A 57,671-nucleotide genomic window follows, 5' to 3' on the forward strand; every position below is an offset into this window, starting at 1 on the left:
ACATTGTGCGTGACGACACCACGCGCGATACCCTGTGGTGGAACGACCAGGGCACCGGCAAAAACGACAATCAGCCTCTGTCACAGGAGACCTGGAACGCACTGAAAAGCTGTGTTACCCGCCAGCTTTCCGGCAAGCGTCTGTTTGTAGTGGATGCGTTCTGTGGTGCCAATGCCGATTCACGTCTGAGCGTACGTTTCGTCACTGAAGTTGCCTGGCAGGCTCACTTCGTGAAAAACATGTTCATCCAGCCTACAGACGCTGAGCTGGCCGACTTCACGCCTGACTTTGTGGTGATGAACGGAGCGAAATGCACCAATCCTGACTGGCAGGCGCAGGGTCTGCACTCGGAGAACTTTGTTGCCTTCAATCTGACGGAACGCATGCAGCTGATTGGCGGCACCTGGTACGGTGGCGAGATGAAGAAAGGTCTGTTCGCCATCATGAACTACCTGCTGCCGCTGAAAGGCATTGCTTCAATGCACTGTTCAGCTAACGTCGGTAAAGCAGGTGATGTGGCGGTCTTCTTTGGTCTCTCCGGCACCGGCAAAACCACACTCTCCACCGATCCTGACCGCCAGTTGATCGGCGATGATGAGCACGGCTGGGACGATGATGGCGTGTTTAACTTCGAGGGCGGTTGCTACGCCAAAACCATCAACCTTTCTGAGCAGGCTGAGCCGGAGATCTACCGCGCCATTCGCCGCAATGCATTGCTGGAAAACGTGGTAGTGCGCGAAGATGGCAGCGTTGATTACGCCGACGGCAGCAAAACAGAGAACACCCGCGTCTCCTATCCGATTAATCACATCGACAATATCGTGCAGCCGGTCTCAAAAGCGGGCCACGCGAAGAAGGTGATTTTCCTGACCGCCGATGCGTTTGGCGTGCTGCCACCGGTTTCACGTCTGACGCCGGAGCAGACGCAGTATCATTTCCTGTCAGGCTTCACCGCCAAACTGGCGGGTACCGAGCGTGGCGTGACGGCGCCGACCCCAACCTTCTCCGCCTGTTTCGGCGCGGCATTCCTGACGCTGCATCCGACGCAGTACGCTGAAGTGCTGGTGAAGCGGATGGAGGCGTCCGGTGCGCAGGCTTATCTGGTCAATACCGGCTGGAACGGCAGTGGCAAACGCATCTCACTGAAGAATACCCGCGCCATTATCAATGCGATCCTGGCGGGTGAGCTGGATGATGCACCGACAGAAACGCTGCCAATCTTTAATCTGCAGATGCCGGTTGCGCTGGGCGAGCTGGACAGTGACACGCTCGATCCGCGTCGTAGCTGGGAGAGCGAAGAGAAGTGGACCGCTGCCGCCGAAGGTCTGGCACAGCGCTTTATTGATAACTTCGACAAGTACACGGATAACGCCGCAGGTGCTGCGCTGGTGAAAGCTGGCCCGCAACGCTAAAAGAACCGGCGCGGCAATGAAACTGCCGCGCCGTTTTTATCATCCCGACACGCTGTTGCTGCCGTTGTTGTGGCTCAGCGCCATGCTTTCCACTAACGGCAACCAGGCACGAATGCGTAAACCGCCGCGTTCGCTCTCACCAATCTCCAGCGAGCCCTGATGGGCATCAATAATACGCTGCACGATCGCCAGGCCCAGACCAGTCCCGCTGGTGCTGCGGGCGCTGTCACCGCGCACAAACGGCTGGAACAGATGCGCCAGCTGATCCGGCTTGATGCCAGGTCCGTCATCTTCCACCTGGAACCAGGCCCGATGCAGTTCCCGTCCGCTACTGACCTTGATCCAGCCATTGCCGTAGCGTGCGGCGTTGACGACCAGGTTAGCCAGTGCGCGTTTAATCGACAGCGGGTTAATATCCAGCATTAACTCTTCCGGCATCACCGCATTTTCGATTTCACGCTCATAGCCGCTTTCAGCCGCCACGACCTCGCCCAGCACGCTGTTCAGGTCGGCACGCTCGGTCTGCATCTCCTGACCAGTGCGCAGGTAGTCAATGAACTGTTCAATGATGGCGTTGCACTCTTCGATATCTTTATTAATCGATTCGGCCAGATAGCCATCCTGCTCGCTCATCATCTCGGTGGCGAGACGAATGCGGGTCAGCGGCGTACGTAGATCGTGGCTGACACCCGCCATTAGCAGCGTGCGGTCATCCGCCAGCTGCTTCACGCCAGCCGCCATCTGATTAAAGGCGCGCGTTACCGATCGCACTTCTGATGCACCGTATTCGCGCAGCGGCGGCGGAATAATCCCGCGTCCGACCTGTAGCGCGGCGTGCTCCAGATCCACCAGGGGTCGGTTCTGAATACGGATAAACAGCCAGGCACCGCCTATCGCCAGCAACATGATCGCCAGGGTGTAGCGGAACAGTGGTGAGAAGTCGCCCTGATGAATCTCCGTCAGCGGCACCCGCACCCAGATATCGGGCGACAGCCAGGTTTTCAGCCAGACCACCGGCGAGTTTTTGTTCACCTCCACCCGGACATCGGTGGGACCGCCAAGCTGCTGGCCCATCTGCTCGCTCAGGAATTCATAGTGCTGCGCCCAACGCAATCCGCTCTCCTCTGCTGCTGCATTGGTGTAGAGCGAGATCCCCAGCTCGCGGTAGATTTCCCGGCGAAACGCCGGGGGCACTTCCAGCTGCGTGCCATCTTCCAGCTGCAACCGGTCGGTCATCAGCATACGAACTTCGTAAGCGAGCACCTTATTGAACTGTTGCAGGCTGGGAAGAATAGCGAAGTTCAGCACCACCAGATAGGTCGTTACCAGGCTGACGAACAGCAGGGTAACGATCAGCAGCAGGGTGCGGGCAAACGAACTACGTGGCGAGAAGCGCAGTCGCTTCATGCTTTACTGCCGTCCGGCACAAAGACGTAGCCCAGACCCCAGACGGTCTGGATATAGCGCGGATGCGCAGGATCCTCTTCCACCATGCGACGCAGGCGGGAGATCTGGACGTCGATCGAACGCTCCATGGCGCTGTATTCACGGCCACGCGCCAGGTTCATCAGCTTGTCACGGGACAGCGGCTCACGCGGGTGGCTTACCAGCGCTTTCAGCACCGCAAACTCACCGCTGGTCAGCGGCATCGGCTCATCTTCACGAAACATCTCGCGGGTGCCGAGGTTAAGTTTGAATTTACCGAAGGCAATAATCGCCTCTTCCTGCGACGGTGCGCCTGGCAGTTCATTAGCCTGACGGCGCAGCACCGCGCGGATACGCGCCAGCAGCTCACGCGGGTTGAAAGGCTTGGGAATGTAGTCGTCAGCGCCGATCTCCAGCCCCACGATACGGTCCACCTCTTCGCCCTTGGCAGTCACCATAATAATCGGCATCGGGTTGCTCTGACTGCGCAGACGACGGCAGATAGAGAGGCCATCTTCGCCCGGCAACATCAGGTCCAGCACCATCAGATGAAAGGATTCACGGGTTAACAGACGATCCATCTGCTCGGCATTAGCGACACTGCGCACCTGAAAGCCCTGCTCGGTGAGATAGCGTTCAAGCAGTGCACGCAGACGCATATCATCATCGACGACCAGAATTTTGTAGTTCTCTTGCATTTTCAACTCCCAAAGGCGCTATTGCCTGAGCCAACATTGTTAAAAAAAGATGCCTTATAGTGACAGTCATTATTGGTTTATATTCTAGCCAAAATTGTTACAAAGCATATTAAACAGGAGCTTATATTTGAATTAAGGCGATTGTGGGGTCGTTTCAACCCGTTTACCCCTGCCTGGCTTCTGATACGGCAAATCTGAAAAAATGGCCCTGTTTCTCTGTATCGCTGGCGTCAGAAGCGAGCCAGTTTTTAATCGATGAATCAATTCAGTGAGTTAGCAGATAATTTGACTTAATGATCAGCCATCATTGTAGATAAGCTCCAGATAATCTACCTCAACAGCGTTGTGGCAGCATAATATTCCAGTAAATATGCCTGACGCCTCATGCTCCTCTCGGATTAGTTTCAGCAGCACGTTCAGCAAGGCCAGTTTAAATTAAAGCCCTTTAAATCAATCAGTAAAGCCAACTTTTCGCCCCTCTCGTTTTGAACCAGACTGCTCTGGCAACATTCGATGTCTCAACGGGGAATACACAATGAAAAAAACAATTTTACTGCTGAGCGCGCTGGCATTAAGCAGCGTCAGCCCAGGTTATGCTGCCACAGCAACCGGTGAAGCCGCCGGCGCAGCAGCGACAACCACTGCAAAAGGTAACTCTGACGCCATCGGCGTGGGTGCAGTCGCAGCCCTGCTGGGCGTTGCGCTGGCCACTATGGGCGGCGGCGGCGGTGACGGTCACAGCACCGGCACCTCGACCACTACGGCGACTCACGCCGGAAAATAAGTTTAAGCACCCTGCTGGCTTCAGATTACTGGTTTCATTTTGCATCACAGCATCAACCCTTTCGCCGCCGGGGAAATTAACGTGGGTTTTTAGCCTTTAAAAACCCTTTCCCCGACTCTTTTTTGCCGTGCCCTCTTTGCCTTACACTGTCGCTCCTGAGATTTCTGTGGCCGGTATAGCATGAAAACCCGACTTATTACCCGTGAAGGCTTCGATAAGCTGAAAGCGGAACTCGACTATTTATGGCGTGAAGAGCGACCGGAAGTGACGAAAAAAGTCACCTGGGCTGCCAGCCTTGGCGATCGCAGTGAAAATGCCGATTATCAGTACAACAAAAAACGGCTGCGTGAAATTGACCGCCGCGTTCGCTATCTGACCAAAAGTCTTGAACAGCTGCGTATCGTTGACTACTCACCCCAGCAGGATGGCAAAGTCTTCTTTGGTGCCTGGGTAGAAATTGAAAACGATGAGGGCGACCTCAAACGCTTCCGCATTGTGGGCTACGATGAGATTTTTGGCCGTAAAGATTACATCTCTATCGACTCACCCATGGCGCGGGCGCTGCTGAAAAAAGAGGTCGGCGATGCCGCCACCGTTGAGACGCCAGTGGGTCCGGCACTGTGGTATGTCAACGCGATTGACTACCCGCAATAACGATTCAGATTATCGCTGAAAGCCGCCCGCGTCTCTGGCAATTTTGATTATCAATCCGTATAACTGTCGGCTATTTCTCAACCCGGAAAGCAAGACAGTCCTGATGATGAAAGTTCTGAGCCAGATAATTGCCAGTGAGCTACAGGCGCGACCAGAGCAGGTTGACGCCGCCGTTCGCCTGTTAGATGAAGGGAATACCGTGCCGTTTATCGCACGCTATCGTAAAGAGGTCACCGGCGGTCTGGATGATACCCAACTCCGCCAGCTGGAAACCCGCCTCAGCTATCTGCGTGAACTTGAAGAGCGACGCCAGTCAATTCTGAAGTCGATTGACGATCAGGGAAAACTGACTGACGACCTCGCCCGCGCCATCAATACCACCCTCAGCAAAACCGAGCTTGAAGACCTCTACCTGCCCTACAAGCAGAAACGCCGTACGCGTGGACAGATCGCGATTGAAGCGGGTCTGGAACCGCTGGCGGACACGCTCTGGCAGGATCCGTCGCACACCCCTGAGCAGCTGGCTGAGCAGTATGTCGATGCTGATAAAGGCGTTGCCGACGTCCGTGCCGCGCTGGATGGTGCCCGCTACATTCTGATGGAGCGTTTCGCCGAGGATGCCGCGCTGCTTGCCAAAGTGCGTAACTACCTGTGGAAAAATGCCCACCTGGTCTCTCGTGTAGTGGAAGGCAAAGAGGAAGCGGGCGCGAAGTTCCGTGACTACTTTGATCATCACGAAGCGCTGAGCACCGTGCCGTCGCATCGTGCGCTGGCGATGCTGCGTGGCCGCAACGAAGGTGTGCTGCAACTCTCGCTGAATGCCGATCCGCAGTTTGATGAAGCACCGCGTGAAAGCCACGGCGAAACCCTGATTGCTGAACACCTGAATCTGCGCCTGAATAACGCCCCTGCCGACAGCTGGCGTAAAGCCGTCGTGAGCTGGACGTGGCGCATCAAGGTGATGCTGCATCTGGAAACCGAACTGATGGGTACGGTGCGTGAACGCGCAGAAGATGAAGCGATCAACGTCTTTGCCCGCAACCTGCACGATCTGCTGATGGCCGCCCCGGCCGGGATGCGTGCCACCATGGGACTGGATCCCGGCCTGCGTACCGGCGTTAAAGTCGCTGTGGTCGATGCCACCGGTAAAGTCGTGGCGACCGATACCGTTTATCCACACACCGGTCAGACCGCCAAAGCGGCTGCCGCGGTTGCCGCGCTCTGCATTAAGCACCAGGTCGAGCTGGTGGCGATTGGCAACGGCACCGCGTCCCGTGAAACCGAGCGCTTCTTCCTGGATCTGCAGCAGCAGTTCCCACAGGTCACGGCACAGAAAGTGATTGTCAGTGAAGCTGGCGCATCGGTCTACTCTGCCTCTGAACTGGCGGCGCTGGAATTTCCGGATCTTGATGTTTCGCTGCGCGGCGCGGTGTCGATTGCCCGCCGTCTGCAGGATCCACTGGCTGAGCTGGTGAAAATAGACCCGAAATCGATCGGTGTCGGTCAGTATCAGCATGACGTCAGTCAGAGCCAGCTGGCGAAGAAACTCGACGCCGTAGTAGAGGATTGCGTAAATGCCGTCGGCGTTGACCTTAACACCGCCTCGGTGCCGCTGCTGACCCGCGTCGCGGGCCTGACGCGCATGATGGCGCAGAACATTGTCGGCTGGCGTGATGAGAACGGCCGCTTCCAGAATCGCCAGCAGCTGCTGAAAGTGAGCCGTCTTGGGCCAAAAGCCTTTGAGCAGTGTGCGGGCTTCCTGCGCATCAACCACGGCGATAACCCGCTGGATGCCTCGACCGTCCACCCGGAAGCCTACCCGGTCGTGGAGCGTATTCTGACCGCCACCGAGCAGGCGCTGAGCGATCTGATGGGCAACGCGGGCAGCCTGCGTAACCTCAGCGCCCACGATTTCATTGATGAACGTTTTGGTCTGCCGACCGTTACCGACATCATGAAAGAGCTGGAGAAGCCGGGCCGCGATCCGCGTCCTGAGTTTAAAACTGCGCAGTTTGCAGAAGGTGTGGAAACACTGAACGATCTGTTGCCGGGCATGATCCTCGAAGGCGCCGTCACCAACGTCACCAACTTCGGTGCGTTTGTGGATATTGGCGTGCATCAGGATGGCCTGGTCCATATCTCGTCGCTTTCAGACCGCTTTGTGGAAGACCCCCATCAGGTGGTGAAAGCGGGCGATATCGTCAAAGTGAAAGTGATGGAAGTCGATCTCCAGCGCAAACGTATTGCCCTGACCATGCGTCTTGATGAGCAGCCGGGCGAAGGCAATGCACGTGGCGGCGCGAGAAACGCCGCCCCGCGCGAAGAGAAACGTCCGGCCGCCGGTAAAGGCCGTCCACGTCCGGTCAGTTCCTCTGCGGGTAATAGCGCGATGGGTGATGCGCTGGCCGCGGCATTCGGTAAAAAACGCTAAGCTTTTCAGGGGGCCACATCTGGCCCCCTCTTCTCGTCCTCTCCCCCGGTTGAAAATCCCCATCATCGCGCTACGCTAAAAAGACGCCTGTCATAAAAACAACACCTGCTGTGGCACCCAATTCACGATGGATACGATCACCGATCTGATTGAGAAGATTTATGCTGGCACATTCCCGGAGGCGACCTTTGCGCGCCTGCAGGCTGACATCGCTACCGCCCGCGAGGCGATTAAGCTGCCGCGCAAGGCACACTGGGATGAACAGGATGTGGTACTGATTACCTACGCCGATCAGTTTCGGGAAGCCGGTAAACCCACGCTCAGCACCTTTTCCCGGTTCTATCAGCAGCACCTGCAATCCACGTTTCCGCTGGTTCACCTGCTGCCCTTTTTCCCCTGGTCGTCCGATGACGGCTTTTCGGTGATTGATTACCATCAGGTCGATCCGCAGTGCGGCGACTGGCAGGATATTGCGCGCCTGCATCAGGAAACCCGGCTGATGTTTGACTTCGTCTGCAACCACATGTCGTCGCAGAGCGCCTGGTTCAGCCACTTTCTGGCGCAGGATCCTGGCTGGGATGATTTCTTTATCAGCATGCCGCCCGCCACCGATCTCAGCGCCGTCACGCGACCGCGCACCTCGCCGCTGCTGACGCCGTTTAAGATGGCCGATGGCGACACCCGTTTTATCTGGACCACCTTCAGCGCCGACCAGATCGACCTTAACTTTGCCAATCCTGAGGTGTTGCTGCGCATGGTCAACGTACTGCTCGACTATCTGATTCGTGGCGCTGACTATGTACGTCTCGATGCGGTCGGTTATATGTGGAAAACGCCCGGCACGCGCTGTATTCATCTGGAAAAAACCCATCAGCTGGTGAAGCTGTTCCGCGCCATTGCCGACCATGTCGCGCCTGGCACGGTGATTATCACCGAGACCAACGTGCCGCATCAGGACAACATCAGTTATCTGGGCAACGGGCACGATGAGGCGCAGATGGTCTATCAGTTTTCACTGCCGCCGCTGGTCCTGCATGCCATTCATACCGGATCGGCGCGCGCACTGCGGCAGTGGGCCAGTTCGCTGGATCTCAGCAGCAACGACACCACCTTCTTCAACTTTCTGGCGTCACACGATGGCATCGGGCTGAATCCGGCGCGCGGCATTTTGTCTGAAGTGGAGATTGTGGCGCTGGTGCGCGATCTGGCACTGGAAGGCGCGCTCGTCTCCTATAAAAATAACCCCGACGGCACCACCAGTCCCTATGAAATCAACGTCACCTATCTGGATGCGTTAAATAGCGAGGCTGACGATGACGACACGCGACTGAAACGCTTTTTGCTGGCCCATGCGATTCTGCTGGTCTTTCCTGGCGTGCCTGCCATCTATATCCAGAGCATTCTGGGCGGTCGTAACCATTATGATGGCGTGCGGGCCGCCGGACACAACCGGGCGATTAACCGTCAGAAGTATGATTTGCAGCTGATTGAAGCGGCGCTGGCGGGCGGTGACTGGCTGCGGCAGCAGATTTATACCCGGCTCGGCCAGTTGATACAGCTGCGTCGTCGCCAGCCTGCATTCCATCCCGATAATCCGATGACGCTGTATGACAGCGAAAATGCCGTGCTGGTGCTCAGCCGTCATCAGGCGGAAAGCGGCGACGGACTGCTTTGCGTATTTAATCTCAGTGGACGATCAGTGGAGACGCGACTGCCAATGGCGCATACGTTGCAGGATGTGGTGAGCGGAGAGAAAATTGATGGCACCCAGCCGGTTAAGCTGGATGCCTGGCAGTTCATGTGGCTACGTTAATTACTTGTAGACTTCAGCGGTGGCGCTGAATTTACCGTGTTCGCGGCCTGCGATCACGCGGTAGTATTTACCGCCCTTTTCGTCAGCGAGCTTCGACAACACTTTCTTAGCATCCATTGGCGAGGTAGTTTCCGCCGTGGTGTTAACGTTGCCGATCTTTTGCAGGTTCATTGTTTTAACTTCTTCCTGGGTGACTTCTTTCGCTGCCATCGCAGAAAATGAAATCGCGCCCATCATCATTGAAGCCACAACCCATTTAAAAACCTTCATTATGTTTACCCTCATTCATGATCCATTGTGAGATGTAAGCAGCCGCTAAACGCGTAAGGCAGTATGGAACGGCATAGTCATTTCCGTGACTAATCACATAAAATGCAGCGGCCTTGCTCACAGAGAGAAGTATTGCTGCTGTCTGCGATTTTGCCAGTTCAAAGCGTCATTATCACGGCAGATTACTGATAAAATTAACAATATGCTGGCAAAAGCGCTCAGGATGGGAAATAAAAGGCGCATGTGCGGCTTTTTCGATAACCACTGAAGGCGATGCTGGCAACATTTCATCTATCTCAGCGGCTATCCGGCGCGGCACCAGTCCATCCAGCGCCCCGTAGAGTCGCAGGAACGGCAGCGTAATCTGCGGTAACGCGTCGCGCAGATCGACCTGGCGCAAAATCTCCAGCCCGCCATCCAGCACCGCCACCTCCGGCATCGGCTGCGACAGCACCACCTCTTTCAACTGCCGCGCATCGGCGCGAGCCGTTTCGGTACCCAGCGTCTGCAGCGCCAGAAAGCGCTCCACCGTGCGCTGGAAATCATTGCTGAGCATCTGCTGAAAGTTCTGCAGCGTCTCCGGTTTAATGCCGGGCCAGCTCTCTGTGGCGGTGAAACAGGGCGACGAGGCAACGGTGATCAGTGCAGCCAGTTTTTCTGGCGCGCTCAGCGCAAGCTGCGTCGCCACCAGTCCGCCCAGCGACCAGCCCACCACAATCGCCTGCGGTGGCAGCAAAGGCAGTAACTCTTCTGCCATCTGCGCCAGCGTCAGCGCACCGAAATGCTGGCTGCGGCCATAACCCGGCAGATCGACCAGATGCAGGCGATAGTGCGGGCTGAGTCGCGGAATAATGCTTTGCCAGACTTCGGCGTTCAGTCCCCATCCGTGCAGCAGCACAAGATCGCGTTTTCCTTCCCCGCAGGTGTGCCAGTAGAGCGACATCATCAGTTACTATCCCGAAATTGATAAGGAGGTCGCTATGCTAGCAATGCCCGCCCTGTGTTGGCTATGCCGGATGCCGTTACGGATAGCCCGGCACGGCATCTGCAGTTTATGCCTGCGCGGATTACCGCCGTTGCCATTGCTCTGTCCGCGCTGCGGATTGCCGGCTGGCTCAGCAAAGGTCGCCTGTGGCCGTTGCCAGCTTAAACCGCCCGCCTGGCAGGCGCTGGTCTGCGTCAATGACTACTGTCCGCCGTTCAGCCAGTGGGTTAATCAGCTGAAGTTTTCTCACATAACCGCACTCAGGGTGATGCTGGCGCGGCTGCTTTTGCTAAGCTGGCTGAATGTTTACCGGCGTGGCACGGTGCCGCGTCCCGATCTGCTGCTGCCGGTTCCGCTGCACCGGCGACGACGCTGGCAGCGCGGCTTCAATCAGACGGTACTGCTGGCCGCTCCGCTGGCGCACTGGCTGGGATGTGAATGGCGTGAAGGTGTTTCCCGCAGGCGAAGGGGCGCCCTACAGCATCAGCTCAGCGCCCGGCAGCGACGCACCAACTTACGCGGTGCCTTTCGCCTTGAAATGGCGGTGCAGGGACGCCATATCGCGCTGCTTGATGACGTCATTACGACCGGCAGTACCGTAGATGAAATCAGTCGTCTGTTACTGGCACAGGGTGCGGCCAGCGTGCAGGTCTGGTGCCTGTGCCGTACCTTGTAGAGCGTCTTTGATGGGCGTATTATAACCAACTAAATTAGTCAACTATTGAGCAATCGACATGATCCGAATTACTGACTCTGCCCAGGAACATTTTTCTAAACTGCTATCCAAACAAGAAGATGGCACCCAGATTCGCGTATTCGTGATTAACCCGGGTACGCCAACAGCAGAATGCGGCGTCTCTTACTGTCCGCCCGATGCGGTTGAAGCCACCGACACCGAACTGAAGTTTGAAAAGCTCTCTGCCTACGTTGATGAGCTGAGCAAGCCGTATCTGGAAGATGCAGAAATCGATTTCGTTACCGACAATCTGGGTTCCCAGCTGACGCTGAAAGCACCGAATGCCAAGATGCGCAAAGTCTCTGATGATGCGCCAATGGTTGAGCGCGTTGAGTATCTGCTTCAGGCGCAGATCAACCCACAGCTGGCTGGCCACGGGGGTCGCGTGTCGCTGATGGAGATCACCGATGAGGGCTACGCCATTCTGCAGTTTGGCGGCGGCTGTAACGGCTGTTCAATGATCGACGTGACCCTGAAAGATGGTATTGAGAAAGAGCTGCTGGCTGCCTTCCCGGAACTGAAAGGCGTGCGCGATATTACCGAGCATCAGCGCGGCGAACACTCGTTCTACTGATGATAAAGCGACGGATAGCAGAAATATTCTGCTCTCTCCGCTGTGAGATTGAGCCTGCTCAGGGAACACGGTCAGATCGTAAAGACGCAAATGCCGCCATCCCTGGCATGCCCGGCCCGCGCGATTACGCACCTCATCCCTGAGGTGCGCCCGTTGCCGGGCCAACGCGCGTTGCGTTGTTCAAAAACGCCCGGCGTTTTTGTCCCTGACGCGGGACGCTTTACTCCTCTGACAATGTTCCCTGCGTGTTGAATTGAGCCGTTGCTGCCGGATTTCTTCTGATCACGTTTTATCATCAGTCAGAAACGGCAGCCTGGCTGCTGCGCTTCTGTTATTGCCCTTTCTGTCCTGACTGACGCTGCTGGCTGACCACCTTCAGCAGTGCATTCACTTCCTTGTCCGCAAAGATCGCCTCCAGCGTTTTGCTCAGCTTGCGTCGCCAGTTAGGGTACTGATCCACCGTGCCCGGCACGTTAACCGGCGTGGTCATGCCAAGCCAGTCTTCGGGCTGAAGGCCCAGCAGCGCACTGTCGGTATCCGCCAGGAAACGATGGATCGCCCGGTTCAGCGCAGGCGTCATAGTGAGCTTCTCCGCCTTCTTCTGGGTGCGTGCCGGTAAGGCACCCGCCAGATGCAGCGCATCCAGCAGCGCCTGCTTCTGCGCGGCACGCTGCGCATGTAACGCTTTCACCGCATCGCCCGGATAAAGACCCAGCTTCTCGCCCAGTTCCAGATCGCCCTGCTCCCAGAAGCCGGTCAGCGTCGGCAGGTCATGGGTACTGGCGCTGGCGATAGACTGACGTGGATAGTCCTGCGGCGCGCGATAGCGCTGATCTTTCTCCTGCTCAAACCACAGCACCTTCCATGAAAAGACGCCGCTTTTGCGCAGCAGGCTGACGATCTCCTGAGGCACGGTGCCAAGGTCTTCACCAATCACCATACAGCGCAGCCGGTGGCTCTCCAGCGCCAGGATAGCCAGCAGATCGTTGACCGGATAGGCCACATAAGCACCTTTATCCGCCGTCTCTCCGGCTGGCACCCACCACAGACGCAGCAGCGACATGACATGGTCGATACGCAGCGCGCCGCAGTCACGCATGTTGGCACGCAGCATGTCGATAAACGGCTGATAGGCGCGCGCCTGCATCACATGCGGATCCATCGGCGGTAAGCCCCAGTTTTGTCCCAGCGGCCCCAGACGATCAGGCGGTGCGCCCACCGAGGCCTTGAGGCGATAAAGCTCCGGGTCGTGCCAGGTCTCCGCACTGCCTTCCGCCACGCCCACCGCCAGGTCACGGTAGAGACCGACGCTCATGCCCAGCGCCTGACTGTGCGCCCAGCAGCCTGAGAACTGCTGCTGCGCCAGCCATTGCAGCCACTGCCAGAAGGCGATCTCCTCTTCATGCTGTTCACACCACTGCTGCACTTCCGGCGACTGACTGTTGCGCCACGCCTCTGGCCAGGCAGGCCAGCCGCCCTGCTGTGACTTGTCTGCCTGCCGCTCCAGCTGTATGCCATCGTAGGCAGCCTGATAACGCAGGCTGTCACCGCCTTCACGCACAAAGGCTGCAAAGGAGAGAGGCTCTTCGCTCTGACTGTCACGCGCCTGAAAGTGTGTCCAGGCATGGCGCAACGCCGCCAGCTTCAGCGCCATCACGGCGTCGTAGTCGACCTGCTCCGCCTCACGCGCTTTGGTCAGCGCCTTCTGTGTTTTCGCGCTTTTCCACCATTTCTGCGCTGCCGCGCTTTGCTGAAAATCGTCCACCTGACTGACGTCGATATAGATCACGTTCAGCCAGCGGCGCGATGACGGACTATACGGGCTGGCAAAACCGGCGCTGGCAGGATAGAGCGCATGCAGCGGATTCAGCCCCACGAAATCGCCGCCGCGCTCAGCCAGCTGGACCAGCAATTGATAGAGATCGCCGAAGTCGCCGATGCCCCAGTTCTGTTCAGAGCGCACGGTATAAAGCTGAACCAGTGCACCCCAGCGTTTTTCCCCGGCCTCCAGCGCCGGAGGCAGATAGCAGCGCCGCGGCGCGACAATAATCTGCGTCTGCCAGCTTTTCTTCCCTTTGTTGAGCGTCAGCTGGTGATAACCCTGGGTCAGCGGTCCCGGCAGCGTAAAAGGCTCCCCGGCGGTTAACTCACCGCTTTGCTGTTTGCCCTTTTCAGTCTGCAATTGCCAGCTGTAAGTGCCACTGCCCTGAGGCGTCAGCTGTCGCTTACTGCTGCCGCTGAACACCGCGACCGGCGGCAGCGGGGATTTACTGGCCTTCTGCGGTTCTGCCATCACCGCCAGCAGCGCGCGTTTGGTCTCATCGCTGACGGCCTCTTTCCTGCCGTTGACGTCGATGTAATCCAGTGAAATGCCTGCGGCACGGGCGGCCTGATCGAGTGAATTTTGCTTCATTGCTGCTCCTTAGCGCGGTGCCTGCCAGATACGTTGCTGATAGTCACGAATGGAACGGTCCGAACTGAACATGCCGGTTCGTGCCGTATTGAGGATGGCGGCGCGGGTCCAGCCTTCGGGGTCACGCCATAGCGCTTCCACCCGTTGCTGCGCCTCGATATAGGCCTGGAAATCGGCCAGCACCAGCCAGGGATCGCCATGTTTGGTCAGGCTTTCCAGCGTCAGGTCAAAGGCGTGCTTATCCCCGTCGCTGAATTTGCCCTTCTCCAGCGATTTCAGTAAATCGTCCAGCGGCTTGTTCTGCTTACGCACTTTTTTCGGGTTGTAGCCTTTCGCCTTGAGCGCCTTCACCTCATCCACGGTGTGGCCGAAGATAAAGATGTTTTCCTCGCCCACCTGTTCGGCAATTTCGACGTTGGCACCGTCGAGCGTGCCAATCGTCAGCGCACCGTTCAGCGCCAGCTTCATGTTGCCGGTGCCGGAGGCTTCATAACCGGCGGTGGAGATCTGCTCAGAGAGATCGGCTGCCGGGATCATCTGCTCGGCCACGGTGATACGGTAGTCGGGGATAAACACCACTTTGAGTCTGTCGCCAACCCGCGGATCGTTGTTCACCACCTCCGCCACTTTGTTAATGGCGTAGATGATATTTTTGGCGAGGTAGTAACCCGGCGCGGCCTTAGCCCCGAACAGGAATACCCGTGGCGTAAAGGTGACATCTTCCGGGTTGTTACAGAGCGTCTGATAGCAGTAGAGGATATGCAGCAGGCTGAGATGCTGCCGCTTGTACTCATGCAGTCGCTTGATCTGCACATCGAACAGCGCAGCCGGATTCACGATGATGCCGGTATGCCGCGCGATATACTCTGTAAGCTGCGCTTTGTTCTGCTGTTTGATGCTGCGATAGCGCTGACGAAACGCCTGATCGTCGGCATAAGCCTCCAGACCGATCAATGCATCAAGGTTACTGGCCCACTCGGTTTTCAGCGTCTCATCAATCAGCCCGGCCAGCGCCGGGTTACACTGCTTCAGCCAGCGGCGCGGCGTAATGCCGTTGGTGACGTTATGGAATTTTTGCGGCCAGAGCTGGTGATACTCCGGAAAGAGATCGCTGACCACCAGACGGGAGTGCAGCGCTGCCACGCCGTTGACCGCAAAGCCGCTGACGACGCAGAGATTGGCCATTCGCACCTGACCGTCAGCCACCACCGCCAGCTTGTGCCACATCGCTTTGTCATCCGGCCAGCGCTGCTTCACCTGCTTCTTCAGTCGCTGATTAATCTCTTTGATAATCAGCATGTGGCGCGGCAGCAGACTGCGCATCAGCTTCTCATCCCAGCGCTCCAGCGCCTCTGGCATCAGCGTGTGGTTGGTGTAGGCAAACAACCGGCTGGTGATCTGCCATGCTTCATCCCAGCTCAGCTGATGCTCATCCAGCAGCACGCGCAGCATCTCCGGTATAGCGATGGTCGGATGGGTATCGTTGAGCTGGATCACTTCGAAGTCTGGCAGGCTGTGAATGCTGCGCCCCGCCAGATGGTGACGCCGCAGGATATCCGCCACCGCACAGGCGCACTGGAAATATTGCTGCATCAGGCGCAGCCGCTTGCCAGCCTGATGGTTGTCATTGGGATAAAGAACCTTGGTGAGCTTTGCCGCTTCGATGCCGGGCTGCTCTGCCTGCAGGAAGTGGCCGTCGTTAAAGGAGCTGAGATCAAACGGATGCGCGCTTACGGCCTGCCACAGGCGCAGCGGCAGCGTCACGCCGTTGCGATAGCCGGTAACCGGCAAATCCCAGGCCTCGCCGCGCAGCGTAAAATCGGGATGCCAGCGTACACCACCGTTTTCCAGCTTTTCAACCCGGCCGCCCATCGCGACATCAACATCCAGCGCCGCGTTGTGACGGAACCACGGATAGCGCTCGCGCTGCCAGTCATCGGGCGTTTCAATCTGCTTACCCTCGTCAAAAGACTGGCGGAACAGGCCGTACTGGTAATTAAGCCCGTGACCGGTGGCAGACTGCCCTACCGTTGCCATTGAATCCATGTAGCAGGCGGCCAGTCGTCCCAGCCCGCCGTTACCGAGCGCCGGATCGACCTCCTGCTCCAGCAGTTCGGTTAAATCGAGCTGCTGCTCAGCCAGCGCCGCCTTAACCTCGTCATACCAGCCGAGATTCAGCAGATTGTTGCCGGTCAGACGACCAATCAGAAACTCCATCGACAGATAATTAACATGGCGCTGCTGCACCGCCGGACGCGGTGCCGGTTGCGCGGCCAGCAGTTCTGCCAGCACCGCACTCACTGCCTGCCACGCCTGATGCGGGGTCATCTGTTGTGCGGAGAGGAGACTTAACTGCTGCCACTGGCGGGTCAATGCGGCGTTAAAACGGGCTTTATTAAATTTCTGCTGCGGCATAGCACTCCCTTCTGTTACGCAATGAGGTGAAGCAAAAATAGAAAGCGCACGGGCTGGCAACCGGGTACCAGCAATCGTTAAGTAAAGACGGGAGTGAGGAAAAAAGCGACAGCAATCAAAGAAAAACGCCAGCCGGGCGGCTGGCGTGACAGGAATCAGCAGAGTTCGAGGTGAACCTCATGCTGCTCAATCACTTTCATGACGCTGGCGGGCGGCATTTTGTCGGTGTAGAGATAGTCCAGCAGACTCATGTTGCCAAGGTTAACCATGGCGTTACGGCCAAACTTCGAGTGATCCACCACCAGCATCACACAGCGTGAATTTTCAATGATGGCGCGCTTGGTGCGGACTTCGTGATAGTCGAACTCCAGCAGCGATCCATCCATATCGATGCCGCTGATCCCCAGGATGCCGTAATCGAGCCGGAACTGGGAAATGAAGTCGAGCGTCGCTTCCCCCATCACCGCGCCATCGCGGGTCCGTACTTCACCGCCTGCGATAATTACCCGGAAATCGGGCTTGCCCATCAACAGCATCGCGACGTTGAGGTTGTTGGTCACCACGCGTAAGTCGCTATGGTTGAGCAGTGCATGCGCCACCGCTTCCGGCGTGGTGCCGATGTCGATAAACAGCGTGGCCCCATCCGGGATCTGACTGGCAACACGCTGCGCAATCCGCGCTTTCTCCGCTGACCACATCATTTTACGATCGTGCCAGGCGGTATTCTCAGAGCTGGAAGGAAGCGCCGCGCCGCCGTGGTGACGCTGAATTTTATTCTGATCGGCCAGATCGTTGAGATCGCGACGAATGGTTTGCGGGCTGACCTCAAAGTGATCCACCAGCTCCTCAGTACTGACATATCCCTGACGACGGACTAAATCGATAATCGCATCATGACGTTGCGTCTGCTTCACGTTCCTCTCCTGTTAACCCGCTTATATCCTGTCTAACGACGCGTGACGTTACGCGTATCCACCAGCGCCATTGCCAGCCCGACGACCAGACCGGCGACGTGCGCCGCGTTAGCAATCGCCAGACCAAAGACGCCGAACCAGCCAATCACCAGCCAGACCAGCGCAAAACCGATCAATCCCCTTTCAAGATAGACGCCGCTGTCTGGATCGCGCTCGCCGCGCAGCCAGCAGTAACCCATCAGCGCATACACCACGCCCGACAGGCCGCCAAACCAGATGCCACTGAACTTCGCCTGCAGCCAGCCGCTGAGCAGCGCCGAAATCAGCATAATCACGAACAGTTTGCCGCTGCCAAGACGCTTTTCGACCGCGCCGCCGAGATACCACCACCACATCAGATTAAACAGGATGTGCAGCAGTGAAAAGTGCAGCAGCGCATGGCTGAACCAGCGCCAGACCTGCAGATGCTGGTCGGCATCCGGCCAGGAGAGCCACGCCATTACGGCCTGATCGCCCATCACCTGCATCAGAATAAACACGGCGATACAGAGCACCATCAGGGACAGGGTCAGCGGACCGGCCCGCTCGCGGATGTTCGCCCAGATGTTGCTGCGCTCATAGCGCAGACCGCTGTCGGTCTTGCCGCTATGCCAGCTGGCGGCCTGATAGCGCGGATGGTTAGGATCGTGCAAAAACTGCTGAAGCTCGTTTTCGACCACTGAGATCTTGCTCTCGTCATCCAGCATGATGACGTAGTGATTTTCATGCTCGATGCGCAGCGTGATGCCCTGCGTCGCCATGTAGTCCACAAACGCCTGCGCCATGCGCGGCTGATTAAACTGGGTAATGCGCATCAGTAACTCTCCATGTGACGGGCAGCAACTTATTCGCTGCCGGGGGCAACCTGCTGAGGGAAGGCGGCACGCCAGGCATCAAAGCCGCCATCAATGCTGTAGGCCGCGCTGAAACCCTGTCCCAGCAGATATTGCGCCGCGCTTTTGCTGCTGTTGCCGTGATAGCACATCACCAGCACCGGCAGGCTGTGGTCTGCGCCACTGATAAAGGCGCTGAGGTTGGTGTTGGTCAGATGCAGCGCGCCTGTCGCATGACCCAGGGCATAACTTTGCGGATCGCGGATATCCACCAGCAGTGCACCCTCAGCCAGATGCGCCTGCGCCTGCTTCACGTCAATACATTCGAACATTTCCATGGGATCTCTCATAACAGCGTCGTAATGGTGCGTAGTGTAACCCGAGAATCCACGCCGATAACCTGACAATCGTTACGGCTATCTGTTTTTTTGGTGGGCAGAATGTTAGCTATATCACGCAAAAATGTTTTTACCCGGTTAAAAGCTGGCGTCAATGTTGGTTTGCGATTATGATTATGCTCGAAAACGAACATTAATGAACTATTCCGAACATCGGAGGAGATGACGTGGAAACCAAAGACCTGATCGTGATCGGCGGCGGCATCAACGGTGCCGGCATTGCAGCAGACGCTGCAGGACGCGGACTGTCGGTGTTAATGCTGGAGGCGCGGGATCTGGCTTGCGCGACCTCCTCTGCCAGTTCAAAACTGATTCACGGCGGCTTGCGCTACCTTGAACATTACGAATTCCGTCTGGTCAGTGAAGCACTGGCCGAGCGTGAAGTCCTGCTGAAAATGGCGCCGCATCTGGCGTTCCCGATGCGCTTCCGTCTGCCGCACCGTCCGCACCTGCGCCCGGCGTGGATGATCCGCACTGGTCTGTTCATGTATGACCATCTCGGTAAGCGTACGAGTCTGCCAGGCAGTAAAAGTCTGCGGTTTGGCGCGGATTCGGCCCTGAAGCCGGAAATTACGCGCGGATTCGAATATTCTGACTGCTGGGTCGATGATGCCCGCATGGTGGTACTGAACGCGCAGGAAGTGGTGAAGCGTGGTGGTGAAGTCCGTACCCGCACCCGCGTGACCCGAGCCTGGCGCGAAGGCGGCCTGTGGAAAGTTGAAGCGGAAGATGTCGACAGCGGCAAAACCTTCACCTGGCAGGCGAAAGGCCTGGTCAACGCCGCTGGCCCATGGGTTAAGCAGCTGTTTGATGACAGCCTGAAGCTGAAATCGCCTTACGGTATTCGTCTGATCAAAGGCAGCCACATTGTGGTGCCGCGCGTTCATACCGAGAAGCAGGCTTATATTCTGCAGAACGAAGATAACCGTATTGTGTTTGTCATCCCGTGGATGGATGAGTTCTCAATCATCGGTACCACCGATGTGGAGTACAAAGGCGATCCGAAAAACGTCAATATCGACGACAACGAGACAGCCTATCTGCTGAAAGTGTTCAACGGACACTTTAAAAAGCAGCTGACCGCTGACGATATCGTCTGGTCCTATTCCGGTGTCCGTCCGTTGTGTGATGATGAATCCGATTCACCGCAGGCGATCACCCGTGATTACACGCTGGACGTGCGCGACGATAATGGTCAGGCACCGCTGCTTTCCGTATTTGGCGGCAAGCTGACCACCTATCGTAAGCTGGCGGAACATGCGCTGGAAAAACTGGTGAAGTACTACCCGAACGCGGGTCCGGCCTGGACCAAAAACTGCGTATTGCCGGGTGGCAATATCTCCGGCACCCGTGAAGATTATGCAGCCAGTCTGCGTCGTCGTTATCCATTCATCAGCGAAAATATGGCGCGCCACTTTTCGCGCACTTACGGCAGCAGCACGGAAACCCTGCTTGCTGGCGCGAAAAGTCTGGATGACCTGGGTGAGAACTTCGGACACGAATTCTACGAAGCGGAACTGCGTTACCTGGTACAGCATGAGTGGGTGCGTGAACTGGATGATGCTATCTGGCGTCGTACCAAACAGGGTATGTGGCTGACCAAAGAGCAGCAGGCTCGCGTTGCCGAGTGGCTGGCAGCGAAAGCGAAACCCGTCCTGTCACTGGCCTCCTGAGCAGAGAGTTAAAATACAGAAAGCAGGCTTCGGCCTGCTTTTTTTATGGCGGTTCATCGGACAACTATTCGGATCTATTTCAATACTCACGTCCAGAGTAAACGCTAGATGAAAATTAACTCTGGATCACACTTTTTTTGATAATCAGTTACGACCAGCAATATTCACTGCTGTAACTTTTACTTCATGTATCGCAGCCTAAACTCATCCCTTCGCTTATCTCTTACTCCCTTTCTCTATCGTTACCTTAAATCTAACGTTCAGCTTTTTTGCTTAATTGAACGATGCATTAAGAAAGCTCAGACTTTCTTCAGCATAAACGAAGCAACAGCGATTCTAATCAGGAGGTTGAAATGAACACAGGCCAAACGCCTGCCCGGGAGTGGAACACACGCCGCAGTGAAAAAGCGCGTCGTATGGCTTCCTTTCCCCTTGATGGCAAAGTCATTCCTTCAGAAAGAGCTACAGAAGCCCTGGAAACACTCATTGCACCAGGCGACCGCGTGGTGCTTGAAGGGAATAACCAGAAACAGGCTGACTTCTTATCCCGCACGCTGGCAGCGGTGAATCCGGCAAAGATTCACGACCTGCATATGATTATGCCGAGCGTCGGCCGCAGTGAGCATCTCGATATTTTTGAAAAAGGCATAGCCCGCAAACTCGACTTCTCTTTTTCCGGTCCGCAAAGTCTGCGCATGTCTCAGCTGTTACAGGATGGCCAGTTGGAAATCGGCGCTATCCATACCTATATCGAACTCTATTCCCGCCTCTATGTTGATCTTAGCCCAAATGTGGCGTTGATTGCCGGATACAAAGCCGACCGCAAAGGCAACCTCTATACCGGCCCGAGCACCGAAGATACCCCGGCACTGGTGGAAGCCGCCGCGTTTCGTGACGGTATTGTGATAGCCCAGGTCAATGAACTGGTCGATGACGAAACCGACCTGCCGCGCGTCGATATCCCCGGCTCCTGGATTGACTACGTCGTCGTCGCAGACAAACCGTTCTTCATCGAACCGCTGTTTACCCGCGATCCACGCCTGATTAAACAGGAACATATCCTGATGGCGATGATGGCGATTAAAGGCATCTACGCCGAACACCAGGTGCAGTCGCTGAACCACGGTATCGGTTTTAACACTGCCGCCATTGAACTGCTGCTGCCAACCTACGGCGAGCAGCTCGGTCTGAAAGGTAAAATCTGTAAACACTGGACGCTGAACCCGCATCCAACGCTGATCCCGGCGATTGAGAGCGGCTGGGTCGAGAGTGTGCACTGCTTCGGCGGTGAGCTGGGAATGGAAGAGTATATCCGCGCCCGTCCCGACATCTTCTTTACCGGCAGCGACGGCTCAATGCGCTCTAACCGCGCCTTCTGTCAGCTGGCCGGCCAGTACGCGGTCGATATGTTTATCGGTGCCACCCTGCAGGTTGATGGGCTGGCAAACTCCTCTACCGTGACGCGTGGTCGTCTTTCCGGCTTCGGCGGTGCACCGAACATGGGCCACGATCCCCATGGCCGTCGTCACGCCACGCCTGCCTGGCTGAACATGATCACTGAGCCAGACCCGATGCAGCGCGGTAAAAAACTGGTGGTGCAGATGGTCGAGACCTTCCAGGCAGGCGCGAAACCGACCTTCGTTGAAACCCTTGATGCGGTTGAGGTCGCCAAAACCTCCGGCATGCCGCTGGCACCGGTCATGATTTACGGCGATGACGTGACCCATGTGCTGACCGAGGAAGGTATCGCCTATCTCTATCGCGCAGAAAGTCTTGAAGAGCGTCGCGCTATGGTTGCTGCTGTTGCGGGCATTACCGACATCGGTCTGGGTGTGGATGCGGCACGCGTCGCAGCCCTGCGTAAAAGCGGCAAAGTGGTCTACCCGGAAGATATGGGTATCCGCCGCTCTGACGCCACGCGTTCACTGCTGGCAGCGGGCAGCGTCGCTGACCTGGTTGAATGGTCAGATGGCCTGTACAACCCACCTGCTAAATTCCGGAGCTGGTAAATGAAACTCCTGTCACAGACTCAAGCCGAGGCGCAGTCCAGCCAGCTGGCAACGATGGCGCGCGATTGTCTGATCGATGAAGCACGTCTGAGCCCTAAGCCGGGTCTGGTCGACAGTCGGGGAAACGGCGCGCATCAGGATCTGACGCTGGCGCTGATGGAGCGTTCCGCTCACAGCCTGATGCCAGCCTTTCTGGCGCTGGCCCGTCACAGCTGGCTGCGTCCTGCTGATATCGCCCTGCGCGAAACGGTAGGCCGCCTGGGCCGTGACGGTGAGCAGCAGATGATGGCGGCAACCGGCGGCGTTAACACCCATCGTGGCGCAATCTGGGCGCTGGGATTGCTGGTGAGTGCCGCGGCCATGCACGGCGGCGCTGCCAGTGCCGACCAGCTGACCCGCACCGCCGCTGCACTGGCCAGCCTGCCCGACCGGGCAGCACCAAAGCTGTTCAGCAAAGGTTTGAAAGCGACGCACCGCTATCAGGTGCCCGGCGCACGCGAAGAGGCGCAACAGGCGTTTCCTCATGTGATGAAGCTGGCGCTGCCGCAGCTGCTGTCCAGCCGGGCGGTGGGTGCCAGTGAGAGCGAAGCCCGCCTGGATGCGCTGATGGCGATCATGACCTCGCTCAGCGATACCTGCGTGCTGTCTCGTGCGGGTATGACCGGACTGAACGCCATGCAGCAGGGCGCACGCGCCGTACTGCTGGCGGGAGGCTGCCGCACAGCCGCAGGTCAGGTGGCGCTGTCGCAGCTCGACCAGCGCATGCTGGCGCTCAATGCTTCGCCTGGCGGGGCCGCCGATTTGCTGGCCACGACGCTGTTTATTGATCGGGTCTGCTCGCCTGAACTTTCTTATTTTTAGAGGCCATTATGGAACACATCACATTATCTTTACCTGCTAACCGCCTGCTCAATGGCAGAGCGCTGGCCGGGGTCGTTGGTTCCGGTGATATGGAAGTGCTGTACACCGCAACTGAAGGCCAGACACTGAACATCGATATCACCACCTCACTGGATAACAGCGACGCGCGCTGGAAGGCGCTGTTTGATCGCCTGAACTTAATAAACGGCCTGCCCGCCGGAGAGCTGATTATTCACGATTTCGGCGCGACACCCGGCGTAGCGCGTATCCGTATTGAACAGGTTTTTGAAGAGGTGAGCCATGCGTAACGATGCCAGTTTTATTGAATTACGGGCTCGTGAACGCGCCCATGCGCTGCTGGATGCAGGCAGCTACCGCGAACTGCTTGATCCGTTTGAAGGCATTATGTCGCCATGGCTGGCCCCGCAGGGCGTGGTGCCTCAGTCAGATGACGGCATGGTAGTGGCGCGCGGTACCCTGAATGGTCAGCCTGCAGTGGTTGTCGCCATTGAAGGCACCTTCCAGGGCGGCAGCATGGGCGAAGTTTCCGGGGCGAAAATGGCGGCAGCGCTGGAGCTGGCGGCAGAAGACAACCGCAACGGCATTCCGACTCAGGCGGTGCTCTGCCTGGAAACCGGTGGCGTGCGTTTACAGGAAGCAAATCTTGGCCTGGCGGCGATTGCGGATATTCACGCAGCGATTGTCGATCTGCGTCGCTACACCCCGGTTATCGGCATCGTCAGCGGCACCGTTGGCTGCTTCGGCGGGATGTCTATTGCTGCCGCGCTGTGCAGCTACCTGATTGTCACGCGCGAAGCCCGTCTGGGGCTGAACGGTCCGCAGGTGATTGAGCAGGAAGCAGGCATTGAAGAGTATGACTCACGCGATCGCCCGTTTATCTGGAGCATGACCGGCGGCGAAATCCGCTACGCCAGCGGCCTGGTCGATGCGCTGGTGAGTGACGGCATCAACGCGGTGAAAACCGCCATGAATGACTTTATTGCCAAAGGCGTTCCGGCCCAGAACCGCAGTGATAACTATGCCGATTTCCTGTCACGTCTGTCGCAGTTTGATACCCGCCAGCAGGCGGACACCGCGCAGATTAAACAGCTTTTCGCCCGGGAGGAGAAATAATGACTCAGACAAGCAGCCGCGGTGCAACCTGGCTGGAAAAACTCGCACCCAATGCACAGCGTCTTAGCGGCCTGTGTGCCTCTGTTCAGGTGGCTGACGGCCAGCTCAATGGCGAAAACGTACGCTTTATCGCCGTTGTGCCCGATCCCCAAAACCACTATCCGCGCGCCGCGCAGGGTGAAGTCGGTCTGCTGGAGGGCTGGACGCTGGCGAAAGTGGTGAATGAAACGCGCGAAGCAGACAAAAACAGTGCCGTGAAACGCCCGATTGTGGCGGTGATTGATGTGCCGAGTCAGGCCTATGGCCGCCGCGAAGAGGCATTTGGTATTCATCAGGCGCTGGCCGGTGCGGCGGGGGCTTATGCCAACGCACGCCTTGACGGTCATCCGGTGATTGGCCTGATTGTTGGCAAAGCGATGTCCGGTGCGTTCCTGGCACACGGCTATCAGGCTAACCGACTGATTGCGCTTAACGATCAGGGTGTGCTGGTGCATGCCATGGGCAAAGCATCGGCGGCGCGTATTACGCTGCGCTCCGTGGAAGCGCTGGAAAAACTGGCTGCGACCATTCCACCGATGGCTTACGACGTGAATAACTTCGCCACGCTGGGCCTGCTCTCCGATCTGCTGAATGTGGGCAATCCTGATGCGCCGTCTGACGCTGATGTGGCGATGGTCGAGATTGCGCTGCACAAGGCGATTAGCGACGCTCGTCAGGATCCGAGCCTGAAAAGCCGCCTGGGTGCATCCAATCGTCACAGCTCCTCCCTGGTTCGCGAACGGATGCGCGCGACCTGGTAATCATATAAAAAATAAACCTGCCGAAACCGGTCTGACGGGGCGCATCGCTAACTGCGCCCCGGAGCAGTGGCCGTGTTCAGAATTATAAACATCGCTGTTTTTTAAAGAATTCTTCTTAAATACAGGTGATTTATGATTTATATAATTGTTCATGCCCTTGCTCCGATCTTTGTCATTATGCTGCTGGGTTTCTGGGCCGGTAAGGCCGGAATGGTCAACAACAAAGACGTCTCTCTGCTGAATATTTTCGTCATGGATTTTGCACTGCCCGCCGCGCTGTTCAGCGCAACGGTACAAACGCCCTGGCCGGGCATCGTGGCGCAATGGCCGCTGATTGTGGTTATTACCGGCGCAATGTGGATTACTTATGGAGCTGTCTATTTCGCGGCTACAAAAGTTTTCAAAAAGTCACCGCAGGATGCGGCTGTGTTAACACTGACGGTGGCGCTGCCAAATTACGCCGCGCTGGGCCTGCCCATTCTGGCCAGCGTGCTGGGTGAAAATGGTGCCACTTCGCTCTCGGTAGCGGTCTCCATCGCCTGTGGTTCAGTGCTGCTTACACCGCTTTGCCTGCTGATTCTGGAACGTGAAAAAGCGTTTGCCGACGGCACCGAACACGGTTCAACCCTGACCATGCTGCCGATTCTGATGTGGCGTTCAGTGAAAAAACCGATCGTACTGGGACCGTTGATTGGCGTGGTGTTATCAGCGCTGGGCGTTAAAATGCCTGATCTGGTGCTGGCCGCCATCAAACCGCTGGGTCTTGCTGCCACCGCCGCTGCACTCTTCCTGACCGGTGTCATCCTGTCGGCACGCAAACTGAAACTTAACGCGGTGGTGGGCGTCGGCACGGTGACTAAACTGCTGATTCAGCCCTTTATCGCCTGGGGTCTGGTACTGGCGCTGGGGCTTAACGGTTCAGTGGCCATTACCGCTATCCTGATGATTGCGCTGTCAGCCGGTTTCTTCGGCGTGGTATTCGGCAACCGCTTTGGCGTGCAGTCGCCCGATGCTGAAGCCGTGCTACTGTTGAGCTCGATTCTGTGTATTTTATCGTTACCGCTGTTCATCACGCTGACATCAGGAATGTAATATGAGTGCGCCGCGCCCCCACGATCTGCTCTGGCTGCGTCACAGCGACGCGTTAGCTGCGATTAAAGAGAACTGGGTCAGCACATTCTGGCATCCCGATCTGCCGGTGGTGGTACGGCGCGATCACCGTGAATCCGGTCTGATTCCGGTGGGTGTGCGCGGTGAGCGACGTGAGCAGCGCGCCGCCGGCTGGATTAATCCAGCCGATATTGTCCGGATGGTGACGCCAGAGAGAGTGGCAGAACGGGCATGGCTGCTGGATTCACCCTTTACCGCTTATGCGCCGGTTCGCGCGGCGATTACGCTCAGCGAGTCTCTCTGGCCCTGGCATTGGGGCATAACCGGCAGCACCGGTTATGCGCTGGCGACGCAACGGCCCACGCTGCATGCTGCCAGCGATCTTGATTTAGTGATCCGCGCCCCGCAGCCGCTGCCGCGCGATGCGCTGCAACAGTGGCAGACGCTGACCGACTCGCTGGACTGCCGGGTGGATACCCAGGTGGAAACGCCGTCTGGCGCGTTTGCGCTGAACGAGTGGCTGCGTGAGGGTCGCGTGCTGTTAAAAACCGATACCGGACCGATACTGACCGCTTCACCCTGGAGCAGGGAGAATTCATGAAAATACTCTTTACCTTTCCCGGCCAGGGCACCCAACGAGCCGGGATGCTGCAGCATCTGCCCGACGGCGACGCGGTATTAAACAGCGTGCGCGCGGTACTGGGCGACGAGACCGACCGGCTCGACAGCACTGATGCGCTGCGCCACACCCGCGCCGTGCAGCTCTGTCTGCTGATTGCCGGAGTCGCCTGGGCGCGCGAGCTGATCCGCCGTGGAGTGAAACCGGACATCGTCAGTGGTCTGTCGATTGGTGCATTTCCCGCTGCGGTGATCGCCGGTGCGCTCGATTTCAGCGACGCCCTGCGGCTGGTTGCACTGCGCGGCGATCTGATGGAGCAGGCTTACCCGCACGGATATGGCCTGACCGCCATCACCGGTTTAACGCTGAATCGTCTGGAGAAGCTGCTGGCTGGCAGCAATACCTACATCGCCAACCTGAATGCGGAAACGCAGATTGTGATTGCCGGTCGTGATGAGGATATGGCTGTCGTGGCGCAGAAAGCGCTGGATGCCGGTGCCAGCAAATCGATCAGACTCGCGGTGAGCGTGCCGTCGCACTGCGCGCTGCTGGACAAGCCCGCCGCCGAACTGGCGCGCGCGTTTGCATCCGTCACCCTCTCCCGGCCCGATTGCGCTTATCTCAGCGGCTCAACCGGACGGGTGATTTGGGAACCGGAGAAGATTGCTGACGATCTCGCCTTTAATATGGCGCGCACGGTGCAGTGGAATGATGCGATGGTTGCCGCTAATCAGCGCGATGCCCGACTGGCGATCGAGATGCCGCCGGGCAATGTGCTGACGGGCCTGACACTGCAGGCGGGCTGGCAGGGCGAAGCGATCTGCATGGAGCGCAACAGCGTCGGGGTGGCGCTGCATCTGGCTAAACGGCTCAGTCAGTAAGGCTGCGGGCGTACATCCGCCCTTCTGCCGCCAGGGCCAGCAGGTCATTATCGCGTTCGCGACGATGTGAGTAGACAATCGAGATCTGCTGACGCATCTGACAAGGCTCAGCGAGCGGCAGCAACTGAATGTTGTTTTCATACACCTTCTTCATTCGTCCCGGAATCAGCGCCAGGCCAATGCCCGCCTGCACCAGGCTTATCATTGAGAAGATATCATTTACCTGGGTGACTATGCGCGGTTCAAATCCGGCTATCTGAAACGCCTCCTGCGAACCGGTATAGGTGGCAAATCCCTCAGCCAGTGAAACAAAATCCCGGTCGGCAAAATCACGCAGATCCACCGGGCCGGTTTCCTCCCGCGTCTCCCCGGCTGGCGCAGCCAGAAAAATACTGTCTTCAAACAGCGGAATCACATCAAAATGCGCATCGCTGAGTTCGCCCTCATCGGTGGCGATCAGAATCGCATCCAGCACGTCATCTTCCAGCATATTCATGAGCATCTGATTGGAGCCCATGGTCAGATCAAGCTCGAGCGTGGGCCGACGCAGTTTCATGCCCATGATCAGCCGGGGAATGGTTTCAAGCGTTAGCGAGTAGAGTGTGCCAAGCCGCAGACGACCCACGCCGATACCCGCCACCTTGCGCGCCTCTTCAATACCTTTACCCATCAGGGTAGTCACGTCGCGACAGTAGTCCAGCAGCGTCCAGGCGGCAGGCAGCGGCACCAGATTACGGCCTTTGTGAATAAACAGCGGACAGTCAATGCCCTCTTCCAGCGTGTGCAGCGCGCGATGCACGCTGACACTGCTCAGCGCCAGCGCTTCCGCTGTGCGGGCGATATTCCCTTTGCTCATAAACATCATAAAAACGCTGAGCTTGCGGAAGGTAATTTCCTGATTGATGTTGTCACTCATGGGCTGCGGTTGCCTGTCGGATCGTTTTGCTTTTCCGCATAGTAGCGATTCTCAGCCGGAGTGTAATGATCTGGTTCGCTCTGTGGGCAGATACAGGCACCGAGGTCATAAGATGCTGAACCTTCTGAAAAAGCGACGGGGTGGCGGGAATGCCATGAGAAAAGATGACAATGCGGCCGGTTACCCGGCCGCAAAGAACGTCAGAAAGGCATACTGCCCGACCCTACAGCCTTATTGGTGTAATGTTCCAGATCTCATCGGCGTACTCCTGGATGGTACGGTCCGACGAGAAGTAGCCCATGCCCGCGATATTTTTCGCCGCGCGGCGCTGCCACTCATCCGGTTTACGGTAGAGCGCATCCACCTTATCCTGGGTATCCACATAGCTGCGATAATCCGCCAGTAACTGGTAGTGATCGCCAAAGTTAACCAGAGAGTCGAACAGATTGCGGTAACGGCCCGGATCCTGCGGACTAAACACGCCAGAGGCAATCTGAGTCAGCACCTGGTGCAGCTCTTCATCCCCTTCGTAATAGTCACGCGGGTTATAGCCGCCCTTACGCAGCGCTTCGACCTGCGGCGTGGTATTACCAAAGATAAAGATGTTCTCTTCCCCGACGTGATCCAGCATCTCAACATTGGCCCCATCCAGCGTACCGATTGTCAGCGCGCCGTTCAGCGCAAACTTCATGTTACTGGTGCCGGACGCTTCCGTCCCTGCGGTCGAGATCTGCTCAGAGAGATCGGCCGCCGGGATAATGATCTGCGCCAGACTCACGCTGTAGTTCGGGATGAAGACCACCTTCAGTTTGTTCTTCACCTGTGGATCATTGTTGATCACATTCGCGACATCGTTAATCAGATGAATAATATGCTTGGCGACGTAATAGGCCGACGCTGCTTTACCGGCAAAGATATTCACGCGCGGCACCCAATCCGCCTGCGGATCGGCCTTGATGCGGTTGTAACGGGTGATCACATGCAGCACGTTGAGCAACTGACGTTTGTACTCGTGAATACGCTTGATCTGGACATCAAACAGCGCGTTCGGGTCGAGCACCACATCCAGATTCTTCGCCACCCAGTCTGCCAGCCGACGCTTGTTCTGATGCTTGGCAACCGCGACTTTTTCAATAAACGCCGGATAGTCGATCTGTGCTTTCAGCTCATCCAGCTGGCTGAGATCGGTACGCCAGTTGCGACCAATCTCCTCATCCAGTACCTCTGATAGCGCCGGGTTCGCCAGCGCCAGCCAGCGACGAGGGGTGACGCCGTTGGTTTTATTGCAGAAGCGGCCCGGGAACAGACGGGAGAAGTCGGCAAACAGCGACTGGACCATCAGGTTAGAGTGCAGCTCTGACACGCCATTCACTTTATGACTGACGACGACGGCCAGCCAGCCCATGCGTACCCGGCGTCCATCGTTCTCGTCGATGATCGAAATGCGCGACAGCAGATCCAGGTCATCAGGATAGTGATCCTGAATCGTCTTAAGGAAGAAGTCGTTAATCTCGAAAATGATGCTGAGGTGGCGCGGCAGGATCTTACCGATCATATCGACCGGCCAGGTCTCGAGCGCTTCAGTCATCAGCGTATGGTTGGTATACGAGAAGACCTGACAGCAGACGTCAAAAGCGCTGTCCCAGCTGAATTTATGTTCGTCGATCAGCAGGCGCATCAGTTCGGGAATCGCCAGCACCGGATGGGTATCATTCAGGTGAATGGCGATTTTATCCGCCAGGTTGTCCCAGGTCTGATGCATCCGCCAGTGACGGTTCAGAATGTCCTGCACCGTCGCGGAGACAAGGAAATACTCCTGACGCAGACGCAGCTCACGGCCTGAGTAGGTCGAATCATCCGGATAAAGCACGCGCGACACGTTCTCTGAGTGGTTTTTGTCTTCCACTGCCGCGAAGTAGTCGCCCTGGTTGAACTTACCGAGGTTGATCTCGTTGCTGGCCTGCGCGCCCCATAGCCGCAGGGTGTTTGTGGCATCAGTGTCGAAGCCGGGAATGATCTGGTCATAGGCCATCGCCAGAATCTCTTCAGTCTCCAGCCAGCGCACTTTGGTGCCTTCGTGCTGAACGCGACCGCCAAATCGTACTTTGTAACGGGTATTGAAACGCTGGAATTCCCATGGATTACCATACTCAAGCCAGTAATCCGGCGACTCTTTCTGCTCACCTTCCACAATGTTCTGTTTGAACATGCCGTAATCATAGCGGATGCCATAACCGCGGCCCGGCATGCCCAGCGTCGCCAGTGAATCGAGGAAACAGGCCGCCAGGCGACCCAGACCACCGTTGCCCAGCCCCGGATCGTTCTCCTCTTCCATCAGCTCGGCCAGATCCAGACCCATCTCATCCAGCGCCTGGTTGAGATCGTCATAGATCCCCATCGCCAGCAGGGCATTCCCTAAGGTGCGACCCATCAGGAACTCCATCGACAGGTAATAGACCTGGCGGACATCCTGAGAGAGCTGGGCACGGCTGGAACGCAGCCAGCGCTCCACCATCCGGTCGCGCACCGCCAGCAACGAGGCATTGAGCCACTCGTGCTTGTTGGCGATCGAGGGATCTTTGCCGATGGTAAACATCAGTTTGTAGGCAATCGAATGCTTTAAGGCATCAACCGTCAACGTTGGTGAGGCGTAAGTGAAAGGTGCATTCATATCCAGTTTTCCCAATCCGTTACATCAAACGTTGGTAGAGATCACGGTAGGCTTGTGCGGCCACCTGCCAGCTAAAGTCCATCGCCATCGCCTGGCGCTGAACGTAACGCCACAGTGAAGGACGGGACCACAACACAAACGCGCGCCGGATGGCCCGTAACAGCGACCAGGCATTGGCATCTTCAAAGCTGAAGCCACTGGCAATACCGTCGGCCAGGTTCTCCAGAGAGCTGTCATTGACGGTATCCGCCAGCCCGCCGGTGCGGCGCACTAACGGCAACGTACCATACTTCAGGCCATAAAGTTGTGTCAGGCCGCAGGGCTCAAAGCGACTCGGCACCACGATCACATCCGCGCCACCGACAATACGGTGGGAGAACGCTTCGTGATAGCCAATCTGTACGCCGACACTGCCCGGATGCTCCGCCGCCGCCGCCAGGAATCCCTGTTGCAGTTCGGCATCACCCTGTCCCAGCAGCACCAGCTGTCCGCCCTGCGCCAGCAGGCCAGGCAGCGCTTCCAGCACCAGGTCCAGCCCTTTCTGTTTGGTCAGACGGCTGATCACGCAGAATACCGGCGCTTTATCATCCACCTTCAGCCCCATCGCCACCTGCAGCTGCCGTTTGTTTTCCGCTTTCGCTTCCAGCGTGTCGCGGTTATAGCGCGCGCTCAACAGCAGATCGTGCGCCGGGTCCCAGATAGAGGGATCGACGCCATTAAGGATCCCGCTAAGACGGCCTTCCAGCATCCGCTGTGCCAGCAGGCTTTCCATGCCATAAGCATATTCGGCAGAGGTAATTTCATGAGCGTAAGTCGGGCTTACCGCCGTGATATGGTCAGCGTAAAAGAGTCCCGCTTTCAGGAAGGAGATCTGTCCGAAGAACTCCAGCCCATGCATGTTAAAGAACGACCACGGCAGGCCAATCTCATCCATGTGATGCGCCATGAATAGCCCCTGGTACGCCAGGTTGTGCACGGTAAAGACTGATTTAGCCGGACGACCGCGCGCTTCCAGATAGGCACAGGTCAGGCCAGCATGCCAGTCATGCGCATGCACGATCTCGGGACGCCACATAGCGTCCATGCCGCACGCCAGTTCACAGCCGACCCAACCCAGCAGCGCAAAGCGCAGATAGTTGTCGACATACGCAAACTGCGACTCGTCATGGTAAGGACTGCCGGGGCGATCGTAGAGGCCAGGCGCATCAATTAAGTAGATGCCCACACCATTAAATTCACCAAATAACAGACGTATATGACCGGCAAATGTCTCTCGCTCTGTCACTACCTGGAGATCAGGTATGCCTTTGCGCAATGCGGGAAAAGCGGGCAACAGTACCCGTGTATCCGTGCCGCCCGCAATCTGCGCCTGAGGTAATGCCCCAACTACATCAGCCAGTCCGCCCGTTTTCAGCAGCGGGAAAAGTTCTGAACAGACATGTAAAACCTGCATCCTCGACCTCATTAAGTTATCCGGCACGCTCCGCGTGCCGATTGCGTAAGTTCCGCTTATCGCTTACAGCCCCGCTTTGGCCAGCCTGGCCAGCATGGCGCGGGTGACCAGTACGATCCCTTCATCCGAACGGTGAAAACGGCGACTGTCTTCATCGGGGTTTTCGCCAATAACCATGCCTTCCGGCAGTTCGCAGGCACGATCAATCACGCAGCGACGCAGGCGACACGATCGGCCCACTACCACATCGGGCAGCAGTACAGTTGAATCAATATTGCAAAACGAGTTAACGCGAACGCGTGGGAACAGCACTGAATTGACCACCACCGAACCGGAGATGATGCAACCGCCCGATACCAGCGAGTTCATAGTCATTCCGTGACTGCCGGAACGGTCCTGAACAAATTTCGCCGGCGGCAGCGGCTCCATGTGAGTACGAATCGGCCAGGTAACGTCATACATATCAAGCTCAGGCATCACCGATGCCAGGTCGAGATTGGCGCGCCAGTAGGCTTCCAGCGTGCCGACGTCGCGCCAGTAAGGCGGCGCATTGTCATCGTTCTGGACGCAGGAGAGCGCAAAGGAGTGCGCATAGCCTTCGCCGCTTGCCACGATTTTCGGCAGGATATCTTTGCCGAAATCATGATTAGAGCCAGGCGTCTGCAGATCCTCCTCCAACAGCGCATAGAGATAATCCGCGTTAAACACGTAGATCCCCATACTGGCGAGCGACTGCGTGTCATCACCCGGCATGGTGGGCGGTTTCGCGGGTTTCTCTACGAAGTCGATCACCATGTTATCTTCGTTCACCGCCATCACGCCAAAGGCCGTGGCCTCATGCACTGGCACGGGTAAACAGGCGATGGTACATTTCGCCTCGTTCACCACGTGATCCAGCAGCATGCGTGAATAATCCATCTTATAAATGTGGTCCCCGGCAAGGATCACAATGTACTGCGCCTGATAGCGGCGAATCACATCAAGGTTTTGCGTCACGGCATCGGCCGTTCCGCGATACCACTGTTCGGTCGAAAAGCGCTGCTGCGCTGGCAGCAAATCGACAAACTCATTCATCTCTTCATTGAAGATCGACCAGCCACGCTGGATATGCTGAGTCAGGGTATGGGACTGATACTGGGTAATTACGCCAATCCGTCGGATACCGGAGTTGACGCAGTTGGAGAGGGCAAAGTCGATAATGCGGAACTTGCCGCCGAAATGCACCGCCGGTTTAGCACGTTTGGCCGTTAAATCGACCAGGCGCGTGCCGCGTCCGCCGGCAAGGATCAGAGCAACCGTCTGTGTAGGGAGCTGGCGGGCCAGCATCAGGTGATCTGTTCTATCTAACTTAACCATGTCTGACTCCTTATGATTGCTTTTGGAACACGCACACACCGTGTGCGGGACCATGCCAGACAGTTAGCAGGATGGGGTTGTCGTCCCCGGCGAAAGGAGGAAGGGCACGCCATTCTCCGTCTGGTAACACGATGTCATTCACCGTATCCGTGGCGTTTATTGTTATTAACCAGCGGCCGGACAGCAGGATCTGCAATCTGTGCATCCCCTGTGCCCATTCATCGTGTTGCAGTGGCTGGCCACCGGCATTGAGCCACTGCACATTGCCGTCACCGTCCTGCCACCAGCGATCTGCGGTCAGCGCCGGAATGCGCTGGCGCAGAGCAATCAGTGCTGCGGTGAATCCGACTAATCCCTTCTCATCCGCCTGCCAGTCAAGCCAGCTCAGAGCGTTATCCTGACAGTAGGCGTTGTTGTTGCCGTGCTGGGTGTGGCCGCGCTCATCGCCGGCCAGCAGCATCGGCGTGCCCTGTGACAGCAGCAACGTCGTCAGCAGTGCCCGTACGCTGCGACGGCGGCGTTCGATCACGTCAAAGCTGACGTTCAGCCCCTCTTTGCCGTGATTGTGGCTGTAGTTATCACCGTGGCCATCACGGTTATCTTCCCCGTTCGCTTCGTTGTGTTTACGTTCGAAGCTCACCACATCCCACAGCGTAAAACCGTCATGGGCGGTGATCAGGTTAACCGTGGCGTGTGGCAGCCGGTCATCATGCTGGTAGAGATCGCTGGAGGCGGCAAAGCGGCGAACAAAATCGCCGTTGCTTACGTCGCCGTGCAGCCAGTAACGACGTGCGGTGTCGCGAAACTTATCGTTCCACTCGGCAAACGGCGGCGGAAAACGGCCAACCTGATAGCCGTCAGGGCCGATATCCCACGGTTCCGCAATCAGCTTGACCTGGGAGAGCAGCGGACAGGCGCGTATCGCCTCGAAAAAGGGCGCATCACGCTGGTAATCGGGTGTACGACCCAGTACTGGTGCGAGGTCAAAGCGGAAGCCGTCGACGTGGCAGACCCGCACCCAGTAGCGCAGCGCCTCCAGGGCCCACGCCATTACCTGCGGATGGTGGATATTCAGCGTGTTGCCGCAGCCGGTCCAGTTCTGATAATCGCCCTGCTCATCCAGCCAGTAGTAGCTGGCGTTATCAATGCCACGCATGGAGATTGTCGGGCCAATCTCATCCAGTTCAGCGGTATGGTTGAACACCACATCCAGCACCACTTCGATACCCGCAGCGTGCAGGCTTTTGACCGCCTGCTGAAACTCCTGCAACGGCGTCACGCCCGGCTGACCGGAGGCGTAACGAGGGTCCACCGCCCAGAGCGCAAAGGGGTTGTAGCCCCAGTAGTTGCTGAGGCCGAGCTGCAACAGTCGCGGTTCGCTGGCGAAATGGGCCACGGGCAGCAGTTCAAGGGTGGTGATCCCCAGCTTGCGCAGGTAATCCACCATAACAGGATGACCCAGCGCCGCGTAAGTCCCGCGCAGCGTTTCCGGAATTTCCGGATGCTGCTGCGTCAGGCCGCGCACGTGGGCTTCATAAATTACCGTGTTGCCCCACGGCACGCACGGTGCGACATCGTCTTGCCAGTCGAAATCCTCTGCGACCACCCGCGACCTGGGCGCAATCGCCGCATTGTCATGCGGATCGGGTTGCGCCTCGCCGCCATGAAACAGCGGGTCATCCGGAACATCGCCTTCCACCGCGCGAGCGCAGGGATCGACCAGTAACTTCGCCGGGTTAAAGCGATGTCCCTGCTGCGGCGCCCAGGGCCCATGCACCCGGTAGCCGTAGCGCTGTCCCGGTTTTAACGCCGGAACATAACCATGCCAGATATCCCCACTGCGGCCAGGCAGCTCAAGACGCTGTTCTGCGCCCTGTTCATCAAACAGGCAGAGCTCTACGCGCTCCGCATGCTGTGAGAACAGAGTGAAGTTAACGCCTTTGCCATCATAACTGGCACCCAGCGGTTCGGGATCTCCGGCAGTAATGGTCATTCAGCCTCCCGCACCAGCCAGACTGTTGCCAGCGGTGGCAGATCCAGACTCAGCGACTGCGGTCGTCCGTGGCTCTCCTGCTCATCGGTATGCACCCGATGAATGCGCACGTCACTACCGTGATACTCATGCTGATCGGTGTTCAGTACTTCTCGCCAGTAGCCAGGCTGATTAACGCCAAAGCGATAGCCCGGACGCGGCACCGGGGTGAAGTTACTGATGACGATTACTTCGTTGCCTTCACGGTCGCGGCGGACGAAAGCGAAGACGGAGTGTTCCGCATCGTTCACCACCAGCCACTCAAACCCTGCCGGATCAAAGTCGAGCTGATGCAATGGCGTGTAGTGCTGATAGGTGTGGTTGAGATCGCGCACCAGACGCTGAACGCCGTTGTGCCAGTTGTCATCCCCTTCCAGCAGGTGCCAGTCCAGGCTGACGTCGTGGTTCCACTCGCGGCCCTGAGCAAATTCGTTGCCCATAAACAGCAGTTTCTTGCCCGGGAAGCCCCACATCCAGCCATAGTAGGCACGCAGGTTGGCGAACTTCTGCCAGGCGTCGCCCGGCATACGATCGAGAATTGAGCGCTTACCGTGCACCACTTCGTCATGCGACAACGGCAGCACAAAGTTTTCGGTGTAGTTGTACATCATGCCGAAGCTCATCAGGTTGTGATGGTGCTTGCGGTAGATGGGATCGACCTGCATGTAATCGAGCGTGTCGTGCATCCAGCCCAGGTTCCATTTGAACCAGAAGCCCAGCCCGCCGCCTTCGGTCGGACGCGTCACACCAGGATAGTCGGTTGACTCTTCAGCCATGGTTACCGACCCGGATGCCACAGTGCCGAGCGTGCGGTTGGTGTAACGCAGGAATTCGATCGCTTCGAGGTTCTCGCGGCCACCGAACTGATTCGGCACCCACTCTCCTTCGTTGCGGCTGTAATCGCGGTAGATCATCGACGCGACCGCATCCACACGCAGGCCATCGATGCCAAAGCGTTCGGTCCAGTAGAGCGCATTGCCCGACAGGTAGTTGCTCACTTCCCGGCGACCAAAGTTGTAGATCAGGGTGTTCCAGTCCTGGTGGAAGCCTTCACGCGGGTCGCTGTGCTCATAGAGCTGCGTTCCGTCGAAGCGCGCCAGACCGAAATCATCGCTGGGGAAATGACCCGGCACCCAGTCGAGCAGCACGTTGAGGCCCGCGTCATGGGCGGCGTCAATGAAGGCGCGGAACTCGTCACGGGTACCAAAACGTCGGGTCGGCGCATACATGCCCAGCGGCTGATAGCCCCAGCTGCCATCAAACGGATGTTCGTTGATCGGCAGCAGTTCGATATGGGTAAAGCCCATCTCTTTGACGTAGGGCACCAGCTGTTCAGCCAGCTCTTTGTAGCTCAGCCAGAAGTTGTTGTCGGTGTGACGACGCCAGGAGCCCAGATGCACTTCATAGATGGAGATCGGCGCGTCGAAGGCGTTGGCCGCCTTGCGCTCCGCTTTCATCTCAACCGGCTCTGGCAGACCACAGATCATCGACGCAGTCTGCGGACGCATCTGCGCCTCAAACGCGTACGGGTCCGCTTTGATGCGCAGTTCGCCATTGGCGTCGATGATTTCATACTTGTAGAGCTGGCCATTGACCGCGCCCGGTACAAAAAGCTCCCAGATGCCCAGCTCCTGACGCAGACGCATCGGATGACGGCGGCCATCCCAGAAGTTGAAATCGCCAACCACTGACACGCGACGGGCGTTGGGTGCCCAGACGCAGAAGCGGGTGCCGAAGACGCCATCAATGACGTCGCCGTGCGCGCCCAGCGTCTCATAAGGGCGCAGGTGTGTCCCTTCCGCCAGCAGCCACAGATCCATCTCCTGCAGCAGCGGACCAAAGCGATAGGCATCGTCTACCAGGTTTTGCTGGCCGTGCCAGTTCACCGCCAGCTGATAGCGGAACGGGTTTTTGCGGCGTGGAATGACGCCACTGAAGAAGCCGCGTGCATCTTCACACACCAGCTGAGCCAGTTTGCGCCCGGTGGAGGTTTCAATGACCCACACTTCAAGCGCTTCGGGAAGCAATGCCCTGACTTCAAGGCCTTGCTGAGTTCGGTGCATCCCTAGTAACGAAAAAGGGTCGGCATAATTACCCGCAAACAGGGCATTGATCGCATCGCGATCGGGAAGCTCTGACATGACTTTCTTCCTGTGATAATTGGCAGCCGAAATGAACGCGACACAGCCTGTCGCGGTTCATCTGCGCTGCTCTTCATTGAGCCATACGTACAACGACAAAGAAGTCAGGCCATTCCGTGGGAAAAGTGTTTTTGCCGTGTACCACAACCATTTAATCCGGAAAGCACAAGAGTGACCTGTGGCACATCATGGTTAAATCATAGCTTGGTCACGGGAGTTGCCATGGACTTAAGCAAAATATTCTTTAGCGATCGGCAAAAAAGGGAAGCAGATCACTGAGTAAGCGAAACGGTAGATTGTTTCGTGTACGACAGTGATGAAAATGCCAAGTAAATGGATGATTATTTTCATTTAAGCTGCCCGAAATGCCCCAACTGATGAAGCAACATTTTTTACTGGATCGAAACGATAGCTCTGCCGCCGACCCTGGTCAGCCTCCGGAAGCGTGGAGTGCAGACAACGATCAAGAAAAGCTACCTGATAACGTGTTGTAAAGCGATGGTTAACGGCATGTTTCTGGGATTGGCAGGATTTGGGACACCAACAGGGCTGGAAGTGAATCGGCTTCACAAGCTTAATTTTTTACAGAAATAGCCATTCGTCTGTTTTTTTCTTTGTATTAGCATGCAAATAAAAATAACAGAGGCAAAGGAATGGCTATGACTTTATACGGAAAGTTTGTAATCAATAACGCTGATTATTCACCACTGAGTTTTCCGGGAGTAGGAACGTTTTTAGCGTTTTCTGGTAATGGCATCTATCGTAACAAGGGTGGTTGCGGGATGATAATTAATAAGGGACCATTACCTGCCGGACGTTACTACATTGTTGACCGCCCTTCTGGTAGTTGGATCAACAGCGTCAGAGCATGGGCAATTGACGAAATAAAATCTGCGTTTAAGTATCATGTTGATCATTCAGAATGGTTTGCCCTTTTTCGTGCAGATAACATGATCGACGATAGCACATTCTTTCGGGGCGTAGCCCGGGGCGGTTTCAGGCTTCATCCTGGTCATGTCTCAGAGGGTTGCATTACTCTTGCCTGGCAATCCGATTTCGACATGCTGAGAAATGCTCTGCTAAGAACGTCCAGAACCCCGATTCCGGGCAGCGACTTAAAAGCCTATGGCACCATTGAGGTAATCACTTATGGCGATACTTGCCCGTAAATCAGGGAAGGTAGCCTTTTTCCTTCTGATTTTACTTTGTGTGGGGCGGACTATGGGTGAACCGTATAACTGGATTAACTATGATTTCGTTTTGAAGATAGGAAACCTGCTTTATGGCCCTGGTGAAATTGGCGCAGAGGCAATAGATGATACGTTTTTCTATATTAGTTTCCTCGCTAATATAGTTATTACTGTGGTGGTTTTTTTCCTGACAATGAAGTTAATCACAAAAATAAGGAGATATTAACATGTCAATTCCTGCTTATATGTGGCTCAAAGATGATGGCGGCGCTCATATTAAAGGCTCCGTTGATGTCCAGGATCGTGATGGCAGCATTGAGATTGTGGGTTTCAGTCATGGGCTGAATATTCCTGTAGACAGCGCCAACGGCAAGATTACCGGCAAGCGTTCACACTCACCGATGATGATTGAAAAGGAGTTTGATAGCTCCAGTCCTTATCTGTACAAGGCGGTGGCGACGGGTCAGACGCTGCAAAGTGCGGAAATCCGCTGGTACAGAATCAACCATGCCGGTCAGGAAGAGTGTTACTTTGTTATGACTATCGAGGGGGTAAAGATTACCGGTGTGAATCCCGGCATGCCAAATGCTAAAATGTCAGGTAATGCGCAAATTAATCATATGGAATCGATATCCATGATGTATGACAAAATTACATGGCGTTATGTTGATGGAAATGTGCAGTATACGGATGACTGGAATGTACGGGCATAGCGCATCGGAAAGAAAAGCATGGCTGAAAAGGATTAATTAAAAAAAAGGATTAGCTGAAAATGGCCGTGAATTTTACCCACTGGTGCAGTCGTAAAGTGGTACGCCAGTATCAGTGGGTAGCCGTTATAATAAAAAATAATCCAGAAACTTCATTATTTAAAAAAACAATCAAGCCAGTAACAGCGCAAACTTTCTTTAACTTTATTCACCCTGTAAAACACAGCGCTAACATAATAAAAATTAGCAAGTCATTTTTTTTGAACATCATCACACTTTAGATATTAAGCGATTAAGCAATCCTGACTGGAAATGAAAAAATAAACAATCATATTAAAAGTGGTTGGAAAATAACTTTCAAGAAGCGAGGTTTATTTTATGTCTAACGTTTATGTAGAACCACAGCCTACCGGACGCCCGGAAGGATCAGCGATCACACATTATACCGTCGAATATGCTGGAGGTCAGAGTATTGATGGATTGAATCATTCAACTCAAGACAGCGCAATTCAGGCAGCCAAAAAGGCAGGCCATAATCCGCTAGTCGCCCGAGTAAGAAATACCAGCAAAGGCAATCCTGATCACTGGCGCTCTGCCTGATAATGGCAATAGAGACATAAAAAAGCCCCTTGAGGCTTTTTTAAGTTATACCCGCTCATAACATTGCATTTAATTTTAACTAAACAAAAAGCCCGCAACCATCAGTAATGATTACGGGCTTTCACATAGCGACCAGGCGGTTAGCCGATCCATTGTTTCATCTGATCGGCATTGATTATCAATCCGCCCTGTGGCGATGTTTGCTGTTTAGTTGGTTAACAACCGCAGCATGCGACGCAGCGGTTCGGCTGCGCCCCATAACAGCTGATCGCCCACCGTGAAGGCGGAGAGATATTCCGGCCCCATATTCAGTTTACGCAAGCGGCCAACTGGTGTGGTCAGCGTGCCGGTAACAGCGGCTGGCGTCAGTTCACGCATCGTCAGCTCGCGATCATTCGGCACCACTTTGACCCACTCATTGTGAGAGGCCAGCAGCTGCTCAATTTCAGCCAGCGGCAGGTCGCGTTTCAGCTTCAGCGTAAAGGCCTGGCTGTGGCAGCGCAGCGCCCCGACGCGCACGCACAAGCCATCAACCGGAATGACTTTAGAGGTGGCGAGGATCTTGTTGGTCTCCGCCTGGCCTTTCCATTCTTCGCGGCTCTGGCCGTTATCCAGCTGCTTATCAATCCATGGAATCAGGCTGCCTGCCAGCGGTACGCCGAAGTTGTCGGTTGGTAAAGTGCCGGAACGGGTAAAGTCGGTCACGCTACGCTCAATGTCGAGAATGGCCGAAGCCGGGTTCTGCAACGCAGGCGCAACGTGATCGTGCAGCATGCCCATCTGGGTCAGCAGTTCGCGCATGTGGCGCGCGCCGCCGCCAGAGGCTGCCTGATAGGTGGCAACCGAGGCCCACTCCACCAGATCCTGCGCAAACAGGCCGCCCAGCGACATCAGCATGAGGCTGACAGTACAGTTACCACCCACAAAGGTTTTGATGCCACGGTCGATGCCCTGGCGAATCACCGCATGGTTGACCGGATCGAGGATGATGATGGCATCATCTTTCATGCGCAGCGTAGAGGCCGCATCAATCCAGTATCCCTGCCAGCCGCTGGCGCGCAGCTTTGGATAGACGTCACTGGTGTAGTCGCCGCCCTGGCAGGTGATAATGATATCCAGCGCGCGCAGCGCTTCAATATCAAACGCATCCTGCAGGGTGCCCTGCTGTTTGCCCGCAAACGCGGGTGCCGCCTGACCATGCTGCGACGTCGAGAAGAAGACCGGATTGATTGCATCAAAATCACGCTCTTCACTCATGCGGGACATCAGCACTGAGCCGACCATGCCGCGCCAACCAACAAAACCTACATTCTTCATGTCGTGTCCGTCTAAGGCAGTTACACCTGCTTTTCATTTCAGAGGAGAGAGCGGCGTGCTATTTTCACGCCGCTCTGCGTAATAATAGGATTTACCTGTGTCCTCTCACTCTACAAAATGCAGGCCGGGTAGCAAGTGAATTAATTCGATTACGCTAACTTTTTCAGCAGCGTAACTAATAACTCCGCTTTTTCGCGAACAACATGGCGCAAAACCGATGACTGAAATGATTTCGGCAACAATATTATTGTTGTTAATTATGGATCCGCTGGGCAATCTGCCGATTTTTATGTCGGTTTTGAAGCATCTGGAGCCGAAACGGCGGCGGGTGGTGCTAATCCGCGAAATGCTGATTGCCCTGATCATCATGCTGCTGTTCCTGTTTACCGGCGAACGCATCCTGGCGTTTTTAAATCTGCGCACCGAAACAGTGTCGATTTCCGGCGGGATCATCCTGTTTCTGATCGCCATCAAGATGATTTTCCCGTCGGCTGAAAGCAGCAGTTCTGGCTTACCGGCGGGTGAAGAGCCGTTCCTGGTGCCGCTGGCGATTCCACTGGTGGCCGGGCCATCGCTGCTGGCCACATTGATGCTGCTGTCGCATCAGTATCCGCATCAGATGTCGCATCTGGTAGGCGCGCTGCTGATCGCCTGGGGCGTAACGGTCGCTATTCTGCTGATGTCAGGTCTGTTCCTGCGTCTGCTGGGCGATAAGGGTGTGAATGCGCTGGAACGTCTGATGGGATTAATACTGATTATGCTGGCCACCCAGATGTTCCTGGATGGCATTCGGGCTTATCTGAAGTTATAAGCGCGCCTTTGTCCTTTTACACTGACAGGCAGGCAGCCGCATCAGTTCAGCCTGTTTATCACATAGTTACGGCATTGAAATGAACAATATTATTTATATGATGCTGTAAAAAAGGAGATATCTATGGCGGGTAGTATCGAAAGTTAGATACAGCGTCTGAAAACCCGGAGGGAAATGCAATGAGGTTGTTATTACCCTTTTTCTTCGGCGCGCTCTATCTGATAACAGGTTACGTCTCCCTTCAGGAAGTCCTGGAGTATGCCAGCAGCGGCCATTCAGGGGTGATCACAGATATGCGCAGTTATCTGGTTGCCCCACTACTCTGCGCGTTGCTCTGGCTACTGGTTTATCTGGTAGCCTGGTGGGGTTTCAGAAAAATTGCCGCCCTGTCCGTGGCTAAAGAAACAGTTTTTCAGGCGCTATTCTTTCTGGCAAATATACTCTGTTTAGCTGGCCTGACCGTATTATCCGTCCCGAGCCAGAAAGCGGCGCTGAATGACGTGCAACTGATGCAAGTTGACGTCACTGATTTGGCCTGGGTTTACTTGCTTGCCGCCGCTATCACGCTGGTTGTTTTTGCTCTGATAAGAAGAAAATGGGCATGAACAGGCTGCTGCAAATTATCAAAAGCTGTCTGCTGCGCACGTTTAACTATGAAGGGCGTGAAGGAAGGACGAGCTATTTTATTTTCCTGCTGTTTCAGCTGGTCTGGTTCTGCTGTTATCTGCAATGGTTTACCGGGCCAGAGCATGAAATAAGCTTAATCGCGCTGCTGCTGTTTGTTTTGCCTCTATTTTCCTGCGGGGTGAGAAGAATAAATGACGCCGGCTATTCACGCGGCGTCATTGCCCTTTTGGTAGTGGCACCTTATCTGCTGTTCCCTTTTTTACTCTTCCCCGGCTCGCGGGAAAAAAACTGACGGGCAGATAGCCCGTCGGGTTGGTCAGGAAAGCAGTTCGAAAGCAATCATTCCAACAACTGCACCCACGGTGCCGAGAATGGTCTCCATCAGTGTCCAGGTCTTCAGGGTTTCCGCTTCGCTGGCTCCGGTGAAGCGGCCAAACAGCCAGAACCCGGCATCGTTCACATGGCTGATAATAATCGAGCCACCGCCGATGCAGATCGACAGCGCCGCCAGCTGAGCACCGCTGTAATGCAGCGGTTCAATCACCGGCATGATTAAGCCGACCGTGGTCAGACAGGCGACCGTCGCCGACCCCTGAATCACCCTCACCGCGCCCGACAGGATAAAGCAGGCCAGCGCAATCGGCAGGCCCGCGCCAGTCAGCGCATTGCCCAGCACCGGGCCGACGCCGGAATCCACCAGCACCTGCTTGAACACGCCGCCTGCGCCAATCACCAGCAGGATAATCCCGGCCGGTTGCAGCGCGCTGCCGCACACCTGCATCACCCGCTCTTTATCCATACCCTGACGGTAAGCCAGGCCATAAATCGCGACCAGCAGCGCCAGCAGGATGGCGGTGAAAGGATGGCCGATAAATTCCAGCCACTCATACAGCGTGGTGCCTTCGGTTGTGAAGCGTGCGCCGATGGTTTTCAGGCCGACCAGCACCAGCGGGAACAGAATCAGTGAGAGGCTGAAGCCAAACGACGGCAGTTTACTCTCATCAACATCCGGCTGATGATCTTCCGGTGGCGCACTGAACGTCACGTGATTGCCGATGAAGTTGCCAAACAGCGGCCCGGCAATCAGCATGCCCGGGATCGCCGCACAAAGACCCAGCAAAATCATCCAGCCAAAGTCCGCGTGCATCTGTGAAGCCAGCAGCATCGGAGCCGGTCCGGGCAGCAGGAACGCCGCCGACGCGGCCACACCGGCAAACAGCGGAATGACCAGCTTCACCAGATTGCCACCAGTTCGCCGCGCCACCGCAAACGCGATGCTGATCAACAGCACCACCGCCACCTCAAAGAAAAGCGGCAGCGCGCAGATCAGACCGGCAATGCCCATCGCATAATGGGCGCGGCTCTGACCAAAGGTTTTCAGCATCCGGATCGCGATTTGATCCACGGCGCCGGTTTCATGCAGGATTTTGCCGAACATTGCGCCCAGTGCAACCACAATGGCGAGGAAGCCGAGCGTGCCGCCCATCCCCTTCTGCATGGTTTCCGCGATTTTGTTCAGTGGCATGCCGGAGAACAATCCGGCACCGATGGAGACTAACATCAGCGCGACAAAGGCGTGCATCCGTGCCTTCATCACCAGAAAAAGCAGCAGCAGGACGGAGCCTGCTGCGGTCAAAACGAGTGTTGCGGTATTCATCTCTAACCCTGGCTGATAGCGTCCTGAATAGTTGCAACCGTAGCCGCTACCACCTCGTCCAGTGAATGCGCGATATCCACGACCAGGACATCCGGCTCGTCCCGCCCTGGCTCTTCCAGCGTGGCAAACTGGGTTACCAGCATCTGCGGCTTGAAGAAGTGGCCCTTACGCGCCTTCAGGCGGGCTTCGATGGTGTCAAAATCGCCTTTCAGGTAGACAAAACGCAGGTTGTCATTGCCCTGACGCAGAATGTCGCGATAACTTTTTTTCAGGGCTGAGCAGACAATGATGGAGATCGCCTGGGTCCGCTGCATGGCAAATGCGGCATCATTCAGCGCCTGTAACCACGGCTGGCGATCGCTGTCATCCAGCGGATGACCATCGGCCATCTTCAGGATATTGGCGCGCGGGTGGAGAAAATCACCGTCAAGAAAGGCTGTATTCAGCTGGTGAGAGACCTGGTTGGCGACAGCAGACTTCCCGCTGCCTGAAACGCCCATCAGGATAAAAACGTGATGCGACGGGGATTGCGTTGTCATTTTTCTGCTCCGGCAGGTGAGAATTTGCCAATGTTACCGATAACAATGTCGTTTCTCATTCTCCTGGCCGGTTAACAGCCTGGCAACCTTTTTACCAGGAAAAGCATAAAAGTGTGAGCTGACTCATAAAAACAACACAATCAGATGCTGCCACCTTCACTGATCTCAAAACCGATATCCCGAAGCGGATTATCACTGTTCTCACCGGCAATACGCGCCAGCAACATCGCCGCCGCTTCACGCCCCATGCGGTCGCGTGGCGTCAGCACGGTCGCCAGCTGTGGTGTGACGACCTGACTGATATCATGGCCGTGAAAACCCGCAATCGCCATCTGAATGGGTACCTGCAATCCCTGGCGCTGACACTCAAACATCGCGCCGACCGCCAGGTCATCATTGGTACAGAACAGGCTATCCGTTTCAGGATAGAGACGTTGCGCCTCACGCAGCAAATCGCCACCGGCGCTGAATGATGAGGCATCTTCCATCATCACGCTGTGCGGCGTCAGACCCGCTTCGTGCATGGCGATTTCATAACCGCGCTGCTTTTGCAGCGTACGTTCATCAAGGCGTGCGCCAAGATAGACGGTGTGACGATGGCCTTTACTGAGGATCGCCTGCGTCATCTGCCGGGCCGCTTCGACGTTATCAAAGCCGACCGCCATATCCAGGCAGGGTGTAACGCTGTCCATCACCTCAATCACCGGAATACCGGCCACTTCCAGCATACGCAGCGTGCCTGGCGTATGGGTGCGTTCGGTGAGGATAACGCCATCAATGTTCCAGCCCAGCAGCGAGCGCAGTTGCAGCTCCTCTTTTTGCGGGTTGTAACCAAAGTGGGCGACCAGCGTCTGATAGTTGGCTTCGTCAGTGACGGCTTCAATGCCGCGCAATACGTCAGCAAAAACCTGGTTAGTGAGTGATGGCAGCAGTACGCCGATGGCACGGCTGGTAGCGTTAGAAAGCATATCGGGGGCGCGATTGGGGATATAACCCAGCTCATCCAGTGCCACTGCAATCTTGTCCCGCAGGGCAACAGAGACCTGCTCAGGATTACGCAGGTAACGGCTGACGGTCATTTTTGTAATGCCGACGCGATCGGCAACATCCTGTAATACCGGTCTTTTCTTCTTCATCGTAGCGCCTGGGATCGCCCTGAAAGCTAAAGTACGATGAGTCTATCACTTTTCTGTCACAAAATTCCTAACCGGGCGCGACGAGTCGCGCCCGTTATCTGCTTAGACGGGTGGCAGATCAAATAGCAGAACTTCGGCAGCCGAGCTGGCTTCAATCGTCAGCGCGCTTTCGTCCCAGATCGCCAGGGCGTCGCTGGTGGTAACCGCGTTGCCGTTAACGGTAACATCACCTTTCACGACCTGAATCCAGATACGGCGTCCCGCATCAATCGCGACGTTATCCTGCTCACCGGCAGCCAGTACCCAGCGCGATAAGGTCATGTCCTGATAAACTTTCAGCGATCCTTCACGGGCATCGGGGCTTAACACCAGCTGACGTCCCTGCACATCCGGGAAGCGGCGCTGATCGTAGCGTGGTTCAATGCCGGTGCGCTCAGGAATGATCCAGATCTGATAGAGGTGCAACGGCTCGCTTTCGCTGGCGTTGTACTCCGAGTGACGTACGCCGGTGCCGGCGCTCATGATCTGGAACTCCCCTGCCGGGATCTGCTCTTTGTTGCCCATGCTGTCCTGATGCTCAACCGTACCGGAGAGCACGTAGGTCAGAATTTCCATATCTTTATGCGGATGGGTGCCAAATCCCTGACCGCCATCGATCACATCTTCATTGATGACCCGCAGCGCGGAGAACCCCATGAAGTTCGCATCGTGATAGCTGGCGAAAGAGAAGGTATGCCAGCTATCCAGCCAGCCATGGTTTGCGTGACCGCGTTCTTCAGCTTTGCGTACATAGATCATGTTCAAATCTCCTCAATGTTTTTTATAGTGTGTCCCTGAGGCGGTTTGATTGATAGCTGAAAAACTTCACGCCTCTTTTCAAATTCATTGAATGAGTGCGACGCAGTGGCTGAAAAGGATTGAAGGAGTGCAGGCAAAAAAAAGCCAGCATCTAAGCTGGCGAAATAATACTGGAAGCAATGTGAGCAATGTCGTGCTTTTCCAGGCTGTCGGGCGACCTCCCGGAAACGCATAGCAATAATAATCATTATCATTCGCGTCTGTAAAGTTCTTTTCACATTTTTTACCCTGATTAACGCGGTGAATACCTTGATGTTTAAAAGGTTTTTATGGACTAAAGGAGAGACCATGAGTGAAATAGTTGTCCGCCACGTCATGCCAGAAGATGCTGCTGCGCTGCACAGGATTTACAGTCAGCCAGATACCCAGGCCAGCACGCTGCATCTGCCTCACTCATCGCTACAGATGTGGCAGACCCGCCTCGCTACACCACCGCCCCATTCGCATCTGCTGGTGGCCTGTATCGACGAAGAGGTTGTAGGCCAGTGTGCGCTGGACGCAGTAGCACGTCCCAGACGCCGTCACGTCGCCTCGCTGGGGATGGGCGTGGATGAACGCTACCGGCAGCGAGGCGTCGGTACTGCACTCATGCGTGAAATGGTCTCGTTATGTGACAACTGGCTACAGGTGAGCCGAATGGAGCTGACGGTGTTCGTGGATAATGGCCCGGCTATCGCCCTGTATCAGCGTTTCGGGTTTGAGATTGAGGGAACGGCTAAAGGCTTCGCAATGCGACACGGTGAACTGATTGACGCGCATTATATGGCGCGGGTTAAAGCCTGACGTGTGGAAGCAGAAAGAGCACCGAAGGCGCCCTTTCTGCTGATAAACCCTGACAAGGTTCGCTGTCAGTTAGCGGCTGCGCAGGAAACAGGGTCAGATCGGAAAGACGCAAAAGCCGTCATCCATGACATGCTCGGCCCGCGCCGTCCTGGCGCGGGACGCTTTCCTCTTCTGACCCAGTTCCCTGCGCGTTAAGCTTATTTATTGCTGTCAGATTCACCCGGGTTTGAGTTTGTCAGCAGTCTCAAATCTCAATAACCCGCACTCAAATCATCGATGCTGCGCGGATCGGAAGCGCCGTAGAGCATGCCATCCGGCCCGATCATGATGCTCTGCGTACTGCCCATCGACGGAAGTACCTTCACATGCTGACCTTTGGTTTCCAGCAGACGCAGCGTATCGGGACTGAAGCCCTTCTCCACCCGCAGCTGATCCGGCAGCCACTGATGATGGAAGCGCGGCGCATTGGTGGCTTCCGCCACATTCATCCCGAAATCGATGCTGTTAACCACCATCTGCAATACCGTGGTGATAATGCGGCTGCCGCCAGGACTGCCGGTCACCAGCCAGGTTTTGCCCCCTTTGGCGACGATAGTCGGCGACATCGATGACAACGGACGTTTCGCCGGTTGCACCGCATTCGCTTCCCCGCCGACCAGCCCGTAGACATTTGGCGTGCCTGGCTTGGCAGAGAAGTCATCCATCTCATTATTCATCAGGATGCCACTCTTGCCCGCCACAATTCCGCTGCCGAAATAGGTGTTAAGGGTATAGGTTACCGCAACGGCATTGCCCTGCTTATCCACCACCGAGAAATGGGTGGTCTGATTACTTTCGTAAGGTTCGAGCTTACCGGGCTTGATCTCGCTGGAAGGGCGCGCCTTTGCTACATCGATCTGCTGCGCCAGCGTTTTGGCATAGGCTTTACTGGTCAGCGCCTGCCACGGTACCTTCACGAAATCGGGATCGCCAAGATATTCCGAGCGGTCCGCGTAGGCATATTTCTCCGCTTCTGCCATCACCTGCATGGCGTCAGCACTGCCAAAGCCCATCTTCGCCAGATCGAAGTTCTCCAGGATATTGAGGATCTGCACGATGTGGATACCACCGGATGACGGCGGCGGCATAGAGAAGACTTCATAGCCACGGTATGTTCCGCTGACAGGCGTTCGCTCGACCGCACGATAGGCCGCCAGATCAGCTTTGTTGATCAGGCCGCCATGCTGCGCCATCTCGCCGGCGATCTCATCCGCGATTTCACCTTTGTAAAACGCATCCGGTCCCTGACGGGCAATCAGTTGCAGGCTGTGGGCCAGGTTTTTCTGCACCAGCCGATCGCCCTTCTGCCACGGCGTGCCGTCCGGTTTATAGAAAATCGCTTTACTGTTCGGATGGGTGATCAACACTTCTTTGCCGTAGGTCTTCAGGTCATCCGCCAGCGCATCGTTGACCGGAATACCGTCACGCGCCAGTTTGATCGCTGGTGCCAGCAGCGTGCTCAGCGGCAGGGTGCCATATTTCTGCGCAGCCAGCGCCAGTCCGGCAACGGTGCCCGGCGTGCCGGAAGCAAGGTGTGACGTCAGCGACAGCTTACTGTCGGCGTTGCCCTGCTTATCCAGAAACATATCGCGCGACGCATGGCCCGGTGCCATTTCACGGAAATCGATAGCGGCCGCGCGGCCAGAGGCAGTGCGCAGCAGCATAAAGCCGCCGCCGCCCAGGTTGCCCGCCTGCGGATGGGTCACAGCCAGCGCAAAGCCCACGGCGACCGCGGCATCTACCGCATTACCGCCCTGACGCAGAATTTCCACGCCCACCTGGGTTGCAAGCGCATCCACCGACGCTACCATGCCGTGCTGCGCTTTTACCGGGTGAAAGGTATCACTGTCCACGCCGTAGGAGACCGGTGGTGCCTGAGTGGGCGCGGCATAAGTGCCTGCCACCATGGTAAAGCTCATCACCAGCGACCAGCTAAGCTGACGCACTGTCTGCTGCATTTTCATCCTGCCACCATCCCATGTTGTTATTTACATTTTTTTATCATTTCTGCAAGTGCCTACAAATACAGCAAAATAACCGGGGTTAAGTCAAATCAGGAATAGATCGGAAAGTAAGGTCTGTGATATCGCGTAAACTTATGGGTGCGACCCTGATATCGGTGTGCGCCGTTGTGCACCCAAAAAACCTGTCGCGATAAAGGAAGGAGCAAAGATGAAAAAGTGGATGATTGTTTTAGCCGCCCTGCTGCCTTTCGCCAGTCAGGCGAACACGCTGAACAGCACCAACGATCCAAATAAACCGGGCTATAACCCGAGCCAGCAGCGGATGCAGTCGCAGATGCAGAGCCAGCAACAGCAGCAACAGCTGAAGCTGCGCCAGGATCAGCAGCGTCAGACGCAGGACATGCAGCGTAAAATGCAGGAGCAGCGCAACAGCGCCCAACAGCGGGTGATAACCACACAGCCGGGCCAGCAGAACCAGAGTCCGAATCAGAACTAATGAAAATCGGGGCCAATGATGTCGATGCTGTCGGTACAGATGGCATCGACGCCCCACGTCAGCAATTCCCGCGCCCGGTCCGGGCTGTTCACGGTATAGACCAGAATCTTCAGGCCCGCACTTTTCAGCTCTGCAACCCGCTCCGCAGTCAGCACTTTATGGTTGAGGTGGATGGATACGCACGCCAGCGCCGTGGTTTTTTCCTGCCACTGTGGATCCCAGCTGTGCGACAGCAGGCCACGCGGCAGCCCTGGCTCGACCTGCATCGCCGCTTCCAGTGCTTCAAAAGAGAACGAAGAGAGCAACGGTGCGGTCTGACCCTGCCACAGGATCGCGGCAGCCTGCGCCACGGCGCGTCCGGTTTCGGCGTCACTGCCGGTGGTCGGTTTGATTTCGATGTTCACCATCATCTGATGCTGACGACAGCGGGCCGCGACTTCATCCAGCCGCGCCAGCTTCTCGCCGGTAAACGCGTTGCCAAACCAGCTGCCCGCGTCGAGCTGCGACAGCTTCTCCCACGGCAGCTGACCCGCGACGCCCCAGCCGTTACTGGTGCGATCCAGCGTGTCGTCATGCAGCAGGAAGATCTGCGCATCCGCCGATAATTTGGCATCAAATTCAATCATCTGATGACCATACTTCGCGCCAGTGTCGATCGCGGCCAGCGTGTTTTCTGGTGCCAGTTTACCGCCGCCACGATGGGCGACGATGCGGGGATAAGGCCAGTGTTGTGTGCTCATTCCAGACGCTTTCCATGAGTTGAATCGAAGAAGTGTAACGCATCTGACGGCAGATGCAGCCACAGCGTACTGCCTGGCTGCGGCCGTTCGCTGTGGGCTAAGCGTACCACCAGTGGCGTGTCACCGATGCGACCATGGGCCAGATTATCGGCACCCAGCATCTCCAGCGTATCGACTCGCAGCGGCACGCCGCCCTGCTCGCGGCTACTGAGCCGGATGTGCTCTGGCCGGATGCCCAGCACCACCGGCCGGTTGGCCCATTTCGCTTTTGTGTCGCTGAGCGGCAGGGCATGCGAGGCGTCGAGGTCAAAGCGCGATCCGTCGCTGCTGAACTGTCCTTTCAGCAGGTTCATGGCAGGCGCGCCGATAAACGAGGCAACAAACTGGCTGGCGGGACGTTCATACACCTCAACCGGCGTGCCAAGCTGCTCGACCACCCCTTTGTTCATTACCATCACCCGCTGCGCCAGCGTCATCGCCTCCACCTGATCATGCGTGACATAGAGGCTGGTGGTCTGTAAGCGGCGATGCAGCTGTTGCAGTTCCAGCCGCATCTGCACCCGCAGGCGGGCATCAAGATTCGACAACGGCTCATCAAACAGAAACACTGCCGGTTCACGTACGATGGCGCGCCCCATCGCCACGCGCTGGCGCTGTCCGCCAGACAGCTCGCGAGGCCGCCGCATCAGCAGGTGATCCAGCTCCAGACTGCGCGCCGTTTCAAGTACCCGCTGGCGAATCTGCTCTTTGCCCATACCGCGGATTTTCAGGCCATAGGCCATGTTCTCCTCTACCGACATATGGGGATAGAGCGCGTAGTTCTGGAACACCATCGCAATGCCGCGATCTTTCGGCTCTTCCTGAGTGACGCGCCGGTTGTCGATATAGATATCGCCGGAGCTGACGCGCTCCAGTCCGGCCACCATGCGCAGCAGGGTCGATTTGCCGCAGCCGGACGGCCCGACCATCACCATAAATTCGCCGTCATTGATGGTGACGTTCAGCGGCTGAATGATCTGATTTTTGCCATCGTAGGACTTGGTTACTGCCTGAAGGGTTACGCCTGCCATCTTATTTCTCACTCTCAACCAGACCGCGCACAAAGGCACGCTGCATGACTAACACCACCACCAGCGGTGGGATCAGGGTTAATAACATTGCCGCCATCACTTCGTTCCACTGGGTCGGCGAACCGCTGGAGGAGATCATGCTTTTGATCCCTGCCACCGCCGTGCCGAGGCTGGCGTCATTGATAATCAGCAGCGGCCAGAGATACTGGTTCCAGCCGTAGATAAAGGTGATGACAAACAGCGCCGCCAGATTGGTTTTTGACAGCGGCAGAACAATGTCGATAAAGAAGCGCATCGCGCTGGCACCGTCGATGCGCGCCGCTTCCACCAGCTCATCCGGCAGTGACATAAAGAACTGGCGGAACAGAAAGGTCGCGGTTGCCGATGCCATCAGTGGCAGGGTTAATCCGCTGTAGCTGTCGAGCAGGTTGAGATCGGCAATCACCTGAACCGTAGGAAAGATACGCACCTCTACCGGCAGCATCAGGGTGATGAAGATCAGCCAGAAAAAGAGCGTGCGCAGCGGAAAACGGAACCAGACCAGCGCAAACGCCGACAGCATCGACACGGTGATTTTGCCGAAGGTGATGCCCAGCGCCATGATCATGCTGTTGAGCAGCATCAGGCCAAACGCTGGCCCGCTGCCGTTGACGCCATGGGTCCAGATGCGCGAGATGTTCTCCCACAGGTGCGTACCGGGCACCAGCGTCATCGGCACCTGATAGACCGCCTCGTTATCCAGCGTCGCCGCCACAAAGGCGACATAGAGCGGAAACAGGATAGTGAGCACGCCCAGCACCAGCACGATGTGGCTGAAGATATCCAGCCCGCGTCGATTCTCAATCATTGGTATTGCACCTTACGTTCAACAAAGCGGAACTGGAGCACCGTCAGCCCGATGACCAGCAGCATCAGCACCACCGACTGCGCCGCGGACGAGGAGAGATCCAGACCGGTAAAGCCTTCACGATAGATTTTGTAGATCAGCGTGGTGGTCGCCTGCACCGGCCCGCCGCCGGTCGCGGCATCAATCACCGGGAAGGTATCGAAGAAGGCGTAGATGAGGTTCACCACCAGCAGAAAGAAACTCACGGGCGTGATCAGCGGCAGTGAGAGGTTGAAGAAGCGACGCACCGGCCCGGCACCGTCAATGGCGGCGGCTTCCACCAGCGATTTGGGAATAGATTGCAGGGCGGCAAAAAAGAACAGGAAGTTGTAGCTCATCTGCTGCCAGATTGATGCCAGCACAATCAGGAACATCGCCTGACCGCTGTTTTGCGCATAGTTCCAGTCGTAGCCGATGTGGTTCAGCAGATAGCTGAACAGGCCCAGACCGGGGTTAAACAGAAACATCCACAGCACCGCAGCCACCACAGGCGCAACGGCGTAGGGCAGCAGCAGCAGGGTCTGATAGAGGCGGCGCAGTCGCACCACATAATCCACCAGCGCCGCCAGCAGCAGCGAAAAGACCATGCCGAACACCGTGACCATGCCGCTGAATTTTATCGTGGTCCAGAACGAGTCCAGATAGTAGGGATCGGCAAACAGGCGTCTGAAGTTTTCCAGCCCGACAAAGCTGCTGGAGATGCCAAAGGGGTCGAGGCTTTGCAGCGAGTACCACAGCGCTTCACCGGCAGGCCAGAGAAAGAAGATGGCGGTAATCAGCAGTTGCGGCAGCACCAGAAGATAGGGCAACAGGCTGGTGCGAAAAACCGGACGGGATGAAGACATGGCGTACCTGGCGTCAGAAAAGAGGGGCCAGCCTGGGCTGGCCAGAGGAGAGATTATTTCACCTGCTGCTGAAAGCGGCGCAGCAGTTCGTTGCCGCGTTTCACTGCGTTATCCAGCGCGCTTTGCGGCGACTGTTTGCCGGTCCAGACGCTTTCCAGCTCCTCGTCGATCACGGTACGAATCTGCGGCATGTTGCCCAGACGCATGCCTTTGGTGAACGGCAGTGGCGGCTTGTTCATCATCTGGCGGGTCGCAATATCTGCACCCGGATTCTTATCGTAGAAGCCCTGCTGTTTCGTCAGCTCGTAGGCGGCGGTGGTAATCGGCAGATAGCCGGTTTTCTGGTGCCATTCCGCGGCGATTTCCGGTTTAGCCAGGAACTGCATGAACTCGGCCACGCCTTTGTAGGTTGCCGCATCTTTGCCTTTCATCACCCACAGGCTGGCCCCGCCGATCAGGGCGTTCTGCGGTGCATTCGGCACGGTGTCGTCATACGGCATCATGCCGACGCCGAAGTTGAATTTGGCGTAGTGGCGGATATCAGCCAGCGATCCGGATGAGGCGGTAGTGATACCGCAGTCACCGTTGTAGAACTTGGCGGTGGACTCATCTTTGCGGCCAAAGTAGGTGAAGTCCCCTTTTTTGTTCATCGCTTCCAGCAGGTCGATGTGACGAACCTGTACCGGCTTGTTGAACTCCAGCACCGCATCAAGCCCGTCAAATCCGTTGTTTTCCGTCGCCACCGGCAGCGCATGCCAGGCGCTGAAGTTTTCAATCTGGATCCAGCCCTGCCAGCCGCTGGCGTAGCCACAGCTCATCCCCGATTTGCGCAGTGCGGAGGCATCCGTCGCCAGCTCCTGCCAGGTTTTAGGGGGTTGATCCGGGTTAAGGCCCGCTTTTTTGAAGGCGTCTTTGTTGTAGTAGAGCACCGGCGTCGAGCTGTTGAACGGCTGAGAGATCAGCTGACCTTTGCTGTCGCTGTAGTAGCCCGCCACCGTTGGTACGAACTGCTTTTCATCAAAGGGGATGCCAGCATCTTTGAAAACCTGATGCACCGGCACAATCGCCTTAGAAGCCATCATGGTCGCCGTACCGACTTCATAGACCTGCAGTACCGCGGGGGCTTTGCCGCTGCGCACGGCCGCAATCCCTGCCGCCAGGCTCTGCTCGTAGTTACCTTTGTAGGTCGGAACAATTTTGTAATCGGGATGCGTCTGGTTAAAACGCTGTGCCAGCGAATCCACTTCTTTGCCTAACTCGCCTTCCATAGAGTGCCAGAAAGGAATCTCAGTGGCGGCCATGGCATGGCTGCTGAGTGTCAGACCGAGCAGCACGCTCATCAGGCTACGACGAAAGGTAACGACGGACATAGAATTTTCCTGTGCAGGTAAATACGCGTGAAATCACGGATTTCTGGTTCGCGAAGTAACATGACACGGGGAAATGACGGATTAATAACAGGAAGATGACAGGCGGGTGACAGGCTTTATTGAGAAAAAGAGGACGCTGGCAGCACGGCGGCAAAACGCCCGCGATACCAGTTTTTAGTTACATAAATTGCAGAGCGACTGGAAGCTGAAAATACCTTACTGAGGTTTTCACTTCACTGAAGTCGAAGGCCGTCGGCGGCTCCACTCAAACCAACACTCAAGGCCGTCAGCGACACATTCCGCATCACTTTCAAAGGCCGTCGGCGGCGCAGCCAGGTTGCGGGCGGACAGCGCGCAGCCACCGGAGCGTACACGTAGTACGTGAGGATGGCGAGCACTGCCCAACCGGAACCTGGCAAGTAAGCCAGGCCGTGCCCCATCAGGCACCTAAGTAAGCGCTGCGGACGGCTTCGTTTGATAGGAGCGCTGCACCGCTATCTTCGAGCACGACATGCCCGTTCTCCAGCACATAGCCCCGATCAGCCAGCTTCAGCGCCTGATTGGCATTCTGCTCCACCAGGAAAATCGTCATCCCTTCGCTGCGCAACTGCTCAATCGTGTCGAAGATCTGCTGAATAATGATCGGTGCCAGTCCCAGCGACGGCTCATCCAGCAACAGCAGGCGCGGCTGGCTCATCAGCGCACGGCCAATCGCCAGCATCTGCTGTTCGCCGCCTGACATCGTCCCGGCACGCTGGATTTTACGCTCCTCCAGCCGTGGAAAGAGTTCATACACGCGCTTAATCCGCGTCAGATACTCCGGGCGGCTGGCAAAAAAGCCGCCCATCGCCAGGTTCTCTTCCACCGTCATGCGCGAAAACACCCGCCGTCCCTCTGGCACGATGGCGATCGCTTCACGCATGATGCGCGCCGTTTGCCAGTCGGTAATGGCTTTGCCATCAAAAGTGATGGTGCCCTGGGTCGCGCGCGGCTCGCCGCACAGCGTGCCCAGCAGCGTGGTTTTTCCGGCGCCGTTAGCGCCAATCAGGGTGACGATTTCGCCCTGATTGATATAGAGACTAACGTTGTGCAGCGCCTGAATTTTGCCGTAGTGAGCGCTGACGTTCTCAATGGTTAACATCGCATTTGCCATCTCAGGCCTCTCCTAAATAGGCACGAATGACATCCGGATTATTACGAATCTCCTCCGGCGTTCCGTTAGCCAGCGGCGTTCCCTGATTAACCACGTAAATACGGTCAGAAATACCCATCACCAGCTTCATATCATGTTCAATCAGCAGCACCGACACCTTGTGTTCACCACGCAGTTCCGCAATCAGCGCGTCCAGCTCGTGGGTCTCTTTGGGGTTAAGACCCGCCGCCGGTTCATCCAGCATCAGAATCTCCGGGCGCGTCACCATACAGCGCGCAATCTCCAGACGGCGCTGCTGACCATAGGCCAGATTGCCCGCCTGACGGTTCGCCAGATCCAGCAGACCCACCCGCTCCAGCCAGGTCGCCGCACGATCCAGCGCCTCGCTCTCACTGCGGCGAAACGCCGGGGTTTTCAGCAGGCCGGAAAA

The 57,671-nt window shown here is 56.5% G+C and carries 52 protein-coding genes (2 of these 52 cut by a window edge); 24 read left to right on the plus strand and 28 right to left on the minus strand.

What is annotated here, in order from left to right; genetic code table 11:
* Positions 1-1,412 carry the 3' portion of a phosphoenolpyruvate carboxykinase (ATP) gene (pckA, locus tag N1689_RS15805; protein WP_013359292.1) on the plus strand. The gene continues 208 nt to the left of window position 1, outside the view, so the window shows 1,412 of its 1,620 coding nt (coding positions 209-1,620); the start codon falls outside the window, past its left edge; it ends in the stop codon at positions 1,410-1,412.
* A 39-nt stretch (positions 1,413-1,451) separates the two neighbouring features.
* Here the strand turns inward: pckA and envZ are convergent, their stop codons facing one another.
* Together envZ and ompR are read right to left on the minus strand one after the other, a co-directional pair.
* Complete coding sequence (envZ, locus tag N1689_RS15810; protein WP_003853013.1) at positions 1,452-2,819, minus strand: two-component system sensor histidine kinase EnvZ; 1,368 nt, start codon at positions 2,817-2,819, stop codon at positions 1,452-1,454.
* Positions 2,816-3,535, minus strand: a complete 720-nt coding sequence (gene ompR / locus N1689_RS15815) for a two-component system response regulator OmpR (protein WP_003853014.1) — start codon at positions 3,533-3,535, stop codon at positions 2,816-2,818. The genes envZ and ompR overlap by 4 nt, the downstream gene beginning before the upstream one ends.
* Positions 3,536-4,070: 535 nt before the next feature.
* Here ompR and yjbE point away from each other — a divergent pair.
* From yjbE to N1689_RS15835, 4 genes are all read left to right on the plus strand, one after another.
* Positions 4,071-4,319, plus strand: coding sequence for an exopolysaccharide production protein YjbE (yjbE, locus tag N1689_RS15820; RefSeq protein ID WP_150011104.1), 249 nt, complete (start codon positions 4,071-4,073; stop codon positions 4,317-4,319).
* Between the two features lie 180 nt (positions 4,320-4,499).
* Positions 4,500-4,973 (plus strand): transcription elongation factor GreB, encoded by a 474-nt coding sequence (gene greB, locus N1689_RS15825; RefSeq protein WP_003853016.1) that lies wholly within the window; start codon positions 4,500-4,502, stop codon positions 4,971-4,973.
* A gap of 103 nt (positions 4,974-5,076) precedes the next feature.
* The gene (locus tag N1689_RS15830; protein WP_222924903.1) at positions 5,077-7,404 is read left to right on the plus strand and encodes a Tex family protein; all 2,328 of its coding nucleotides are present in this window, start codon (positions 5,077-5,079) and stop codon (positions 7,402-7,404) included.
* A 127-nt stretch (positions 7,405-7,531) separates the two neighbouring features.
* Entirely contained in the window at positions 7,532-9,217 is a 1,686-nt protein-coding gene (locus N1689_RS15835) for an alpha-amylase family glycosyl hydrolase (RefSeq protein WP_260059408.1), read from the plus strand.
* Here the strand turns inward: N1689_RS15835 and N1689_RS15840 are convergent, their stop codons facing one another.
* Together N1689_RS15840 and bioH are read right to left on the minus strand one after the other, a co-directional pair.
* Complete coding sequence (locus N1689_RS15840; RefSeq protein ID WP_010671554.1) at positions 9,218-9,487, minus strand: YdgH/BhsA/McbA-like domain containing protein; 270 nt, start codon at positions 9,485-9,487, stop codon at positions 9,218-9,220.
* A gap of 172 nt (positions 9,488-9,659) precedes the next feature.
* Positions 9,660-10,433 (minus strand): pimeloyl-ACP methyl ester esterase BioH, encoded by a 774-nt coding sequence (gene bioH / locus N1689_RS15845; RefSeq protein ID WP_161733696.1) that lies wholly within the window; start codon positions 10,431-10,433, stop codon positions 9,660-9,662.
* 34 nt (positions 10,434-10,467) lie between these two features.
* On the opposite strand from bioH, the gene gntX reads away from it, so the two are divergent.
* Together gntX and nfuA are read left to right on the plus strand one after the other, a co-directional pair.
* On the plus strand, positions 10,468-11,148 hold the full coding sequence (gene gntX, locus N1689_RS15850) for a DNA utilization protein GntX (protein ID WP_033784173.1): 681 nt from the start codon (positions 10,468-10,470) through the stop codon (positions 11,146-11,148).
* 58 nt (positions 11,149-11,206) lie between these two features.
* Positions 11,207-11,782 carry a Fe-S biogenesis protein NfuA gene (gene nfuA / locus N1689_RS15855; protein WP_010253194.1) on the plus strand — a complete coding sequence of 192 codons (576 nt, stop codon included), beginning with the start codon at positions 11,207-11,209 and terminating at the stop codon, positions 11,780-11,782.
* Positions 11,783-12,113: 331 nt separating this feature from the next.
* Here the strand turns inward: nfuA and malQ are convergent, their stop codons facing one another.
* The 5 genes from malQ to glpE all read right to left on the minus strand — a co-directional run bounded on the left by malQ (position 12,114) and on the right by glpE (position 18,734).
* Positions 12,114-14,195: a 4-alpha-glucanotransferase gene (malQ, locus tag N1689_RS15860; RefSeq protein WP_260059409.1), complete on the minus strand. Its 2,082-nt coding sequence runs from the start codon at positions 14,193-14,195 to the stop codon at positions 12,114-12,116.
* A gap of 9 nt (positions 14,196-14,204) precedes the next feature.
* The gene (malP, locus tag N1689_RS15865; RefSeq protein WP_260059410.1) at positions 14,205-16,610 is read right to left on the minus strand and encodes a maltodextrin phosphorylase; all 2,406 of its coding nucleotides are present in this window, start codon (positions 16,608-16,610) and stop codon (positions 14,205-14,207) included.
* A 155-nt stretch (positions 16,611-16,765) separates the two neighbouring features.
* Positions 16,766-17,524, minus strand: coding sequence for a DeoR/GlpR family transcriptional regulator (locus N1689_RS15870; protein WP_013359303.1), 759 nt, complete (start codon positions 17,522-17,524; stop codon positions 16,766-16,768).
* Positions 17,525-17,556: 32 nt separating this feature from the next.
* Positions 17,557-18,378 (minus strand): rhomboid family intramembrane serine protease GlpG, encoded by an 822-nt coding sequence (gene glpG, locus N1689_RS15875; protein ID WP_161733705.1) that lies wholly within the window; start codon positions 18,376-18,378, stop codon positions 17,557-17,559.
* Positions 18,379-18,407: 29 nt separating this feature from the next.
* Positions 18,408-18,734, minus strand: coding sequence for a thiosulfate sulfurtransferase GlpE (glpE, locus tag N1689_RS15880; protein ID WP_260059411.1), 327 nt, complete (start codon positions 18,732-18,734; stop codon positions 18,408-18,410).
* A gap of 227 nt (positions 18,735-18,961) precedes the next feature.
* On the opposite strand from glpE, the gene glpD reads away from it, so the two are divergent.
* From glpD to mdcH, 9 genes are all read left to right on the plus strand, one after another.
* Positions 18,962-20,467, plus strand: coding sequence for a glycerol-3-phosphate dehydrogenase (gene glpD / locus N1689_RS15885; RefSeq protein WP_161733709.1), 1,506 nt, complete (start codon positions 18,962-18,964; stop codon positions 20,465-20,467).
* A gap of 353 nt (positions 20,468-20,820) precedes the next feature.
* The gene (mdcA, locus tag N1689_RS15890) at positions 20,821-22,476 is read left to right on the plus strand and encodes a malonate decarboxylase subunit alpha (protein WP_161733711.1); all 1,656 of its coding nucleotides are present in this window, start codon (positions 20,821-20,823) and stop codon (positions 22,474-22,476) included.
* Entirely contained in the window at positions 22,477-23,337 is an 861-nt protein-coding gene (locus tag N1689_RS15895; protein WP_161733713.1) for a triphosphoribosyl-dephospho-CoA synthase, read from the plus strand.
* Between the two features lie 8 nt (positions 23,338-23,345).
* Positions 23,346-23,645 (plus strand): malonate decarboxylase acyl carrier protein, encoded by a 300-nt coding sequence (mdcC, locus tag N1689_RS15900; RefSeq protein ID WP_033734248.1) that lies wholly within the window; start codon positions 23,346-23,348, stop codon positions 23,643-23,645.
* Positions 23,638-24,471, plus strand: coding sequence for a biotin-independent malonate decarboxylase subunit beta (locus N1689_RS15905; protein WP_135907562.1), 834 nt, complete (start codon positions 23,638-23,640; stop codon positions 24,469-24,471). Before mdcC ends, N1689_RS15905 begins: the two co-directional genes overlap by 8 nt.
* Positions 24,471-25,271, plus strand: coding sequence for a biotin-independent malonate decarboxylase subunit gamma (gene mdcE / locus N1689_RS15910; protein WP_150011130.1), 801 nt, complete (start codon positions 24,471-24,473; stop codon positions 25,269-25,271). The genes N1689_RS15905 and mdcE overlap by 1 nt, the downstream gene beginning before the upstream one ends.
* Before the next feature lie 132 nt (positions 25,272-25,403).
* The gene (locus tag N1689_RS15915; RefSeq protein ID WP_161733715.1) at positions 25,404-26,363 is read left to right on the plus strand and encodes an AEC family transporter; all 960 of its coding nucleotides are present in this window, start codon (positions 25,404-25,406) and stop codon (positions 26,361-26,363) included.
* A gap of 1 nt (position 26,364) precedes the next feature.
* Positions 26,365-26,982, plus strand: coding sequence for a malonate decarboxylase holo-ACP synthase (locus tag N1689_RS15920; protein WP_161733717.1), 618 nt, complete (start codon positions 26,365-26,367; stop codon positions 26,980-26,982).
* Positions 26,979-27,881: a malonate decarboxylase subunit epsilon gene (mdcH, locus tag N1689_RS15925; RefSeq protein ID WP_260059412.1), complete on the plus strand. Its 903-nt coding sequence runs from the start codon at positions 26,979-26,981 to the stop codon at positions 27,879-27,881. Before N1689_RS15920 ends, mdcH begins: the two co-directional genes overlap by 4 nt.
* Here the strand turns inward: mdcH and N1689_RS15930 are convergent.
* The 6 genes from N1689_RS15930 to glgB all read right to left on the minus strand — a co-directional run bounded on the left by N1689_RS15930 (position 27,871) and on the right by glgB (position 38,450).
* Positions 27,871-28,797 (minus strand): LysR family transcriptional regulator, encoded by a 927-nt coding sequence (locus tag N1689_RS15930; RefSeq protein ID WP_253420292.1) that lies wholly within the window; start codon positions 28,795-28,797, stop codon positions 27,871-27,873. The two genes, mdcH and N1689_RS15930, sit on opposite strands and share 11 nt — an antisense overlap.
* 223 nt (positions 28,798-29,020) lie before the next feature.
* Positions 29,021-31,468 (minus strand): glycogen phosphorylase, encoded by a 2,448-nt coding sequence (glgP, locus tag N1689_RS15935; RefSeq protein WP_135907558.1) that lies wholly within the window; start codon positions 31,466-31,468, stop codon positions 29,021-29,023.
* A gap of 19 nt (positions 31,469-31,487) precedes the next feature.
* The gene (gene glgA, locus N1689_RS15940) at positions 31,488-32,921 is read right to left on the minus strand and encodes a glycogen synthase GlgA (RefSeq protein WP_161733723.1); all 1,434 of its coding nucleotides are present in this window, start codon (positions 32,919-32,921) and stop codon (positions 31,488-31,490) included.
* 63 nt (positions 32,922-32,984) lie between these two features.
* Positions 32,985-34,277 (minus strand): glucose-1-phosphate adenylyltransferase, encoded by a 1,293-nt coding sequence (gene glgC, locus N1689_RS15945; protein ID WP_161733725.1) that lies wholly within the window; start codon positions 34,275-34,277, stop codon positions 32,985-32,987.
* Positions 34,278-34,287: 10 nt separating this feature from the next.
* Entirely contained in the window at positions 34,288-36,270 is a 1,983-nt protein-coding gene (gene glgX / locus N1689_RS15950) for a glycogen debranching protein GlgX (RefSeq protein WP_260059413.1), read from the minus strand.
* Positions 36,267-38,450, minus strand: coding sequence for a 1,4-alpha-glucan branching enzyme (glgB, locus tag N1689_RS15955; RefSeq protein WP_260059414.1), 2,184 nt, complete (start codon positions 38,448-38,450; stop codon positions 36,267-36,269). Before glgB ends, glgX begins: the two co-directional genes overlap by 4 nt.
* Positions 38,451-39,109: 659 nt before the next feature.
* On the opposite strand from glgB, the gene N1689_RS15960 reads away from it, so the two are divergent.
* Genes N1689_RS15960 through N1689_RS15970 form a run of 3 tightly spaced genes read left to right on the plus strand, consistent with a single transcriptional unit; the run spans position 39,110 to position 40,353 of the window.
* A complete protein-coding gene (locus N1689_RS15960) occupies positions 39,110-39,619 on the plus strand; it encodes a DUF2778 domain-containing protein (RefSeq protein WP_222925446.1) in 510 nt (169 codons plus the stop codon).
* A complete protein-coding gene (locus tag N1689_RS15965; RefSeq protein WP_260059415.1) occupies positions 39,600-39,866 on the plus strand; it encodes a hypothetical protein in 267 nt (88 codons plus the stop codon). Before N1689_RS15960 ends, N1689_RS15965 begins: the two co-directional genes overlap by 20 nt.
* 1 nt (position 39,867) lies before the next feature.
* Positions 39,868-40,353 carry an Hcp family type VI secretion system effector gene (locus tag N1689_RS15970; protein ID WP_260059416.1) on the plus strand — a complete coding sequence of 162 codons (486 nt, stop codon included), beginning with the start codon at positions 39,868-39,870 and terminating at the stop codon, positions 40,351-40,353.
* An 804-nt stretch (positions 40,354-41,157) separates the two neighbouring features.
* Here the strand turns inward: N1689_RS15970 and asd are convergent.
* Complete coding sequence (gene asd / locus N1689_RS15975) at positions 41,158-42,267, minus strand: aspartate-semialdehyde dehydrogenase (protein ID WP_161735516.1); 1,110 nt, start codon at positions 42,265-42,267, stop codon at positions 41,158-41,160.
* Positions 42,268-42,484: 217 nt separating this feature from the next.
* Here asd and N1689_RS15980 point away from each other — a divergent pair, with 217 nt between their 5' ends.
* The 3 genes from N1689_RS15980 to N1689_RS15990 all read left to right on the plus strand — a co-directional run bounded on the left by N1689_RS15980 (position 42,485) and on the right by N1689_RS15990 (position 43,997).
* Positions 42,485-43,078 carry a YhgN family NAAT transporter gene (locus N1689_RS15980; protein ID WP_013359324.1) on the plus strand — a complete coding sequence of 198 codons (594 nt, stop codon included), beginning with the start codon at positions 42,485-42,487 and terminating at the stop codon, positions 43,076-43,078.
* 179 nt (positions 43,079-43,257) lie between these two features.
* Positions 43,258-43,683: a hypothetical protein gene (locus N1689_RS15985; RefSeq protein WP_161735518.1), complete on the plus strand. Its 426-nt coding sequence runs from the start codon at positions 43,258-43,260 to the stop codon at positions 43,681-43,683.
* The gene (locus N1689_RS15990; RefSeq protein ID WP_161735520.1) at positions 43,680-43,997 is read left to right on the plus strand and encodes a DUF805 domain-containing protein; all 318 of its coding nucleotides are present in this window, start codon (positions 43,680-43,682) and stop codon (positions 43,995-43,997) included. The genes N1689_RS15985 and N1689_RS15990 overlap by 4 nt, the downstream gene beginning before the upstream one ends.
* Before the next feature lie 24 nt (positions 43,998-44,021).
* On the opposite strand, the gene gntU is transcribed toward N1689_RS15990, so the two are convergent.
* The 4 genes from gntU to N1689_RS16010 all read right to left on the minus strand — a co-directional run bounded on the left by gntU (position 44,022) and on the right by N1689_RS16010 (position 47,835).
* Positions 44,022-45,362: a gluconate transporter gene (gntU, locus tag N1689_RS15995; protein ID WP_008926287.1), complete on the minus strand. Its 1,341-nt coding sequence runs from the start codon at positions 45,360-45,362 to the stop codon at positions 44,022-44,024.
* Between the two features lie 2 nt (positions 45,363-45,364).
* Positions 45,365-45,901, minus strand: a complete 537-nt coding sequence (gene gntK / locus N1689_RS16000; RefSeq protein ID WP_161735522.1) for a gluconokinase — start codon at positions 45,899-45,901, stop codon at positions 45,365-45,367.
* Between the two features lie 140 nt (positions 45,902-46,041).
* On the minus strand, positions 46,042-47,037 hold the full coding sequence (gntR, locus tag N1689_RS16005; protein ID WP_161735524.1) for a gluconate operon transcriptional repressor GntR: 996 nt from the start codon (positions 47,035-47,037) through the stop codon (positions 46,042-46,044).
* A 102-nt stretch (positions 47,038-47,139) separates the two neighbouring features.
* The gene (locus N1689_RS16010; protein WP_013359331.1) at positions 47,140-47,835 is read right to left on the minus strand and encodes a pirin family protein; all 696 of its coding nucleotides are present in this window, start codon (positions 47,833-47,835) and stop codon (positions 47,140-47,142) included.
* Positions 47,836-48,183: 348 nt separating this feature from the next.
* Here N1689_RS16010 and N1689_RS16015 point away from each other — a divergent pair, with 348 nt between their 5' ends.
* Positions 48,184-48,678 (plus strand): GNAT family N-acetyltransferase, encoded by a 495-nt coding sequence (locus N1689_RS16015; RefSeq protein ID WP_161735528.1) that lies wholly within the window; start codon positions 48,184-48,186, stop codon positions 48,676-48,678.
* Between the two features lie 251 nt (positions 48,679-48,929).
* On the opposite strand, the gene ggt is transcribed toward N1689_RS16015, so the two are convergent.
* Positions 48,930-50,681 (minus strand): gamma-glutamyltransferase, encoded by a 1,752-nt coding sequence (gene ggt, locus N1689_RS16020; RefSeq protein ID WP_260059417.1) that lies wholly within the window; start codon positions 50,679-50,681, stop codon positions 48,930-48,932.
* Positions 50,682-50,889: 208 nt separating this feature from the next.
* On the opposite strand from ggt, the gene N1689_RS16025 reads away from it, so the two are divergent.
* Positions 50,890-51,177, plus strand: coding sequence for a DUF2756 domain-containing protein (locus tag N1689_RS16025; protein WP_161735532.1), 288 nt, complete (start codon positions 50,890-50,892; stop codon positions 51,175-51,177).
* Here N1689_RS16025 and ugpQ read toward each other — a convergent pair.
* The 7 genes from ugpQ to livG all read right to left on the minus strand — a co-directional run.
* Positions 51,174-51,917, minus strand: a complete 744-nt coding sequence (gene ugpQ, locus N1689_RS16030; RefSeq protein WP_161735534.1) for a glycerophosphodiester phosphodiesterase — start codon at positions 51,915-51,917, stop codon at positions 51,174-51,176. The two genes, N1689_RS16025 and ugpQ, sit on opposite strands and share 4 nt — an antisense overlap.
* A complete protein-coding gene (locus tag N1689_RS16035; RefSeq protein WP_161735536.1) occupies positions 51,914-52,987 on the minus strand; it encodes a sn-glycerol-3-phosphate import ATP-binding protein UgpC in 1,074 nt (357 codons plus the stop codon). Before N1689_RS16035 ends, ugpQ begins: the two co-directional genes overlap by 4 nt.
* A gap of 1 nt (position 52,988) precedes the next feature.
* Positions 52,989-53,834, minus strand: coding sequence for a sn-glycerol-3-phosphate ABC transporter permease UgpE (gene ugpE, locus N1689_RS16040; RefSeq protein WP_161735538.1), 846 nt, complete (start codon positions 53,832-53,834; stop codon positions 52,989-52,991).
* Positions 53,831-54,718, minus strand: a complete 888-nt coding sequence (gene ugpA, locus N1689_RS16045) for a sn-glycerol-3-phosphate ABC transporter permease UgpA (RefSeq protein ID WP_260059418.1) — start codon at positions 54,716-54,718, stop codon at positions 53,831-53,833. The genes ugpE and ugpA overlap by 4 nt, the downstream gene beginning before the upstream one ends.
* A 53-nt stretch (positions 54,719-54,771) precedes the next feature.
* A complete protein-coding gene (gene ugpB / locus N1689_RS16050) occupies positions 54,772-56,088 on the minus strand; it encodes a sn-glycerol-3-phosphate ABC transporter substrate-binding protein UgpB (protein ID WP_260059419.1) in 1,317 nt (438 codons plus the stop codon).
* A gap of 439 nt (positions 56,089-56,527) precedes the next feature.
* Positions 56,528-57,241, minus strand: coding sequence for a high-affinity branched-chain amino acid ABC transporter ATP-binding protein LivF (livF, locus tag N1689_RS16055; protein WP_013359341.1), 714 nt, complete (start codon positions 57,239-57,241; stop codon positions 56,528-56,530).
* A 1-nt stretch (position 57,242) separates the two neighbouring features.
* Positions 57,243-57,671: the 3' portion of a high-affinity branched-chain amino acid ABC transporter ATP-binding protein LivG gene (livG, locus tag N1689_RS16060; RefSeq protein ID WP_013359342.1), read on the minus strand. The gene runs 339 nt beyond the window's last position; 429 of the gene's 768 nt are visible here — the last part of the coding sequence; its start codon lies off the right edge, out of view; its stop codon occupies positions 57,243-57,245.

It is taken from the genome of Pantoea sp. XY16 (genome assembly GCF_025153065.1).
Classification (GTDB): domain Bacteria; phylum Pseudomonadota; class Gammaproteobacteria; order Enterobacterales; family Enterobacteriaceae; genus Pantoea; species Pantoea alfalfae.

Bases quoted from the DNA above. Each gene is read 5' to 3' on its own strand.
- envZ (WP_003853013.1), bottom strand. From the start codon at position 2,819: ATGAAGCGACTGCGCTTCTCGCCACGTAGTTCGTTTGCCCGCACCCTG.
- ompR (WP_003853014.1), bottom strand. From the start codon at position 3,535: ATGCAAGAGAACTACAAAATTCTGGTCGTCGATGATGATATGCGTCTG.
- yjbE (WP_150011104.1), top strand. From the start codon at position 4,071: ATGAAAAAAACAATTTTACTGCTGAGCGCGCTGGCATTAAGCAGCGTC.
- greB (WP_003853016.1), top strand. From the start codon at position 4,500: ATGAAAACCCGACTTATTACCCGTGAAGGCTTCGATAAGCTGAAAGCG.
- N1689_RS15830 (WP_222924903.1), top strand. From the start codon at position 5,077: ATGATGAAAGTTCTGAGCCAGATAATTGCCAGTGAGCTACAGGCGCGA.
- N1689_RS15835 (WP_260059408.1), top strand. From the start codon at position 7,532: ATGGATACGATCACCGATCTGATTGAGAAGATTTATGCTGGCACATTC.
- N1689_RS15840 (WP_010671554.1), bottom strand. From the start codon at position 9,487: ATGAAGGTTTTTAAATGGGTTGTGGCTTCAATGATGATGGGCGCGATT.
- bioH (WP_161733696.1), bottom strand. From the start codon at position 10,433: ATGATGTCGCTCTACTGGCACACCTGCGGGGAAGGAAAACGCGATCTT.
- gntX (WP_033784173.1), top strand. From the start codon at position 10,468: ATGCTAGCAATGCCCGCCCTGTGTTGGCTATGCCGGATGCCGTTACGG.
- nfuA (WP_010253194.1), top strand. From the start codon at position 11,207: ATGATCCGAATTACTGACTCTGCCCAGGAACATTTTTCTAAACTGCTA.
- malQ (WP_260059409.1), bottom strand. From the start codon at position 14,195: ATGAAGCAAAATTCACTCGATCAGGCCGCCCGTGCCGCAGGCATTTCA.
- malP (WP_260059410.1), bottom strand. From the start codon at position 16,610: ATGCCGCAGCAGAAATTTAATAAAGCCCGTTTTAACGCCGCATTGACC.
- glpG (WP_161733705.1), bottom strand. From the start codon at position 18,378: ATGCGCATTACCCAGTTTAATCAGCCGCGCATGGCGCAGGCGTTTGTG.
- glpE (WP_260059411.1), bottom strand. From the start codon at position 18,734: ATGGAAATGTTCGAATGTATTGACGTGAAGCAGGCGCAGGCGCATCTG.
- mdcA (WP_161733711.1), top strand. From the start codon at position 20,821: ATGAACACAGGCCAAACGCCTGCCCGGGAGTGGAACACACGCCGCAGT.
- N1689_RS15895 (WP_161733713.1), top strand. From the start codon at position 22,477: ATGAAACTCCTGTCACAGACTCAAGCCGAGGCGCAGTCCAGCCAGCTG.
- mdcC (WP_033734248.1), top strand. From the start codon at position 23,346: ATGGAACACATCACATTATCTTTACCTGCTAACCGCCTGCTCAATGGC.
- N1689_RS15905 (WP_135907562.1), top strand. From the start codon at position 23,638: ATGCGTAACGATGCCAGTTTTATTGAATTACGGGCTCGTGAACGCGCC.
- mdcE (WP_150011130.1), top strand. From the start codon at position 24,471: ATGACTCAGACAAGCAGCCGCGGTGCAACCTGGCTGGAAAAACTCGCA.
- N1689_RS15915 (WP_161733715.1), top strand. From the start codon at position 25,404: ATGATTTATATAATTGTTCATGCCCTTGCTCCGATCTTTGTCATTATG.
- N1689_RS15920 (WP_161733717.1), top strand. From the start codon at position 26,365: ATGAGTGCGCCGCGCCCCCACGATCTGCTCTGGCTGCGTCACAGCGAC.
- mdcH (WP_260059412.1), top strand. From the start codon at position 26,979: ATGAAAATACTCTTTACCTTTCCCGGCCAGGGCACCCAACGAGCCGGG.
- N1689_RS15930 (WP_253420292.1), bottom strand. From the start codon at position 28,797: ATGAGTGACAACATCAATCAGGAAATTACCTTCCGCAAGCTCAGCGTT.
- glgP (WP_135907558.1), bottom strand. From the start codon at position 31,468: ATGAATGCACCTTTCACTTACGCCTCACCAACGTTGACGGTTGATGCC.
- glgA (WP_161733723.1), bottom strand. From the start codon at position 32,921: ATGCAGGTTTTACATGTCTGTTCAGAACTTTTCCCGCTGCTGAAAACG.
- glgC (WP_161733725.1), bottom strand. From the start codon at position 34,277: ATGGTTAAGTTAGATAGAACAGATCACCTGATGCTGGCCCGCCAGCTC.
- glgX (WP_260059413.1), bottom strand. From the start codon at position 36,270: ATGACCATTACTGCCGGAGATCCCGAACCGCTGGGTGCCAGTTATGAT.
- glgB (WP_260059414.1), bottom strand. From the start codon at position 38,450: ATGTCAGAGCTTCCCGATCGCGATGCGATCAATGCCCTGTTTGCGGGT.
- N1689_RS15960 (WP_222925446.1), top strand. From the start codon at position 39,110: ATGACTTTATACGGAAAGTTTGTAATCAATAACGCTGATTATTCACCA.
- N1689_RS15965 (WP_260059415.1), top strand. From the start codon at position 39,600: ATGGCGATACTTGCCCGTAAATCAGGGAAGGTAGCCTTTTTCCTTCTG.
- N1689_RS15970 (WP_260059416.1), top strand. From the start codon at position 39,868: ATGTCAATTCCTGCTTATATGTGGCTCAAAGATGATGGCGGCGCTCAT.
- asd (WP_161735516.1), bottom strand. From the start codon at position 42,267: ATGAAGAATGTAGGTTTTGTTGGTTGGCGCGGCATGGTCGGCTCAGTG.
- N1689_RS15980 (WP_013359324.1), top strand. From the start codon at position 42,485: ATGACTGAAATGATTTCGGCAACAATATTATTGTTGTTAATTATGGAT.
- N1689_RS15985 (WP_161735518.1), top strand. From the start codon at position 43,258: ATGAGGTTGTTATTACCCTTTTTCTTCGGCGCGCTCTATCTGATAACA.
- N1689_RS15990 (WP_161735520.1), top strand. From the start codon at position 43,680: ATGAACAGGCTGCTGCAAATTATCAAAAGCTGTCTGCTGCGCACGTTT.
- gntU (WP_008926287.1), bottom strand. From the start codon at position 45,362: ATGAATACCGCAACACTCGTTTTGACCGCAGCAGGCTCCGTCCTGCTG.
- gntK (WP_161735522.1), bottom strand. From the start codon at position 45,901: ATGACAACGCAATCCCCGTCGCATCACGTTTTTATCCTGATGGGCGTT.
- gntR (WP_161735524.1), bottom strand. From the start codon at position 47,037: ATGAAGAAGAAAAGACCGGTATTACAGGATGTTGCCGATCGCGTCGGC.
- N1689_RS16010 (WP_013359331.1), bottom strand. From the start codon at position 47,835: ATGATCTATGTACGCAAAGCTGAAGAACGCGGTCACGCAAACCATGGC.
- N1689_RS16015 (WP_161735528.1), top strand. From the start codon at position 48,184: ATGAGTGAAATAGTTGTCCGCCACGTCATGCCAGAAGATGCTGCTGCG.
- ggt (WP_260059417.1), bottom strand. From the start codon at position 50,681: ATGAAAATGCAGCAGACAGTGCGTCAGCTTAGCTGGTCGCTGGTGATG.
- N1689_RS16025 (WP_161735532.1), top strand. From the start codon at position 50,890: ATGAAAAAGTGGATGATTGTTTTAGCCGCCCTGCTGCCTTTCGCCAGT.
- ugpQ (WP_161735534.1), bottom strand. From the start codon at position 51,917: ATGAGCACACAACACTGGCCTTATCCCCGCATCGTCGCCCATCGTGGC.
- N1689_RS16035 (WP_161735536.1), bottom strand. From the start codon at position 52,987: ATGGCAGGCGTAACCCTTCAGGCAGTAACCAAGTCCTACGATGGCAAA.
- ugpE (WP_161735538.1), bottom strand. From the start codon at position 53,834: ATGATTGAGAATCGACGCGGGCTGGATATCTTCAGCCACATCGTGCTG.
- ugpA (WP_260059418.1), bottom strand. From the start codon at position 54,718: ATGTCTTCATCCCGTCCGGTTTTTCGCACCAGCCTGTTGCCCTATCTT.
- ugpB (WP_260059419.1), bottom strand. From the start codon at position 56,088: ATGTCCGTCGTTACCTTTCGTCGTAGCCTGATGAGCGTGCTGCTCGGT.
- livF (WP_013359341.1), bottom strand. From the start codon at position 57,241: ATGGCAAATGCGATGTTAACCATTGAGAACGTCAGCGCTCACTACGGC.